The organism is Pseudomonas sp. 13B_2.1_Bac1 (assembly GCF_025466155.1).
Classification (GTDB): domain Bacteria; phylum Pseudomonadota; class Gammaproteobacteria; order Pseudomonadales; family Pseudomonadaceae; genus Aquipseudomonas; species Aquipseudomonas aylmerensis.
Map to the genome: position 1 here is coordinate 1 of NZ_JANLOH010000116.1, position 57,671 is coordinate 57,671.

At 62.8% G+C, this 57,671-nt stretch carries 47 protein-coding genes (1 of these 47 running past the window's edge); 18 read left to right on the forward strand and 29 right to left on the reverse strand.

Going from position 1 to position 57,671, the window contains the following annotated elements; genetic code table 11:
* Positions 1-80: 80 nt before the first annotated feature.
* The 12 genes from NTD80_RS30895 to NTD80_RS30950 form a co-directional block, all read right to left on the reverse strand.
* On the reverse strand, positions 81-2,852 hold the full coding sequence (locus NTD80_RS30895) for a hybrid sensor histidine kinase/response regulator (RefSeq protein WP_201143451.1): 2,772 nt from the start codon (positions 2,850-2,852) through the stop codon (positions 81-83).
* A 101-nt stretch (positions 2,853-2,953) separates the two neighbouring features.
* Positions 2,954-4,246 (reverse strand): phosphoribosylamine--glycine ligase, encoded by a 1,293-nt coding sequence (purD, locus tag NTD80_RS30900; RefSeq protein ID WP_065900269.1) that lies wholly within the window; start codon positions 4,244-4,246, stop codon positions 2,954-2,956.
* 177 nt (positions 4,247-4,423) lie between these two features.
* Complete coding sequence (gene purH / locus NTD80_RS30905) at positions 4,424-6,031, reverse strand: bifunctional phosphoribosylaminoimidazolecarboxamide formyltransferase/IMP cyclohydrolase (protein ID WP_262135917.1); 1,608 nt, start codon at positions 6,029-6,031, stop codon at positions 4,424-4,426.
* 82 nt (positions 6,032-6,113) lie between these two features.
* Entirely contained in the window at positions 6,114-6,434 is a 321-nt protein-coding gene (gene fis / locus NTD80_RS30910; protein WP_002555375.1) for a DNA-binding transcriptional regulator Fis, read from the reverse strand.
* Positions 6,431-7,444 carry a tRNA dihydrouridine synthase DusB gene (gene dusB / locus NTD80_RS30915; RefSeq protein WP_016976994.1) on the reverse strand — a complete coding sequence of 338 codons (1,014 nt, stop codon included), beginning with the start codon at positions 7,442-7,444 and terminating at the stop codon, positions 6,431-6,433. The genes fis and dusB overlap by 4 nt, the downstream gene beginning before the upstream one ends.
* A 185-nt stretch (positions 7,445-7,629) precedes the next feature.
* Positions 7,630-8,862: a DUF3426 domain-containing protein gene (locus tag NTD80_RS30920; RefSeq protein ID WP_262135918.1), complete on the reverse strand. Its 1,233-nt coding sequence runs from the start codon at positions 8,860-8,862 to the stop codon at positions 7,630-7,632.
* Between the two features lie 30 nt (positions 8,863-8,892).
* On the reverse strand, positions 8,893-9,768 hold the full coding sequence (gene prmA / locus NTD80_RS30925) for a 50S ribosomal protein L11 methyltransferase (RefSeq protein WP_262135919.1): 876 nt from the start codon (positions 9,766-9,768) through the stop codon (positions 8,893-8,895).
* A 293-nt stretch (positions 9,769-10,061) separates the two neighbouring features.
* Positions 10,062-11,423: an acetyl-CoA carboxylase biotin carboxylase subunit gene (accC, locus tag NTD80_RS30930; protein ID WP_065900276.1), complete on the reverse strand. Its 1,362-nt coding sequence runs from the start codon at positions 11,421-11,423 to the stop codon at positions 10,062-10,064.
* Between the two features lie 17 nt (positions 11,424-11,440).
* Positions 11,441-11,905 carry an acetyl-CoA carboxylase biotin carboxyl carrier protein gene (gene accB / locus NTD80_RS30935; RefSeq protein WP_065900279.1) on the reverse strand — a complete coding sequence of 155 codons (465 nt, stop codon included), beginning with the start codon at positions 11,903-11,905 and terminating at the stop codon, positions 11,441-11,443.
* A gap of 24 nt (positions 11,906-11,929) precedes the next feature.
* Positions 11,930-12,385: a type II 3-dehydroquinate dehydratase gene (gene aroQ / locus NTD80_RS30940; RefSeq protein ID WP_012721999.1), complete on the reverse strand. Its 456-nt coding sequence runs from the start codon at positions 12,383-12,385 to the stop codon at positions 11,930-11,932.
* A 262-nt stretch (positions 12,386-12,647) separates the two neighbouring features.
* The gene (locus tag NTD80_RS30945) at positions 12,648-14,609 is read right to left on the reverse strand and encodes a methyl-accepting chemotaxis protein (protein ID WP_065900282.1); all 1,962 of its coding nucleotides are present in this window, start codon (positions 14,607-14,609) and stop codon (positions 12,648-12,650) included.
* A 53-nt stretch (positions 14,610-14,662) separates the two neighbouring features.
* Positions 14,663-16,333, reverse strand: coding sequence for a PleD family two-component system response regulator (locus NTD80_RS30950; RefSeq protein WP_065900285.1), 1,671 nt, complete (start codon positions 16,331-16,333; stop codon positions 14,663-14,665).
* 387 nt (positions 16,334-16,720) lie between these two features.
* On the opposite strand from NTD80_RS30950, the gene NTD80_RS30955 reads away from it, so the two are divergent.
* The 5 genes from NTD80_RS30955 to NTD80_RS30975 all read left to right on the forward strand — a co-directional run bounded on the left by NTD80_RS30955 (position 16,721) and on the right by NTD80_RS30975 (position 22,082).
* Positions 16,721-17,698: a DUF2333 family protein gene (locus NTD80_RS30955; RefSeq protein ID WP_371322043.1), complete on the forward strand. Its 978-nt coding sequence runs from the start codon at positions 16,721-16,723 to the stop codon at positions 17,696-17,698.
* Between the two features lie 2 nt (positions 17,699-17,700).
* Positions 17,701-18,237 carry an NUDIX hydrolase gene (locus tag NTD80_RS30960; protein ID WP_065900389.1) on the forward strand — a complete coding sequence of 179 codons (537 nt, stop codon included), beginning with the start codon at positions 17,701-17,703 and terminating at the stop codon, positions 18,235-18,237.
* Positions 18,238-18,511: 274 nt separating this feature from the next.
* Positions 18,512-18,883 carry a translation initiation factor Sui1 gene (locus NTD80_RS30965; protein WP_005784408.1) on the forward strand — a complete coding sequence of 124 codons (372 nt, stop codon included), beginning with the start codon at positions 18,512-18,514 and terminating at the stop codon, positions 18,881-18,883.
* Between the two features lie 211 nt (positions 18,884-19,094).
* Positions 19,095-21,008 (forward strand): arginine decarboxylase, encoded by a 1,914-nt coding sequence (gene speA / locus NTD80_RS30970; protein ID WP_065900291.1) that lies wholly within the window; start codon positions 19,095-19,097, stop codon positions 21,006-21,008.
* A 180-nt stretch (positions 21,009-21,188) separates the two neighbouring features.
* Entirely contained in the window at positions 21,189-22,082 is an 894-nt protein-coding gene (locus tag NTD80_RS30975) for an alpha/beta hydrolase (RefSeq protein WP_262135920.1), read from the forward strand.
* Here NTD80_RS30975 and NTD80_RS30980 read toward each other — a convergent pair.
* Positions 22,027-23,364 carry an MATE family efflux transporter gene (locus NTD80_RS30980; RefSeq protein ID WP_262135921.1) on the reverse strand — a complete coding sequence of 446 codons (1,338 nt, stop codon included), beginning with the start codon at positions 23,362-23,364 and terminating at the stop codon, positions 22,027-22,029. The two genes, NTD80_RS30975 and NTD80_RS30980, sit on opposite strands and share 56 nt — an antisense overlap.
* Before the next feature lie 224 nt (positions 23,365-23,588).
* Here NTD80_RS30980 and NTD80_RS30985 point away from each other — a divergent pair, with 224 nt between their 5' ends.
* Complete coding sequence (locus tag NTD80_RS30985) at positions 23,589-28,490, forward strand: alpha-2-macroglobulin family protein (protein ID WP_262135922.1); 4,902 nt, start codon at positions 23,589-23,591, stop codon at positions 28,488-28,490.
* Positions 28,491-28,627: 137 nt separating this feature from the next.
* On the opposite strand, the gene NTD80_RS30990 is transcribed toward NTD80_RS30985, so the two are convergent.
* On the reverse strand, positions 28,628-28,921 hold the full coding sequence (locus tag NTD80_RS30990) for a hypothetical protein (RefSeq protein WP_065900299.1): 294 nt from the start codon (positions 28,919-28,921) through the stop codon (positions 28,628-28,630).
* A 234-nt stretch (positions 28,922-29,155) separates the two neighbouring features.
* Between NTD80_RS30990 and pbpC the strand changes: the two genes are divergently transcribed.
* The 6 genes from pbpC to NTD80_RS31020 all read left to right on the forward strand — a co-directional run bounded on the left by pbpC (position 29,156) and on the right by NTD80_RS31020 (position 36,006).
* Positions 29,156-31,471 carry a peptidoglycan glycosyltransferase PbpC gene (gene pbpC, locus NTD80_RS30995; RefSeq protein WP_262135923.1) on the forward strand — a complete coding sequence of 772 codons (2,316 nt, stop codon included), beginning with the start codon at positions 29,156-29,158 and terminating at the stop codon, positions 31,469-31,471.
* 141 nt (positions 31,472-31,612) lie between these two features.
* On the forward strand, positions 31,613-31,921 hold the full coding sequence (locus NTD80_RS31000; RefSeq protein WP_065900301.1) for a MazG-like family protein: 309 nt from the start codon (positions 31,613-31,615) through the stop codon (positions 31,919-31,921).
* Entirely contained in the window at positions 31,914-32,663 is a 750-nt protein-coding gene (locus NTD80_RS31005; RefSeq protein WP_120447542.1) for a methyltransferase, read from the forward strand. The genes NTD80_RS31000 and NTD80_RS31005 overlap by 8 nt, the downstream gene beginning before the upstream one ends.
* A 24-nt stretch (positions 32,664-32,687) precedes the next feature.
* Positions 32,688-33,290, forward strand: coding sequence for a DUF4136 domain-containing protein (locus NTD80_RS31010; protein ID WP_065900305.1), 603 nt, complete (start codon positions 32,688-32,690; stop codon positions 33,288-33,290).
* A gap of 45 nt (positions 33,291-33,335) precedes the next feature.
* Entirely contained in the window at positions 33,336-33,893 is a 558-nt protein-coding gene (locus tag NTD80_RS31015) for a DUF4136 domain-containing protein (RefSeq protein WP_262135924.1), read from the forward strand.
* Positions 33,894-34,056: 163 nt separating this feature from the next.
* Positions 34,057-36,006 carry a pilus assembly protein TadG-related protein gene (locus tag NTD80_RS31020; RefSeq protein ID WP_262135925.1) on the forward strand — a complete coding sequence of 650 codons (1,950 nt, stop codon included), beginning with the start codon at positions 34,057-34,059 and terminating at the stop codon, positions 36,004-36,006.
* Here the strand turns inward: NTD80_RS31020 and NTD80_RS31025 are convergent.
* Positions 36,003-38,732, reverse strand: coding sequence for a PAS domain-containing sensor histidine kinase (locus NTD80_RS31025; RefSeq protein ID WP_262135926.1), 2,730 nt, complete (start codon positions 38,730-38,732; stop codon positions 36,003-36,005). The genes NTD80_RS31020 and NTD80_RS31025 overlap by 4 nt on opposite strands.
* Entirely contained in the window at positions 38,729-39,172 is a 444-nt protein-coding gene (locus NTD80_RS31030) for a TadE/TadG family type IV pilus assembly protein (protein WP_120447545.1), read from the reverse strand. The genes NTD80_RS31025 and NTD80_RS31030 overlap by 4 nt, the downstream gene beginning before the upstream one ends.
* A gap of 72 nt (positions 39,173-39,244) precedes the next feature.
* Between NTD80_RS31030 and NTD80_RS31035 the strand changes: the two genes are divergently transcribed.
* Positions 39,245-39,694 carry a prepilin peptidase gene (locus tag NTD80_RS31035; protein WP_065900324.1) on the forward strand — a complete coding sequence of 150 codons (450 nt, stop codon included), beginning with the start codon at positions 39,245-39,247 and terminating at the stop codon, positions 39,692-39,694.
* A gap of 126 nt (positions 39,695-39,820) precedes the next feature.
* Entirely contained in the window at positions 39,821-40,606 is a 786-nt protein-coding gene (locus NTD80_RS31040) for a response regulator transcription factor (protein WP_065900327.1), read from the forward strand.
* An 11-nt stretch (positions 40,607-40,617) separates the two neighbouring features.
* On the opposite strand, the gene NTD80_RS31045 is transcribed toward NTD80_RS31040, so the two are convergent.
* The 8 genes from NTD80_RS31045 to cpaB are packed head-to-tail and all read right to left on the reverse strand — an operon-like array spanning position 40,618 to position 48,036.
* The gene (locus NTD80_RS31045) at positions 40,618-40,875 is read right to left on the reverse strand and encodes a DUF3613 domain-containing protein (RefSeq protein WP_262135927.1); all 258 of its coding nucleotides are present in this window, start codon (positions 40,873-40,875) and stop codon (positions 40,618-40,620) included.
* A 10-nt stretch (positions 40,876-40,885) separates the two neighbouring features.
* Complete coding sequence (locus NTD80_RS31050) at positions 40,886-41,596, reverse strand: tetratricopeptide repeat protein (protein WP_065900331.1); 711 nt, start codon at positions 41,594-41,596, stop codon at positions 40,886-40,888.
* 10 nt (positions 41,597-41,606) lie between these two features.
* Positions 41,607-42,494, reverse strand: coding sequence for a type II secretion system F family protein (locus NTD80_RS31055; protein ID WP_065900332.1), 888 nt, complete (start codon positions 42,492-42,494; stop codon positions 41,607-41,609).
* 1 nt (position 42,495) lies between these two features.
* Positions 42,496-43,377 carry a type II secretion system F family protein gene (locus NTD80_RS31060; protein WP_262135928.1) on the reverse strand — a complete coding sequence of 294 codons (882 nt, stop codon included), beginning with the start codon at positions 43,375-43,377 and terminating at the stop codon, positions 42,496-42,498.
* Positions 43,378-43,387: 10 nt separating this feature from the next.
* Complete coding sequence (locus NTD80_RS31065) at positions 43,388-44,659, reverse strand: CpaF family protein (RefSeq protein ID WP_065900334.1); 1,272 nt, start codon at positions 44,657-44,659, stop codon at positions 43,388-43,390.
* Positions 44,656-45,849: a pilus assembly protein gene (locus NTD80_RS31070; protein ID WP_262135929.1), complete on the reverse strand. Its 1,194-nt coding sequence runs from the start codon at positions 45,847-45,849 to the stop codon at positions 44,656-44,658. Before NTD80_RS31070 ends, NTD80_RS31065 begins: the two co-directional genes overlap by 4 nt.
* On the reverse strand, positions 45,846-47,075 hold the full coding sequence (locus tag NTD80_RS31075; protein ID WP_262135930.1) for a type II and III secretion system protein family protein: 1,230 nt from the start codon (positions 47,073-47,075) through the stop codon (positions 45,846-45,848). The genes NTD80_RS31070 and NTD80_RS31075 overlap by 4 nt, the downstream gene beginning before the upstream one ends.
* Before the next feature lie 19 nt (positions 47,076-47,094).
* Positions 47,095-48,036, reverse strand: coding sequence for a Flp pilus assembly protein CpaB (cpaB, locus tag NTD80_RS31080; RefSeq protein ID WP_262135931.1), 942 nt, complete (start codon positions 48,034-48,036; stop codon positions 47,095-47,097).
* A gap of 331 nt (positions 48,037-48,367) precedes the next feature.
* On the opposite strand from cpaB, the gene NTD80_RS31085 reads away from it, so the two are divergent.
* Both NTD80_RS31085 and NTD80_RS31090 read left to right on the forward strand, forming a co-directional pair.
* On the forward strand, positions 48,368-48,565 hold the full coding sequence (locus NTD80_RS31085; protein ID WP_065900340.1) for a Flp family type IVb pilin: 198 nt from the start codon (positions 48,368-48,370) through the stop codon (positions 48,563-48,565).
* A gap of 45 nt (positions 48,566-48,610) precedes the next feature.
* Positions 48,611-49,018 carry a response regulator gene (locus NTD80_RS31090; RefSeq protein WP_065900341.1) on the forward strand — a complete coding sequence of 136 codons (408 nt, stop codon included), beginning with the start codon at positions 48,611-48,613 and terminating at the stop codon, positions 49,016-49,018.
* Between the two features lie 83 nt (positions 49,019-49,101).
* On the opposite strand, the gene NTD80_RS31095 is transcribed toward NTD80_RS31090, so the two are convergent.
* From NTD80_RS31095 to NTD80_RS31110, 4 genes are all read right to left on the reverse strand, one after another.
* Complete coding sequence (locus NTD80_RS31095) at positions 49,102-50,784, reverse strand: ShlB/FhaC/HecB family hemolysin secretion/activation protein (RefSeq protein ID WP_262135932.1); 1,683 nt, start codon at positions 50,782-50,784, stop codon at positions 49,102-49,104.
* A gap of 187 nt (positions 50,785-50,971) precedes the next feature.
* The gene (locus NTD80_RS31100) at positions 50,972-52,519 is read right to left on the reverse strand and encodes a collagen-like triple helix repeat-containing protein (RefSeq protein WP_262135933.1); all 1,548 of its coding nucleotides are present in this window, start codon (positions 52,517-52,519) and stop codon (positions 50,972-50,974) included.
* A gap of 301 nt (positions 52,520-52,820) precedes the next feature.
* The gene (locus NTD80_RS31105; RefSeq protein ID WP_262135934.1) at positions 52,821-53,669 is read right to left on the reverse strand and encodes a MaoC family dehydratase; all 849 of its coding nucleotides are present in this window, start codon (positions 53,667-53,669) and stop codon (positions 52,821-52,823) included.
* Between the two features lie 2 nt (positions 53,670-53,671).
* Entirely contained in the window at positions 53,672-55,024 is a 1,353-nt protein-coding gene (locus tag NTD80_RS31110; RefSeq protein ID WP_262135935.1) for a 3-oxoacyl-ACP reductase, read from the reverse strand.
* Positions 55,025-55,143: 119 nt separating this feature from the next.
* Between NTD80_RS31110 and NTD80_RS31115 the strand changes: the two genes are divergently transcribed.
* Together NTD80_RS31115 and NTD80_RS31120 are read left to right on the forward strand one after the other, a co-directional pair.
* Positions 55,144-56,421, forward strand: a complete 1,278-nt coding sequence (locus NTD80_RS31115; protein WP_106805259.1) for an acetyl-CoA C-acetyltransferase — start codon at positions 55,144-55,146, stop codon at positions 56,419-56,421.
* 134 nt (positions 56,422-56,555) lie between these two features.
* Entirely contained in the window at positions 56,556-57,455 is a 900-nt protein-coding gene (locus tag NTD80_RS31120) for a PA4780 family RIO1-like protein kinase (RefSeq protein ID WP_262135936.1), read from the forward strand.
* Between the two features lie 162 nt (positions 57,456-57,617).
* Here the strand turns inward: NTD80_RS31120 and cueR are convergent, their stop codons facing one another.
* Positions 57,618-57,671, reverse strand: partial view of a Cu(I)-responsive transcriptional regulator gene (cueR, locus tag NTD80_RS31125; protein WP_262135937.1) — the end only. Its footprint extends 348 nt past the window's final position; 54 of the gene's 402 nt are visible here — the last part of the coding sequence; its start codon lies beyond the right edge, outside the window; the stop codon is at positions 57,618-57,620.

The following is a 57,671-nucleotide window of genomic DNA, read 5'->3' on the forward strand; positions in this document are numbered from 1 at the left end:
CCCCCACCCCCGCCCCCCCCCCCCCCCCCCCCCCCCCCCCCCCCCCCCGCTCCCACATTTTGATCTGCGCCATGCAGGGGTCAGGTAGGCGCGTGCTCTGGCCGCTGTTGACGCTGCGCGACCCAGAACTCCACCAGCTCGCGCAATTGCGAGAGTTCCACCGGCTTGGCCATGTGGCCGTCCATTCCGGCCTGGCGTGCACGTTCTTTGTGCTCCGAGAGGATATGCGCGGTGAGCGCCACCACCGGTGTGCGAATGCGCTGGTGGCTGACTTCCCACGCGCGCAGTTGCTGGGTCGCGGAGAAACCGTCGAGGATCGGCATCTCGCAATCCATCAAGACCAGGTCGTAACGCTGGGCCTTCATCGCCTCCAGTGCTTCCTCGCCGTTGCTGGCGGTGTCCGGGTTGAGGTTGAGCTTGCCGAGCATGCCACGGATCACTTTGGTGGAAATGCTGTTGTCTTCGGCCACCAGGATGCGGAAGTCGCTGGGCACGGTGACGGGCGCTGGCGCGGTGGGCAGCGCGCGCGCCGGGACGTTGCCCTTGCTGCGTTGAGTCAATTCGTCGGCCAGGGTGGTCTTGAGCGTATAGCCCGCCACGGGCTTGGCGAGAATGCGCTTGATCCCGCAGTTGCGCGCGATGATCTTGCTCGGCGCATTGCTGATGCCGGTGAGCATGATCAACAGAATGTCGTGGTTCAGGCTCGGGTCTTCCTTGATCTTCGCCGCCAGTTGCATGCCGGTCATGCCGGGCATGTTCTGGTCGAGCAGCACCACGTCGAAGTAATCACGCAGGTGTGCCTTGGTGCGCAGCAGCGCCAGGGCTTCCTTGCCCGACGGCACGGCGCTGACATTCAGGCCCCAGGCGGTGCATTGCTGCACCAGCACTTTGCGGCAAGTATCGTTGTCGTCCACCACCAGCACGCGCGCGCCCTTGAGCGGGCCATCGAGGTCGGAGGTCGGGTGTTCGAGGCGTTCCGGGTCCAGCGGCAGGGTCAGCCACAGCGTGCTGCCTTGCTGGGCGCCGCTCTTGATGCCGAACTCGCCGTTCATCAACAGGATCAGCTGGCGCGCAATCACCAGGCCCAGGTGGCCGCTCAGGCGCGTGGCCGAGAGGAAGTTCTTGCTGTGCAGTTCGCTGTGCAGCAGGGCGTCGCGCTCGGCGGCTTCCATTGGCAGGCCGCTGTCCTGGACGGCAATGCGCAGGCGCGGCTTGGTGCTGCGGTCATCCAGGGCGACCACGATCAGCACTTCGCCTTCATCGGTTTTCTGCAGGGCGTTTTCCAGCAGACTCAGCATCGCCTGGCGCAGGCGCGTCGGGTCGCCGCTGATCACGCGCGGTACCTGGGGCTGGATGAAACTGATCAACTCGACGTTCTGCTGCTCGGCCTTGGCGCGGAAGATACTCAGGCAATCTTCGATCAGCGCGTTGAGGTCGAATTGCACGTCGTCCAGTTCGATCTGCCCGGATTCGAGCTTGGAGATATCGAGGATCTCGTTGATCAACGTGAGCAGTTCATTGCCGGCGCTGTGGATGGTTTGCACGTAGTCGCGCTGCTTCACCGATAGCGGCGTGCCCAGCAGCAGCTCGGTCATGCCCAGCACGCCGTTCATGGGGGTGCGGATTTCGTGGCTGATTTTCGCCAGGAACTCGGCCTTGGCCGCGATCTCTGCGTTGCTGGCGGCCAGGTCACGGCTGAGGCTGAAACGGGCCTCGACAATCGCACGCTGGCGTTCGCCCAGGGCCAGGCTCATCAACAGGCCGCTGACGCAGATAAATGCCAGCAGTGTGACGATCAGGCCTTGCGGCGAGACCATGGTCAGGCCCAGCAAGGCCGGGAGGATAATCAGCGTGCCGATGTTGAACACCACCATCGCCGCCACGAACAAACGTGCGGGGCGGTAGCCTTTCTGCCAGTGGCAGGCCGAGACAAACAGCATGCTCAAGCCGGCCAGGGCCACCAGGGCGTAGGTGATGATGTTCAGCGGCAGGGTGTTGACGAACAACAGCAGCAGGCCGCACAGCACGATAAACAGAATGTCGGCCATCAACAGTTTGTTAAGCGGATGCGGGCCGAGCGGCATGAAGAAACGGTAGGCAAACATCAGCCCGCACGGTGCGGTCAGCAGCAGCGCGAGGTAGGCGCCCGGGGTCTGGATCGCATGCCAGTTCGGCAGCCACGGGCCTACCAGGTTGAGCAGCAGCGCCAGGCTGAGCATCAACAGCACTTCGCACGCCGCCAGCCACAGGCTGCTGCGCGAGCGGTGGTAGGCGAAGCGCGTGAGGTTGTGCAGGATCAGCATCAGCAGGCAGCCGAACAGCAGGCCGTAGATCAGCGTCTGGGTCTGGTCGGCGGCGGCGAGCACGGCCGGTTCCAGGGTGATATAGGGGCGCAGTTCGTGTTCGGAGACCAGGCGCAGATAGACATCCAGAGGCTTCTGGCTCTGGGGCATCGGCAGCATGAAGTCACTGCTGGGCAGCGGGCGTTCCGCCTGGGGCTGGCGCGTGCCGGTGCTCTGTTGTTCGACCAGTGTGTCGCCGTCCAGCACGTAGAGGCTCAGGTGCGACAGGTCGGGCGCGAATACCCGCAGCACTTGCTCGTGCTTGCCGGGTTGCAGCTTGAAACGTACCCACAGTGCACCGTCCGGTTCCGCAGCGGTAATACGGTCCAGTTCAATGGGGCTGAATTGATTGGTGTAGCGTGAAGAGCGGATGTCGCTCAGCTGCAGATCGGCCTGTTCATCAAGCAATACTGCCCAGCCACTGCCTTGCGCGGCGGCCTGGGCCGGGAACAAGCAGAGCAGTGTCAGCAGGCTGACAGTGAAACCTATGGCGATCCTGAGCCAGCGCACGGCGAAATCCCTTCGTAGGTTGATGCACGGGTTAACTATGCGCGGGGTGGCATGAGTACGGCAAGGGCCAGAGGCCCTTACCTAACCGAACGGATAGCGACTTACGAGTGCTCGCCGCGTTCCCGCGCGATGGCGCGATAGCCGATATCAGTGCGGTAGAAGCAGCCTTTCCAGTCGATTTTTGCGGCCAGCTTGTACGCTTGTTGCTGTGCAGCGTCGACACTGGCACCCATCGCGGTGGCGCACAACACGCGGCCACCCGCGGTAACAACCTTGCCATCCTTGAGCGCGGTGCCCGCGTGGAACACTTTGCCTTCCAGCGTAGCAGCAGCGTCCAGGCCTTCAATCACATCACCCTTGGCGTAGTCGGCAGGGTAGCCACCGGCCGCCAGCACAATGCCGACGCTCGGGCGTGGATCCCATTGCGCTTCGACCTTGTCCAGGGCCTGGGCCAATGCGGCTTCGACCAGCAGCACCAGGCTCGATTGCAGGCGCAGCATCACCGGTTGGGTTTCCGGATCACCGAAGCGGCAGTTGAACTCGATGACTTTCGGGTTGCCGGCTTTGTCGATCATCAGGCCGGCGTAGAGGAAACCGGTGTACACATTGCCTTCATCGGCCATGCCGCGCACGGTGGGCCAGATCACCAGGTCCATGACGCGCTTGTGCACGTCGGCGGTGACCACCGGGGCAGGGGAGTAGGCACCCATGCCGCCCGTGTTCGGGCCGCTGTCGCCGTTGCCGACGCGCTTGTGGTCCTGGCTGGTGGCCATCGGCAGCACATTCTTGCCGTCGACCATCACGATGAAGCTGGCTTCTTCGCCGTCGAGGAATTCCTCGATGACCACGCGCGAACCCGCGTCACCGAAGGCGTTGCCGGCGAGCATGTCGCGCACGGCGTCTTCGGCTTCCTGCAGGGTCATGGCAACGATCACGCCTTTGCCAGCGGCCAGGCCGTCGGCCTTGATCACGATCGGCGCACCTTTTTCACGCAAGTAAGCCAGGGCCGGCTCGATCTCGGTGAAGTTCTGGTAGTCGGCGGTCGGGATCTTGTGGCGTGCCAGGAAATCCTTGGTGAACGCCTTGGAACCTTCCAGTTGGGCCGCGCCGGCGGTAGGGCCGAAGCAATCCAGGCCACGGCTGCGGAACAGGTCGACGACGCCAGCCACCAACGGCACTTCCGGACCGACGATGGTCAGGGAGACGTTCTTTTCAGCGAAATCCGCCAGTTGCTCGAGCGCCAGCACGTCGATAGCGACGTTCTCGCACTTGGCTTCGATGGCGGTGCCGGCGTTGCCGGGGGCGACGAATACTTTCTGGACGCGAGGGTCCTGGGCAACTTTCCAGGCCAGGGCGTGTTCACGGCCACCGCTGCCAATGATGAGGACGTTCAAGTCAGACTCCTTCGAAGGAAGTTACAAGCTGCAAGCTGCACGTTGAGAGCAATCTGTATCGCTCTGAAGGCAGCCTGCAGCTATGAATTTTAGAGGCTACAACCAGCAGCAAAAGCGAGGCAGCTGTGCTTTTACGTGCTGCTTGCAGCTTGAACCTTGCCGCTTCACGGCAGTGGATCAGTGGCGGAAGTGGCGCATGCCAGTGAAGACCATGGCGATGCCGGCTTCGTCTGCCGCCGCGATGACTTCGGCGTCACGCATCGAACCGCCCGGTTGGATCACCGCGGTCACACCGGCTTTCGCGGCGTTGTCCAGGCCATCGCGGAACGGGAAGAACGCGTCGGATGCCATCACCGAACCGGCCACCTGCAAACCGGCGTGTTCGGCCTTGATCGCGGCGATACGCGCCGAGTTCACGCGGCTCATCTGGCCAGCGCCGACACCGATGGTCTGGCGGTTCTTGGCGTAGACGATGGCGTTGGATTTAACGTACTTGGCCACTTTCCAGGCGAAGATCAGGTCGTTGATCTCTTGCTCGGTCGGTGCGCGCTTGGTCACCACTTTCAGGTCCTGGCTGCCGATCATGCCGATGTCGCGGCTCTGTACCAGCAAGCCGCCGTTGACGCGCTTGTAGTCCCAGGCAGCGGCACGTTCAGCCGACCACTCGCCGCAGGCCAGCAGGCGCACGTTGGCCTTGGCTGCCACGATGGCGCGGGCTTCTTCGCTGACGGAAGGGGCGATGATGACTTCGACGAACTGACGCTCGACGATGGCTTTAGCGGTCTCGGCGTCCAGTTCGCGGTTGAACGCGATGATGCCGCCGAATGCGGATTCGGTGTCGGTGGCGTAGGCCAGTTCGTACGCCTGGCGGATGCCGCCTTCAGCGTCCGGGCTCACGGCCACGCCGCACGGGTTGGCGTGCTTGACGATTACGCAGGCCGGCTTGACGAAGCTCTTCACGCACTCCAGCGCGGCGTCGGTGTCAGCCACGTTGTTGTAGGACAGCTCCTTGCCTTGCAGCTGGGTCGCGGTGGCGATGCCCACTTCGGCCGGCTTGGCCTCCACGTAGAACGCCGCGCTCTGGTGCGGGTTCTCGCCGTAGCGCATTTCCTGGGCCTTGATGAACTGGCTGTTGAAGGTGCGCGGGAACTGGCTGCGGCCTTCAGTGCTGAGGGTTTCAGCCGCCTGGTTCACGGTGCCCATGTAGTTGGCGATCATGCCGTCGTAGGCGGCGGTGTGTTCGAACGCCTTGAGCATCAGGTCGAAGCGCTGGGCGTAGGTCAGGCCGCCGGCTTTCAGGCTCTCGAGCACTTGGGCGTAGTCGCTGGCGTTGACCACGATGGCCACGTCTTTGTGGTTCTTGGCTGCCGAGCGAACCATGGTCGGGCCGCCGATATCGATGTTTTCGATGGCGGTCGGCAGGTCGCAGCCTGGCTTGTTGATGGTGGCTTCGAACGGGTACAGGTTAACGGCTACCAGATCGATCGGCTTGATGCCGTGCTCGCTCATGATGGCGTCGTCGGTACCGCGACGGCCGAGGATACCGCCGTGGATTTTCGGGTGCAGGGTCTTGACCCGACCGTCCATCATTTCTGCGAAACCGGTGTAGTCCGCCACTTCTACTGCGTCCACGCCGTTGTCCTGCAGCAGTTTGAAGGTCCCGCCCGTGGAGAGGATTTCCACGCCAAGGGCTTCCAGCTCCCGGGCAAATTCGAGGATCCCGGTCTTGTCGGAGACACTGATCAAGGCGCGGCGGATCGGCAGGCGGGTAGTCTGGTCGGTCATTTCAATTTCCATCAAAAGCAAAGGAAGTCAGCAAAAAAGGCGACCGTTTTTACGCGGGCGCCTTTCTGGTTTGATTGAATGCTTACAGCAAATCGTATTGTTTGAGCTTTTTGCGCAAGGTGCCACGGTTGAGGCCCAGCAGCTCACTGGCTTTGGTCTGGTTGCCCTTGACGTAGTTCATCACGCTTTCGAGCAAGGGCGCCTCGACTTCGGAGAGCACCAGGTTGTACACGTCCGTGACGGAAGCGCCCTCAAGGTGGGCGAAATAATTGTGCAGCGCCTTCTCGACACTCCCGCGAAGGGTCTGGCCTTCTTCGCTCGGCGTGTTGAGGTGCTGTTTCAAATTGACGTTGTCGCTCACGGGTGTTGTTCCACTCACTAAAGTCTCGGTCATCATCGTCATGCGGCCACCCCCTCTCCGTCCCCTGTCCCCAGGCTCTTGTAACGCTCGCTGAAGAACTCACGAACGTTGGCGCACTGTGCTTCCGTATCATCCAAACGATTGAAGTGGGCGCGAAACTCCCTGGCGCCCGGCAAGGTTGCGAGATACCAGCCGACATGCTTGCGAGCAATGCGTACTCCCATCACGTCTCCATAGAAGGCGTGCAGGGCGGCCAGATGCTCTAGCAGAATACGTTCCACCTCGATCAACTCCGGTGCCGGCAAGACTTCGCCGGTACGCAGAAAATGCTCGATCTCACGAAAAATCCACGGCCGCCCCTGGGCGGCCCGGCCAATCAACAGGCCATCGGCACCGGTAGCGTGCAGCACGCGCCGGGCTTTCTCGGCTGAGTCGATATCGCCATTGGCAAAGACCGGCATCGACACCGCCTGCTTGATCGCGGCAATGGTGTCGTACTCGGCTTCACCGGTGTACAGATCGGCGCGGGTGCGGCCATGCACCGCCAGCGCTGTAATGCCCGCCTGTTCGGCGATCTTCGCCACCGTCAGGCCATTCTTGTTGTCCCGGTCCCAGCCGGTACGGATCTTCAGGGTGACCGGCACATCCACTGCGGCGACAACGGCCTGCAGGATCTCGGCGACCAACTGCTCATCCTTCAACAAGGCGGAACCGGCGGCCTTGTTGCAGACCTTCTTGGCCGGGCAGCCCATGTTGATATCAATGATCTGTGCGCCCAACTCCACGTTGGCCCGGGCCGCATCCGCCAGCATCTGCGCATCACCGCCGGCGATCTGTACCGAGCGGGGCTCGGGATCACCTTCGTGGATCATGCGCATCCGCGATTTGCGGGTGTTCCACAAGCTCATGTCGCTGGTGACCATTTCCGAGACTACTAGACCCGCGCCCAAACGCTTGCACAGCTGACGAAAGGGCTGGTCGGTGACGCCCGCCATAGGAGCGAGGATCAAGCCGTTCTGCAATGTGTATGGGCCGATGCGTACCGCCGACATAGGACTTCCCTGTTGTGGGGCCGGATCATTAGAGTTCGAAAAAGGGTTGGCATGATACCCGCTCTCGATGACTGGATAAAGGCTGAATTGGATAAAATCTGAACAGCAATTTCTTTATCGCCGCCGGTTTGGTTGACCGGCGCTTAGTCAAGAATCTGCCGTCAAGCCTCGGTGCATGAACCGATTCACTCGGGCGAATGAAAGCTCAGGCTGTAATTCACGGCTTTATTGCCCGGATCGAGGATATCCAGGGAGATATGAATCGGCGTCTGTGATGGCATTTCGCTCACGCCGGCCAACTCACCGCTGAGGTATTCGGCGGGTTTGAACCGACGACTGGCGATCAGGCTGCCGTTCAAATCGGCAAAACGCAGCTCCAGCAGCGGGAAGGGCTGGGAGAAGGTCGCGCGGTTATAGATGATTGCATCCACCACCAGCGCCCCGGCGAATTCCGGGTGGCTGCGTACCACCAGGTTGCTGCTCTTGATGTGGGCGATATCGACCCGTGACGGCACCGTGCAGCCCAGGGTGGGGCACAGTTGCTGGAACCATGGGCGGTAGGCGTCCTGGCGGGCCAGGTCGTCGAATTGGTAGGCGATGTATTGGCCGGCGAGGCCGGCGGCGGCGATCAGCACCAGCAACAGCCAGAGCAGGCGACGGCCCCAGCCCGACGCACGTTTTTGCGCGTAGAGGTGCAGTGGGTCGTCTTCGAGGTCCTGCAGGACATCGTCGTGAACGCCGGTGGACGGGCGAGGGCGCTTGCGTCGGGGTTGCGGGCGTTCTTCGGGCTCCGGCTCCAGCTCCTCGACCGCCTCGATGACGGGCGTGACGGGGGGATCGAGTTCGTCATCCTCGAGCGTCGAGCGCAGCGGCGGTTCGTCGTCGATATCGTCGGTGTGGAACGACATCGACGGTTCGGTGCGCTGCCGGGTCGCAGGTGTCTTGGTCGGTTCAGGGGCTTCGACGACCTGGACGCGTTCTTCCGGTGGTTCGCTGAACAGGCTGGCCGCCCACTTTTCTTCCTCGGCCTTGACCGTATCGCGGCTGGCGCTGAGGGCCTCTTCCTTCTGCCGACGGTCGGAACCGCTCTGGCGACGCTCTGCGCCCGAGGGCTGCGTGTGCTGAATCTCGCGGCGTTCCAGCTTGGCCAGCTCGACGTCGAGGTCGAGGTTGTCCAGGTCCAGTTCTTCGGCGGTCCACTGTTTCTGGCTGATCGCCCGCGGGGCCTCTGCGGCTGGCTCGACCGGTTCCGGTGCCGGCGCCTGCTGGGCGCGCTGCTCCAGCAGCTGGCGTGCCGCATTGAACACCTGCAGGCACGAGCCGCAGCGCACCACGCCGCGGGCCACGCTCAATTGAGCGTGGTTAACGCGAAAGCGCGCTTGGCAATGCGGACACTGGGTGACGAAACTGTCGGTCATGCGGCCATCCGATTCAGGCAAGCGCTCATTCTAGCGCCGACGACCGCTGATGCGTACCCAGCCATCACGGTTGGCGATCGGATCCAGCTCGAAATCCTTGGCGTAGGCAGCGGCCACGTCTTCACCCTGCTCGGCAAGGATGCCCGACAGCGCCAGGCGGCCGCCCGGCTTGACCAGGCTCGACAGCTGCGGCGCCAGGGAAACCAGCGGGCCGGCGAGGATGTTCGCCACCAGCACGTCGGCCTGCACCTGGGGTAATTGCTCGGGCAGATAGAGTGGGAATTTATCTTCGGGAATGTGGTTGCGCCCGGCGTTGTCGCGCGAAGCTTCCAGGGCCTGCACGTCGATGTCGGTGCCGACGGCTTCCTTGGCGCCCAGCAGCAGGGCGGCAATCGCCAGGATCCCCGAGCCGCAGCCGAAGTCCAGCACGTGGCTGTCGGTCAGGTCCTGGCCGTCCAGCCATTCCAGGCACAGCGCGGTGGTGGGGTGGGTGCCGGTGCCGAAGGCCAGGCCCGGATCAAGCAGCAGGTTGACTGCGTCCGGCTCCGGCGCGGCGTGCCAGCTCGGCACGATCCACAGGCGCTGGCCGAACCGCATCGGCTGGAAGTTATCCATCCAGCTGCGTTCCCAGTCCTGGTCTTCGATGACTTCGCTGTGGTGCTCGGGCAGCGGGCCGCCGGTGAGCAGTTCCATATGGGCCAGCACGGCGGCGTCGGTGCCGTCTTCGAACAGGGCCAGCAGATGGGTGTGGGACCACAGCGGAGTGGTATTGAGTTCGGGTTCGAAGATCGGCTGGTCTTCGGCGTCCATGAAGGTCACCGAGACAGCGCCCACTTCGAGGAAAGCGTCTTCGTAGGTTTCGGCTTGTTCTGGGCTGATGGCGAGACGGACTTGCAGCCAAGGCATGGCGGGCACCTTTGAATAAAATGAATGTGCGACTGCTGGGTCGCGAAAGCGCGCAAGTTTACGCGAGAGCATGACCTGTGGCGAGGGAGCTTGTTGTGGCGAGGGGGCTTGTCCCCCGTTGGGCTGCGTAGCAGCCCCATGAGGTCGCCGGATTTCTCCAAGTCAATCGCAAGATCAGGTTTTGGGGCAGCTGCGCAGCCCAACGGGGGACAAGCCCCCTCGCCACAAGAGCCAATTTCACAGGGCTCACAAACAACAAAGCCGCCCGAAGGCGGCTTTGTTGGGTGGAGCACTTACTGGTTGGCCAGCTTGTGTTCCAGGTAGTGAATGTTCACACCACCTTCGCAGAAGCCTTCATCACGGACCAGTTCCCGGTGCAGCGGGATGTTGGTCTTGATGCCGTCGACCACGATTTCGTCCAGGGCGTTACGCATACGGGCCATGGCCTCGTCGCGGGTCGCGCCCCAGGTGATCAGCTTGCCGATCAGCGAGTCGTAGTTGGACGGAACCTTGTAGCCGCTGTACAGGTGCGAATCCACACGGACGCCGTTGCCGCCGGGCGCGTGGAAATGCTTGACCAGGCCAGGGCTTGGGATAAAGGTCTTCGGGTCTTCGGCGTTGATGCGGCACTCCAGGGAGTGGCCGTGCATCTTCACGTCGTCCTGGGTAAAGGACAGCGGGTTGCCGGCGGCGATGCTGAGCATCTCCTTGACGATGTCGATACCGGTGACCATCTCCGAAACCGGGTGCTCTACCTGCACGCGAGTGTTCATCTCGATGAAGTAGAAACGACCGTTCTCGTAGAGGAACTCGAAGGTACCGGCGCCACGGTAGTTGATGTCGATGCACGCCTTGACGCAGCGAGCCAGTACTTCCTGGCGAGCTTTTTCATCCAGGCCCGGTGCCGGAGCTTCTTCCAGTACCTTCTGGTGACGGCGCTGCAGCGAGCAATCGCGGTCGCCCAGGTGGATGGCGTGGCCCTGGCCGTCGGACAATACCTGCACTTCCACGTGACGTGGGTTGGTCAGGTACTTCTCCAGGTAGACCATCGGGTTGCCGAACCAGGCGCCCGCTTCGGAGCGGGTCTGCTTGGCGGCTTCGATCAGGTCTTCTTCCTTGTGCACCACGCGCATGCCGCGACCACCACCGCCACCGGCGGCCTTGATGATCACCGGGTAACCGACTTCGCGACCAATGCGCAGGGCGGTGGCCTCGTCTTCAGGCAGTGGGCCGTCGGAACCTGGAACGGTTGGCACGCCAGCAGCGATCATCGCGTCCTTGGCCGAGACCTTGTCGCCCATCAGGCGAATGGTTTCGGCTTTCGGGCCGATGAAGGCAAACCCGGATTTTTCCACCTGTTCGGCGAAATCGGCGTTTTCCGCGAGGAAGCCGTAGCCCGGGTGGATGCCGTCCGCGCCGGTCACTTCTGCCGCGGCGATGATGTTCGAGACTTTCAGGTACGAGTTCGTGGCCAGTGGCGGGCCGATGCAGATGCTTTCGTCCGCCAGTTTCACGTGCATCAATTCGGTATCGGCCGTCGAGTAAACAGCGACGGTCTTGATGCCCTCTTCCTTACAGGCGCGCAGGATACGCAGCGCGATCTCGCCGCGGTTGGCGATCAGGACTTTTTGCAGTTTCTTCGCAGGTTTCAACATCGAAGGCGCTCCGCGGTTCAAACGATGGTGAACAGCGGCTGGTCGTACTCAACCGGCTGACCGTTTTCTACCAGGATGGATTCGATGACGCCGGCTTTTTCAGCAGTGATGTGGTTCATCATTTTCATCGCTTCGACGATGCAGATGGTGTCGCCCACTTTCACGGTTGCGCCGACTTCAACGAAGGCTGGCGAGGTCGGTGCCGGGGTGCGGTAGAAGGTACCGACCATTGGCGACTTGACCACGAAGCCGTTCAGTACTGGCGCAGCAGGTGCTGCTGGCGCAGCGGCGGCGGCAGGTGCGGCGGCCGGAGCAGCAGCGGCCGGAGCCGGCGCTTGCATTTGTGGCGCGTAGAACTGCTGGGCCGGGGTCTTGCTGTGACGGCTGATCCGTACGGACTCTTCGCCTTCCTTGATTTCCAGCTCGTCGATACCGGATTCTTCCAGCAGTTCGATCAGTTTCTTAACTTTACGGATATCCATGAATCATCAACTCCCAAGGGTCGGTCAGGGGCGCTTGGCCGGTTGTTCAAGCTGTTCCAGGGCGGCCTCCAGGGCCAGTCGGTAACCGCTGGCGCCAAGGCCGCAGATCACTCCTACCGCTACGTCGGAGAAGTAGGAGTGATGGCGGAAAGGTTCGCGTTTGTGCACGTTCGACAAGTGCACTTCGATGAATGGGATGCTCACCGCCAGCAGCGCGTCACGTAATGCAACGCTTGTATGCGTAAAAGCGGCGGGATTAATCAGAATAAAGTCCACGCCTTCGCCGCGCGCTGCATGGATACGATCAATCAATTCGTACTCGGCATTGCTTTGCAGGTAGAGCAAATGGTGGCCGGCTTCACGCGCCCGTCGTTCCAGGTCGAGGTTGATCTGGTCCAGGGTGACTGCCCCGTAGACGCCCGGTTCGCGGGTGCCGAGCAGGTTCAGGTTGGGTCCGTGAAGAACCAGTAAGGTCGCCATCGGCTGTTCCTTGTTATTGATGTGGGTACGGCAGAACCCGGCGACTATGCCGCAAAGCCTTTGTGACTGTCCAGTTCTATGCAGTAGCCAGCACGATTACCGAGGATAGCGCGAAATTTGTGACTGTGAGGGCGAGTTCGGTCAGTGTGGGAGCTGGCTTGCCTGCAATAGCGGTGTGTCAGCACAGGGAGATGTCGCCTGGTTCACCGCCATCGCAGGCAAGCCAGCTCCCATATTGGGTCGCAACCCACGTTGAGTCCGGTCAGACGCGAAACGCCTGGACCGCCGTGTTGAGCTGCCCGCCCAGCACCAGCAGGTGTTCGCCCTGGCTGCGGCCCTGGCCGATGCGCAGCAGATTGTCCTCGCCCAACTGGTGGATCCGCTCGCTGTTGTCGCGAATCTCACTGACGGCGCCACTTTGCTGCGCGGTCACATCGGCGATGCGCACGGCGGTGTCGGCAATGGTCTGGATCGCGCCGACGATTTCATCCAGCGCACCATCTGCCGCCTGGGCTTGCTGGGCGGTGGCTTCGGCGTGTTCGACCTGGGCGCGCATGCCTTGCACCGATTGGTGGGCGGCGCTTTGCAGGCCGGCGATCAGGCCCTGGATTTCAGCGGTGGCGCCGGCGGTGCGCTGGGCCAGGGAGCGCACTTCGTCGGCGACCACCGCAAACCCGCGCCCGGCTTCACCGGCACGGGCGGCCTCGATGGCGGCGTTGAGCGCCAGCAGATTGGTCTGGTCGGCAATCGAGCGGATCACCGTGAGTACGCCGCCGATGGTGGCGGATTCTTCGGCGAGTTTTTCGATCATCTGCGCGTTCTGCTGCACTTCACCCACCAGCGCATGCAGCCCGGTCAGGCTCAGGCCGATCACGCGCTGGCCTTGCTCCACCGCCTGGCCTGCACTGCGGCTGGCCCCGGCCGCCTGGCTGGCATCCCCGGCGACTTGCTGGATGGTTGCCTCCAGCTCGCCGAGCGAATCGCGGATCTGCGCGGTGTCCCCGGCCTGGCGTTCAGCGCCGTCGTGCAGGCCGCTGCTCAACTCGGCGAGAGCTCGGCTGCTGCCGGCGACCTCTTCGGCATTCCCGCGAATGGTGCCCACCAGGTCGACCAGATAGGCGCGCAAGCGGTTGAGGGAGGCTTCGATATCGTGTAGCTCGCGGTTGGTCTTGCCCAAGGCAATCGGCTGGCTGAAGTCACCTTCGGCCCAGGTCGACAGGGCCGGCGCCAGGTTGGTCAGCACCCGTGCCAGGCGCCGTTGCAGGGTATCGATCAGCAGGGCAATCAGCAGGATCAGGCCGATCATCACGCCTTGCATCAGGCGCACTTCGCCCTGGATCTGGGCATGTTGCGCGCGCACCACCGGCTCCAGGCTGGCAATGGCCTGCTGTACGGCGGCGATTTTCAGGTGGGTGCTTGCGGCCAGGTCGGTGCGTTGCTGGATCTGTTCGCGGGTGCGCTTGAGTTCGCCGGGGTAGCGGGTGAGGAGGCTGTTGAGTTCGCGCTTGAGGTCGACGCCGGTGTCCTGGGTCTCGGTCTTCTCGGTGTTTTCCAGGCCCATCAAGGCAGAAAAGTCGTCGGCGCTGGAGTCGGCGCTGGCCTTGACGCCGAGCAATGGCAACGGCTCCAGCAGGTCGGCCTGGCTGCGGATATTGCCGACTTCACGCTCCACATCATCGGCCAGTTCCGCGCGCCCGCTGCTCACCAGCTTGTCGCGGGCGAGGGACAGTTTGCCCAAGTGTTGGGACGCGGCCAGCAACGGCGGCAGGTAACGCGCGGCTTGCGGCGAATTGACGCTCAGGGCGTATTGACCCAGTTGCTCCAGGTTCGCGCCCAGTTCCCGTTCGGCTTGCAGTAACAGCGCTTGCGGGTCGCCGGCCAGCTTGCCGGCAGCCAGCAGGTCGGTCTTGCTGAAGGTGTCCAGGTCCACCAGGCTGGGGCGCAGGTTCTGCGCGAGGTCGGCGGGCAGTTCATCCAGGTGCTGCAGCAGGTTTTCCAGGCTTTGGCTGGCGCTGCTCAGGCGCAGGGCATCGCCGCTGGCCAGGTAGTCGTCGATATTGCGCGCGGCCTGATTCTGAAAGGTCTGCGACAGGCCCAGGTAGCGCTCCATCAACAGATAGGGACGCTCCAGCGCGCGTTGCGACCACCAGAGTGTGGCCCCGAGGGCCAGGCACACAGCCACCAAGAGGAGGGTATTGAGATTGGTCAGCAGCTTCAGGCGCATGCGGGGTTTCAACCGACAGCAAAAGGTAAGTGCCTGAAGTTATTGCGTTTGCGTTACAGAGTTATGACGGAATCGGTCGATTCCGGTGAAAAGATGGCACTTTGCTTTGACGTGCGCGCCGCTTGTACGCGGTTGCGCCCGGCGTCCTTGGCGCGGTACAGCGCCTCGTCGGCCTGGGCGGCCATCATCAGGCTGTCGGAACCGTCGCACAGCTCCACCAGCCCGGCGCTGAAGGTGCACCACAAATCCTGCGGCTGGGCCGGGTAGTGGATTTCGGCAAAGCGCCCGCGAATTTCATCCAGCACCCTGCAGGCCGACTCCAGGTCGGTGTCGGGCATCACGATGGCGAACTCTTCACCGCCATAGCGCCCGATATAGTCGGTCTTGCGCAGGCGCTGCTTGAGAAACAGCGCCAGGCTCTTGATCACGCGGTCGCCCATAGGATGCCCGTGGCTGTCATTGACCCGCTTGAAGTGGTCGATGTCGAGCATGGCAAAGCTCAGCGGCTTGTTCTCGCGGCGCGCACGGAAGCTGCAGTCTTCGAGCAATTGCAGGATGTGAGTGTGGTTGTACAGGCCGGTCAGGCTGTCGCGCACCATCCGCGCCTTGAGGTTGCGCGCACGGGCGGCGCGGTTGCGCACGGTGGTGATCAGGTGGCGCGGCTTGATCGGCTTGGTGAGGAAGTCGTCGCCGCCTTCGCTCATGGCGTCCAGTTGCTTGTCGAGGTCGTCTTCGGCTGACAGGTAGATGATCGGCACGCTGACGTAGCGGTCGTTGTGGCGAATCACCTTGGCCAGTTCGGTACCGGTGCAGGCGGGCATGTACATGTCGAGGATGATCAGGTCAGGCTGGAAATCCGCCAGCTCGGCCATGGCCTGGATCGGCTCGATCAGGGTGCGCGTGACGATGCCGGCACTGTTGAGCAGCCGCTCGGTGTGCAGTGCCTGGGCCCGCGAGTCATCGATGATCAGCACTTTATAGGGTTCGTACTGGGCGACGCAGGTCAGCACTTCAATTTTTTCCAGCAGGCTGGAAGCCTCCAGTGTTCCGGTGAGGAACTCCTGGCCTCCGGCGCGCACGGCGGCCAGGCGGGTCGGGGTGTCGGTTTCATGCAGGCTGAAAAACAGCAGCGGCAGCTTTTGCTCCAGGCCTTCCTGGGCTTCGGCGGCGAGCTTGAGGCCCAGGCCGGCGCCGCAGAAATCCACGTCCATCACGATCGCCGAGGGCAGGCGCTCGGCCATGGCGGCGCGAAAGGCTGCCACGCTGTCCAGCGACTGCGCGCTCATGCCGAAGAACTCCAGCTGCTTGGCCAGGCGTTCGGCGCGGTCGTGATCGGCGAGCATCACGTAGATCGGCTTGCGCATCGGCGGCAGGAACGTTTGCTCGAGCTGGTCGCCCTGGCGCAGTCCGGTGCGGGACAGACGCTGCATCAGGCGGTTGAGTTCGGTGATCAGGTGGCTGCTCAGGCGGCCACGGTTTTCGTCCACTGCCTTGAGGGATTCGCCGATGTGCACAGCGAGCTGGCTGTGTTCCGGCTGTTCGAAACGCTCGGCAAAGCGCAGCAGGCGCAGGTTGGCTTCGCTGAGTTCGGACAGGTCGGCGCCCGACCATTCGCTGCGTTGCAGGCGCTGCCAGATCTCAAGAATTTGACGTGCCTGATGAATTACCCGCTGGGCAAAATGCTGCTTGAGACGCTCACGGCTGGGGTCTTCTGGCTCGGTCATATCCTGACTACTAGTTAGGGTGCATGCTGAGGTCGACTGATGGCTCTATGCTAGCACCTCTTTTCCATGGGATGAGTGTCATATGTCAATTAACTGCGTGTCCCGGGTATTCAGTTATTGACCCGATGGTCGCGCAGCGTAAAAAACCTGCATCCTTTATAGTCGAACCTTCCTCGTCCCCCGTTTGATTAAAAGCACCGCACCGGCGGGCACGATGGGGTAGGGTTGTGGTCGGAGTGTTTGAACGCACCCGGACCATTGAAGTGCATGAACTCAAGTGATTGAAAGGATATCGCCATGCTGGACTGGAAAAACCGTGCAGGCAGTGCCAAAGGCCCCGCCCCTGAGCCCAAGTCGGCCAACCGCAGCTATTTTCGCACGGTGCTGATGAGCCGCGCCGTGCTGAGCGTGCTCGGCCTGTACCTGTTGGTCACCGGTGCCCTGGGTTGGTACTGGAGCGAAGAGCCGGCGCTGTTTCCGGTCCAGCAAAATGCGCAGATTGCCGCTGAAAAAGACGGCAAGCAGATGGTGGTGGGTTTCACCACCGTCGAAACCCTCAAGACCGTGGTCGGCACCCTGCTGAACAAGCCGGGTGGCTACATTTCCAACGACCGCTTCCCGCCGGGCCTGTGGATGGACAACATGCCCAGCTGGGAATACGGCGTGCTGGTGCAGGTACGCGACCTGACCCGCGCCCTGCGTAAAGACTTCGCCCGTTCCCAGTCGCAATCGGCGGAAGACGCTGACTTGGCCAAGGCCGAGCCGCGCTTCAACTTCGACAACAAAAGCTGGGTGCTGCCATCCAGTGAGTCGGAATACCAGGAAGGCATCAATTCCCTGAGCCGCTACGAGGCGCGCCTGTCGGACCCTAACCAGAAAGGCGCGCTGTTCTATGCGCGAGCCGACAACCTGAACAACTGGCTGGGCGATGTCGCTACCCGCCTGGGCTCGCTGTCGCAACGCCTGTCGGCCAGCGTCGGCCGGGTCAAGTTGAACACTGCATTGAAAACCGAAGCGCTGGCGCCGGGTGAAGTGCCACAGGTCGACGAAGAAGTGGTCGAAACCCCGTGGATGCAGATCGACAACGTGTTCTACGAGGCGCGTGGCCAGGCGTGGGCCCTGTCCCACCTGCTGCGTGCTATCGAAGTCGATTTCGCCGACGTCCTGGCCAAGAAAAACGCCACCGTCAGCGTGCGCCAGATCATTCGTGAACTGGAGGCCTCGCAAGAGCCTGTCTGGAGCCCGATGATCCTCAACGGCAGCGGCTTCGGCGTGCTGGCCAACCACTCGCTGGTCATGGCCAACTACATTTCCCGGGCCAACGCGGCGGTGATCGACTTGCGTCAGCTGCTCAACCAGGGTTGATGATGGACGCTGCTCAAAACGAGGCCGCGCACCGTGCGGCCTCCGATGCCGAACTGATCTGCTGGGTCGACGAGCAGGACAACCTGCTCGGCCACCTGGTGCGGTCCGACCTGCGCCAGCGTGGCCTGATTGGCCGGTGCACGTTTATCTTCCTGTTCAATTCCAAGGGCGAGCTGTGCGTGCATCGGCGCACCCTGAGCAAAGCCCTGTATCCCGGTTTCTGGGACACGGCAGCCGGCGGCATGGTCGCGGCAGGCGAGTCGTATGCGGTGTCGGCCGCTCGTGAGTTGGAAGAAGAGTTGGGCGTCGGCGGGGTAGCGTTGGTCGAACATGACCACTTCTATTTCGAAGATGGCGACAGCCGGCTCTGGTGCAAATCCTACTCGGCGACGTGGGACGGGCCGCTCAGCCTGCAGCCCGAAGAAGTCATGGAAGCTCGCTTTTTACCGATTGAAACGGTCCTGCAGGAGGCCGAGCAAAAGCCCTACTGCCCGGATGCCCAGGAGGGCTTGCGCCGCTATCTGGCCTCGCGTCGCTAAAGTTGCATAAATTGGCGCCATTTGGCCCTTAGCAAGTCGCGGTTTTGCCGTTACACTGCGCGACTTTTCACCCGTACTACGATTGTTTCACCCGGGTATCACTGTAGGTGCCGGCTTGCCGGCGATGGCTATCTTTAGGACGCCATCGCTGGCAAACCGGCTGCCACAGGTGGGGTTGAAACAGGGCGGTACGGTAGCGCTGCCCCTGCCTGAGTGGGGCTTCGCGGTCGGTCATTCTGATCGATCAGTCTTTGTCCTCCCAAGAGGATTGCCGGTGGCCAAAAAAGCCGCATCCTTCGCCGCCCTTGGTGGCCTGGTATTTTCCACCGACGCAGGTCGACACTGCCCGGACTGTCGTCAGCCCGTGGATTCGTGTACCTGCAAACAGACCCTGATCCCTGAAGGCGATGGCATTGCCCGCGTGCGACGCGAGAGCAAGGGCCGTGGCGGCAAGACGGTGACGACCATCACCGGCGTGCCCCTGGCCGAAGATGCCCTGAAGGAGCTGGCCACGACGCTGAAAAAGCGCTGTGGCACCGGTGGCGCGCTCAAAGACGGCGTCATCGAGATCCAGGGCGACCACGTCGAGTTGCTGCTGGCCGAGCTGATCAAGCTGGGTTACAAGGCGAAGAAATCCGGCGGCTAGCAGCCTCTGTGAAACCCACCCCGACCGCCGGCTCGCTGAACGCGAACTGTCGTCTCCATGGGTTTCACAGAGCCTGTTCCTGACCGGTGTCTAAACTCTGTCCTGCGAGTGGGGTCTACCTTCCTTACAGGCAAATCGTCATTTTCATTCTTTAGACTGCGCCAGCCTCAGAGAGAGGCGGTGCCTTCGACTTCATTTATAGGGGACTTCGATGTCCGTACGACGCACACGCAAAGACGATGGCAGCCAATGGACAGTTGCGGACAGCCGCAGTGTTTACGGGATCCGCCATTGGGGGGCCGGGTATTTCGCGATCAATGATGCCGGTCGCGTTGAAGTTCGTCCGAACGGCCCGAACAGCACGCCCGTCGACCTGTACGAGCAAGTCGACGAGCTGCGTAAAAGCGGCCTGTCCTTGCCGTTGCTGGTGCGTTTCCCCGACATCCTGCAAGACCGCGTGCGCCAGCTGACCGGTGCCTTCGATGCCAACATCGAGCGCCTGGAATACCAGAGCCAATACACCGCGCTGTACCCGATCAAGGTGAACCAGCAGGAGGCGGTGATCGAGAACATCATCGCAACCCAGAACGTGTCCATTGGCCTCGAAGCCGGCTCCAAGCCCGAGCTGCTGGCCGTGCTGGCCCTGGCGCCGAAGGGCGGCACCATCGTCTGCAACGGTTACAAGGACCGTGAGTTCATCCGCCTGGCGCTGATGGGCCAGAAGCTCGGCCACAACGTGTTTATCGTGATCGAGAAAGAATCCGAAGTTGAGCTGGTGATCGAAGAGGCTGCCAGCCTCAAGGTCAAGCCGCAGGTCGGCCTGCGCGTGCGCTTGTCGTCCCTGGCGTCGAGCAAGTGGGCGGACACCGGTGGCGAGAAATCCAAATTCGGCCTGTCGGCGGCGCAGCTGCTGTCCGTGGTCGAACGCTTCCGCGCTGCCGGCCTGGACCAGGGCATCCGCCTGCTGCACTTCCACATGGGTTCGCAGATCGCCAACCTGGCCGACTACCAGCACGGGTTCAAGGAAGCCATTCGTTACTACGGCGAGCTGCGCAACCTCGGCCTGCCGGTGGACCACATCGACGTCGGCGGCGGCCTGGGCGTGGACTACGACGGTACCCACTCGCGTAACGCCAGCTCGATCAACTACGACATGGACGACTACGCCGGCGTGGTCGTGGGCATGCTCAAGGAATTCTGCGATGCGCAGAGCCTGCCGCACCCGCACATCTTCTCCGAAAGCGGCCGCTCCCTGACCGCCCACCACGCCATGCTGGTGGTGCAGGTCACTGACGTCGAGAAGCACAACGACGACGTGCCGGAGATCGAAAACAAGGAAAGCCTGCCGGAAACCGTGCAGTGGCTGGTGGACCTGCTGGGCCCGACCGACATCGAGATGGTCACCGAGACCTACTGGCGTGCCACCCACTACATGAGCGACGTGGCCACCCAGTACGCCGATGGCAAGCTGACCCTGGCGGAAAAAGCCCTGGCCGAGCAGTGCTACTTCGCCGTCTGCCGTCGCCTGCACAACTCGTTGAAAGCCCGCCAGCGCTCGCACCGCCAGGTGCTGGATGAACTCAACGACAAGCTGGCCGACAAGTACATCTGCAATTTCTCGGTGTTCCAGAGCCTGCCGGACACTTGGGCCATCGGCCAGGTACTGCCGATCCTGCCGCTGCACCGTCTCGACGAAGAGCCGCTGCGCCGCGCGGTCCTGCAGGATTTGACCTGCGACTCCGACGGCAAGATCAAGCAGTACGTCGACGAGCAGAGCATCGAGACCAGCCTGCCGGTGCACGCCTTGAACGAAGGCGAGGACTACCTGCTGGGTATCTTCCTGGTGGGGGCCTACCAGGAAATCCTCGGCGACATGCACAACCTGTTCGGTGACACCGACTCGGTGAACATCTACCAGCGCGAGGATGGTTCGGTGTACAGCGCCGGTATCGAGACCCATGACACCATCGAAGACATGCTGCGCTACGTGCACTTGTCGCCGGAGGAGTTGATGACTCACTACCGTGACAAGTGCGCCAGTGCGAAGATCAGCGCCAATGAGCGTACGCAGTTCCTGGACGCGTTGCGCCTGGGCCTGACGCGGTCTTCGTACCTGTCTTCGTAAGTCGCCGCTTCCCGGCTGACAAAGATCTCAAAGTGACAGAGATCCAGTGTGGGAGCGGGCTTGCTCGCGAAGGCGGTGTATCAGTCAATACAGGTGCCGACTGACACACCGCCTTCGCGAGCAAGCCCGCTCCCACATTTGGACCGCCGCAAGTCCTGCAGTTTTTATAGGGCCTGAGTCATGTCGAAAAAGCTCCTGCAAGTATGCACCCTGGCTATTGCTGCGCTGCTCGCAGCCTGCTCGCCCATCAAGGTGCTCAACGCACTCACGCCCTCCAGCACCTTCAGCAAAACCTCCTCCGTCGCCTACGGCGATGATCCCCGCCAGAAACTCGATATCTACCGCCCGGCCAATGCTTCGCCGAACGCCCCCGTGGTGGTGTTTTTCTATGGCGGCAGCTGGAACAGTGGCTCCAAGGATGATTACGGTTTTGTCGGCGAAGCCCTGGCCTCGCGAGGCATTGTGGTGGTGATCGCCGATTATCGGCTTTACCCGCAAGTGCGTTACCCACTGTTTCTTCAGGACGGTGCCCAAGCGGTCGCCTGGACGTATCAGCACAGTGCCGAATACGGCGGCGATCCCCGCAAGCTGTATGTGATGGGCCACAGTTCCGGCGCCTACAACGCCGCGATGCTGGCGCTGGATGCGCGTTGGCTCAACGAAGCGAACCTGTCGCCGTCGATGCTCAAGGGCTGGATCGGTCTTGCAGGTCCGTATGACTTTCTGCCGATTGAAAACCCTGACGTGAAGCCGGTGTTTTTCTTCCCCCACTCACCCCCGGACTCCCAGCCGATCAACCATGTCAATGCCGGCGCGCCGCCGAGCCTGTTGATCGCCTCTTCGTCCGACACACTGGTCAACCCCACGCGCAACACCGGCGGGCTGGCCAACGCGTTACGGGCGGCCGGTGTGCCGGTGGAGGAGTTCTACTTCGGCAAGACCAACCACCAGACGCTGGTGGCGGCCATATCCAAACCGTTGCGTTGGCTGGCACCGGTGCTGGATCGGGTCGTGGATTTCATCCAAGCCACTGATTCTGCCGATTCAGGCGCCAGGCAATCGCCCACAAAGTGAGGCTGCGCAATGCCATGAACAGCAGGAAACTTATCCACAGGCCGTGGTTGCCGTAGCCCTGCAACAGCCACGCGAACGGCAGCAGGATCAGCACGGTCAGCAGCATCCCATTGCGCATTTCGCGCGCACGGGTGGCGCCGATGAAAAGGCCGTCCAGCAAATAACTCCACACCGCAATCAATGGCAGCACCGCCAGGTATGGCAGGTAGATGTCAGCCGTATCGCGCACGCTGGGGATGTCGGTCTGCATCGCGATAAACAGGTGCCCGGCGAACGTGAACAGCAGGGCGAAGCCGACGCTGGCGATCAGCGACCAACCGCAGGCAACCACCAATGAACGACGCAGGGCCTGGCGATCATGCGCGCCGATGGCGTGGCCGCACAGCGCTTCGACTGCGTGGGCCAGGCCGTCGAGGGCGTGCGCGGTCAGCAGCAGGCCGTTGAGCAGCAGTGCGTTGGCGGCCACGGTGGCGTCACCCAGGCGTGCGCCTTGCACGGTGATCATGAAAAACACCGATTGCAGCGCCAGGCTGCGGATAAAAATATCGCGGTTGACCGCCAGCAGTGGCCGCCAGCTTTGCCACACCTTCAGCGCAGCCCAGGCGATGTGCCCTGGGTAGGCGCGCAGGGCTTTTTGCGTCAGCGCCAGGCCGAGCAGGGCGCCGGTCCATTCTGCAATGACCGAGGCGCGCGCGGAGCCGACTACGCCCCAATCCAGGCCGAGTACGAACCACAGGTTCAAGGCGATATTCACCAGGTTGGTGGTCAGCAGGATCGCCAGCGGCGCGCGGGCGTTTTGCGTGCCAAGGAACCAGCCGACCAGCGCGTAACTGGCCAGCGCGGCGGGCAGGCCAAACAGGCGGGTGTGGAAGAAATCGCGAGTCAGTTGGTTGAGTTCGGGCGACGGTTGCATCCACTCCAGCGCCAGATGGCTCAGGGGGATGCCGACGGTTCCCAGCAGCATCGCCAACCCCAGTGCCAGCAGCAAACCCTGCAGCAGGATTTGCCGCAGCGCCGCTCCATCATTACGCCCGGCGGCCTGGGCGGCGAATCCGGTGGAGCCCATGCGCAGGAATCCCATGGCCCAGGCCAGAAAGGTGTAGAGGCTGGCACCGACAGCCACCGCGCCGAGTTGGTGGGCGTGCGGCAGGTGGCCGATCACCATGCTGTCCACCAGTGCCACCAGCGGCACCGAAATGTTCGACAGGATCATCGGCGCGGCCAGGGCCCAGACGCGGCGGTGAGTGGGGCGGTGGCGCCAGTCGGTGAGCAGGGAATTCATGGAGGCTCCTACGGGGGAGCGGCATTGTAACTGTCCGCAGAACGAATGTCGGCGCCGGCAAGCCTGCTCCCACAGGGGGTTGGTGTTGGTTGTGGGATTTGGCTGGGCTTGAGCCGTTCGAGAACCAAACTGCCCTCCGTCGGTCAATGTGACCAGCGCCACATCGGCTTGGCTGGCGCTGATATATAGTTCACCCCTCGGATCCCTCTCACTACGAGTGCCCCATGCTTAACAAAGGACTGTTCCTGGCCTGTGCGCTGGCCCTGCTGAGCGCTTGCGACTCTTCCGATAAACCGGCAGCCCCGACCGCTCCAGCAGCGGCGACGAGTACCGCACCGAAGCCGGCCAAGGCGGCGGTTGATGTGGCGGCATTGAAGCAGCGCTATGCCGGGCGTGAGTTGAGTGTGGTGGACGTCTCCGAGGTGCAGCTGGATGGCGCCAGCACGCTGTCGGTGAGCTTTTCGATTCCACTGGATCCCGAACAGAAATTCGCCGACAAACTGCATCTGGTCGATGCCAAGTCCGGCAAGGTCGATGGTGCCTGGGAACTCTCCGATAACCTGATGGAGCTGCGCCTGCGCCACCTGGAGCCGCAGCGCAAACTGGTGCTCACGGTCGATGCCGGGGTGAAGGCGGTCAACGACAACACACTTGCCGCCGAATACAGCGCGCGCCTGGAAACCCGTGATCTGCAAGCCACTGTCGGCTTCGCCAGTCGTGGCACCTTGCTGCCGACGCGCCTGGCCGAAGGCTTGCCGGTGATCGCGCTGAACGTCGACAAGATCGACGTCGAATTCTTCCGGATCAAGCCTGAATCGCTGCCGTCGTTTCTCGCGCAGTGGGGCCGCAACTCCAGCCTGCAAGGGTATGAATCGCGCGAACTGCTACCTATGGCCGACCTGGTCTACGGCGGGCGTTTCGACCTGAACCCTGCGCGCAATACCCGCGAAACCCTGTTGTTGCCGATCGCCGGCCTCAAGCCATTGCAGCAGCCGGGCGTGTACCTGGCGGTGATGCGCGCCTCGGGCACCTACAACTATTCGCAGCCGGCCACGTTGTTCACCTTGAGTGATATCGGCCTGTCGGTGCACCGCTATGCCAACCGCCTGGATGTGTTCACCCAGGCGCTCGAAGGCGGCAAGGCCCTGGACGGCGTCGACCTCGAAGTGCTGGATGCCAATGGCCGGGTGCTGGGCCAGGGCAAGACCGAGAAGGGTGGTCACGCCGAGTTGCCACTGCCGAAAAAAGCCCAGGTGCTGCTCGCCAAGCAAGGCGAACAGACCAGCCTGCTGCGCCTCGACAGCGCCGCGCTGGATCTGGCCGAGTTCGACATCGGCGGCCAGCCGTCCCACCCGTTGCAGTTCTTTGTGTTCGGCCCGCGCGATTTGTATCGCCCTGGCGAAACCGTGCTGCTCAACGCCCTGCTGCGCGACAAGGATGGCAACGCGGTCAAGCCGCAGCCGGTGAGCGTCGAAGTGCGTCGCCCGGATGAGCAGGTGAGCCGCAAGTTCGTGTGGGATGCCGATGCGTCCGGCCTGTATCAATATCAACTGCAACTGGCGGGCGAAGCGCCGACCGGGCGCTGGCAACTGGTGTTCGACCTGGGTGACGGCAAGCCGCAGCTGTATGAGTTCCTAGTCGAAGACTTCCTGCCCGAGCGCCTGGCCCTGGAGCTCAAGGGCAGCGACACGGCCCTGAGCCCGGCGGATAACCCGGTCATTCACGTCAATGGTCGCTACCTCTACGGCGCGCCGGCCTCGGGCAACCGGGTCAGCGGCCAGGTCTATGTGCGCCCGCTGCGTGAAGCGGTCAAGGCACTGCCGGGCTACCAGTTCGGTTCGGTCACCGAGGAAGAGCTGAGCCAGGACTTCGAGTTGGACGAAAGCGTCCTCGACGCCAAAGGCCAGGAAGACCTCACCCTGGAAAGCAAATGGGCCGACGCCAAGTCGCCGCTGCAATTGATCGTGCAAGCCAGCCTGCAAGAGTCGGGCGGACGCCCGATCACCCGGCGCCTGGTGCAGCCGATCTGGCCGGCCGAACAGCTGCCGGGCCTGCGGGGGTTGTTTGACGGCAAGGAAACCAACGGCGACGGCCCGGCGGAATTCGAAGTGCTGGTGGCCAATCAGGACGGGCAGAAACTCGCCGCGCAAAACCTCAAGGTGCGCCTGGTGCGCGAGCGTCGTGACTACTACTGGAACTACTCCGACAGCGATGGCTGGAGCTATCACTACAACGAAAAATTCCTCAACCTCGACGAACAGACCCTGAACATCAAGGCCGGCGACACCGCCAAGGTCAGCTTCCAGGTGGAGTGGGGCCCATATCGCGTGGAGGTCGAAGACCCACAGACCGGCCTGGTCAGCAGCCTGCGTTTCTGGGCCGGTTACCAGGCCCAGGACAATACCGAGGGCGGCGCCGTACGGCCCGACCAGGTCAAGCTGGCGTTGGACAAGCCTGCGTATGGCGACGGCGATACCGCCAACGTCACGGTCACGCCGCCGGCTGCCGGTAAAGGCTACCTGCTGGTGGAGTCCGCTGAAGGGCCGCTGTGGTGGCAGGAAATCGACGTGCCGGCCGAAGGCAAAAGCTTCGCGGTGAAGCTCGACCCGAAATGGTCACGCCATGATCTGTATGTGAGTGCGCTGGTGATTCGCCCCGGCGAGCGCAAAGCCAATATCACCCCTAAACGCGCGGTGGGCCTGCTGCACCTGCCGCTGGACCGCACCCAGCGCAAACTCGGCGTGACCCTGAGCGCGCCGGAAAAAATGCGTCCCAAACAACCGCTGATAGTAAAGATTGCCGCGAAGAATGCGGACGGCAGCGTGCCCAAGCAGGTGCACGTGCTGGTGGCCGCGGTGGACGTGGGCATCCTCAATATCACCGAATACCCGACACCGGACCCGTACTCCAGCCTGTTCGGTCGCAAGGCCTATGGTGTCGACCAGTTCGACATCTACGGCCAATTGATCGAAGCCGGACAGGGCCGCCTGGCCAGCCTGGCCTTCGGTGGTGACGCGGCGCTGGCCAAGGGCGGCAAGCGTCCGGATACCAGCGTCACTATCGTTGCGCTGCAAAGCGCACCGGTGACCCTGAATGAGCAAGGCGAAGGCGAAGTCAGCGTCAATATTCCCGACTTCAACGGCGAGTTGCGCCTGATGGCCCAGGCCTGGAGCGATGACCGCTACGGCATGGCCGAGGGCAAGACGGTGATTGCCGCACCGCTGATTGCCGAACTGTCGGCTCCGCGCTTTCTCGCCGGAGGTGACCAGACCACGCTGGCGCTGGACCTGTCCAACCTGTCGGGCAAAGCGCAGAAGCTGGATGTACAACTGAGCGCCGAAGGGCAATTGGAGCTGGTCAACAGCGGCGCGCAATCCGTCGAGCTCAAGCAGGGCCAGCGCACCACGCTGCGCATCCCGGTCAAAGCCTGGGGCGGCCTGGGCCAGGGCAAGGTCAAGGTCGCCGTGAATGGCCTGGACCTGCCCGGCGAAAACCTGCCGCCGTTCAGCCGCGAATGGACCCTGGGCGTGCGCCCGGCGTATCCGGCACTGCTCAAGCACTATCGCGCGGTGCTCAAAAGCGAGCCGTGGAGCCTACCCGCTGGCACGCTGGAGCAGTTCGATGCGTCGGGACGCGAGGCGTTGCTGAGTCTGTCGAGCCGACCGCCGTTGAACCTGGGTGCGCAGATCAGTGCGCTCAAGGCCTACCCCTATGGATGCCTGGAGCAGACCGCGAGTGGCTTGTACCCCTCGCTCTACGCCGACGACGCTTTACTCAAGCGCCTGGGGGTGAAAGGCGAGCCGGATGCCGCACGCAAACGCAAGATCGAGCTGGGCATCGAGCGCCTGCTGGGCATGCAGCGCTACAACGGCAGCTTTGGGCTGTGGGGCGCCGATGGTGAGGAAGAGTATTGGCTGACCGCGTATGTCTCCGACTTCCTGCTGCGCGCCCGTGACCAGGGCTTTGCGGTACCGCCCGAGGCCTTGAAGAAGGCCAGCGAACGCCTGCTGCGGTATGTGCAGGAACGTAACCTGATCGAAGTCGATTACAGCGACAACGCCGACCACACGCGTTTCGCCGTGCAGGCCTACGCCGGCATGGTCCTGGCGCGCAGTCAGCAGGCACCGTTGGGCGCGCTGCGGAGTATTTTCGAACGACGCAGCGAAGCACGTTCGGGGCTGCCGCTGGTGCAGCTGTCCATCGCCCTGCAGAAGATGGGCGATCAGCCGCGCGCCGACCAGGCGCTGCAGGCGGGGCTGGCAACCCAGCGCAGTGCCAATGAGTGGCTGGCCGATTACGGCAGCCCGCTGCGCGACCAGGCGATGATCCTGGCCTTGCTGGAAGAGAATGACCTGGCCAAGGGCAAGCGTGAGGAGCGCCTGTTCACACTGTCGGATCAGTTGGCGGCCAGCCCATACCTGTCGACCCAGGAGCGTAACTCGCTGTTCCTGGCCGGGCGTCTTGGGTTCGCGCAGCCCGAGGCGAACTGGCAGGTGTCGCTTACCGGCAGTGGCGGTGTGCAGGCGTTGAATAACCAGCAGTCGACCCTGGCGCTGGACGGCAAGCAGCTGTCCAGCGACCTGACCTTGAGCAATCAGGGTGACACGCCGGTGTACCAGCAACTGACGCTGTCGGGTTATCCACAAGTGCCGCCGGCAGCCGGTGGCGACAACCTGAGCATCCGCCGCGAATACCTCGGCATGAATGGTCAGCCGCTGAACCTGCGTACGCTGAACAGCGGTGACCTGGTGCTGGTGCACCTGGCGGTGAGCGCCAAGCAACGGGTGCCGGACGCGTTGGTGGTGGATTTGCTGCCCGCAGGCCTGGAGCTGGAAAACCAGAACCTGGCGCAAAGCGCGGCGAGCCTGGAAAACGCCAGCAGCCAGGTCAAGGAGTGGCGTGAGTCGATGCAGAATGCATCGCTCAAGCACCAGGAATTCAGGGATGACCGCTATGTGGCGGCGATGAACCTCGACGGGTATGGCACCACGCACCTGCTGTACCTGGCACGGGCGGTGACGCCGGGGACTTACCGGGTGCCCCCGCCGCAGGTGGAGTCGATGTACCGGCCGAACTGGCAGGCGGTGGGGGAGACGCCGGCGGATCTGGTGATCAAGGGGCGTTGAAGGTCTCGACCTGAAATGCGCACTCAATGTGGGAGCGGGCTTGCTCGCGAAGGCGTAGTGTCAGTCAGCGTATTGGGGACTGACCCAGCGTCTTCGCGAGCAAGCCCGCTCCCACAGGGGTTTTTGGGTGTTTTGGCTCAGTGGACGACCCAACTGAGGAGCCACAGGCCGAGCATCAGCCAAATGATGCCGAAGATGATCGAGGCGCGCATGAAGGCGCGTACGGCTGAGTACAGGAAGAGCAGGCCGACGATCAGGGTGAGGATGCTGATGATCGACGTGTCCATGCCCAGCGTGCGCGACAGGCCTTCGATAAAGTTGCCGCCCGCGTGGGTCAAGGCGCCGAACAACCCGCTGAGCCCGTCGACGATAAAGCGGATGACGGAGCCGAGCGCCTGGCCCAACCATTCGAAGAAGCTTTCTACCTGCATGTGTGTGTCCTGATAAGAAGGTGGGCGTATCTGTGCGTTGGTTGTTATTGCGACAGGCTAGTTCCGTGAAGCATAGAGGTTTGCAGGTTTAATAATGGGTTTCCTTTGTTTTTGGTGTACGCATTTCAGTATGGGGGCTGACTTGTCGGGTCGCCGCCTTGCTGCGAGAGCGGTGGGCCTGTGACGCATTTACCCACTGAACCACCGCTATCGCTGGCAAGCCGGCTCCTACGGGTGTTGCGTTGGGGCTTGGGCGCCGTGGTGTTGCTGGTGGCGCTGCTGTGGCTGGCGGATCGGATCTGGCCGTTGCCGCTGCCCGAGGATGACCTGGCGCGGGTGGTGCTGGCTGAGGATGGCACGCCGTTGTGGCGGTTTGCCGATGCCAATGGTGTTTGGCGCTACCCGGTGCAGACCGGCGAAGTGTCGCCGTATTACCTGGACGCATTGCTCACCTACGAAGACCGCTGGTTTTATCAGCACCCCGGGGTGAACCCGCTGGCGCTGGTGCGGGCGACGTGGCAGAACCTGACGGGCGCGCGCGTGGTGTCCGGCGGCAGCACCTTGTCGATGCAGGTCGCGCGCCTGCTCGACCCCCACTCGCGGACTTTCCACGGCAAGCTGCGCCAGTTGTGGCGCACGGCGCAGTTGGAGTGGCACCTGTCCAAGGAACAGATCCTCAACCTGTACCTGAACCGCGCGCCGTTTGGCGGCACGTTGCAGGGCGTGGCCGCCGCCAGTTGGGCGTACCTGGGTAAATCGCCGGCGCAACTGACGCATGCCGAAGCCGCCCTGCTCGCGGTGTTGCCCCAGGCACCCAGCCGCTTGCGTCCCGACCGTCACCCGCAGCGCGCCCAGGAAGCCCGCGACAAGGTGCTGCGTCGCCTCGCCGAATTCCAGGTATGGCCGCGGCCGGCGGTGGACGAAGCTCTCGAAGAACCGTTGCTGCTCGCCCCGCGCCTGGAACCGAGCCTGGCGCCCTTGCTCGCTCGGCGCCTGAACCGTCCGGACAGCCCGCCGCTGATCCGCACCACCCTGGATGCCACCCTGCAACGCCGGCTCGAAGACCTGCTGCTGGGCTGGCGCGCGCGCCTGCCGGAACACACCTCCGCCGCCATCCTGGTGGTGGAAGAGGAAACCATGGCCGTGCGCGCCTACCTGGGCTCGGTGGATATCAACGACACCAAGCGCTTCGGCCATGTGGACATGATCAGCGCGCTGCGCTCGCCAGGCTCCACGTTGAAACCCTTCCTGTATGGCATGGCCCTGGACGACGGGCTGATTCATTCCGAATCGCTGTTGCAGGACGTGCCCCGACGTTACGGCGATTACCGGCCGGGCAACTTCTCCATGGGGTTCACCGGCGCGGTGCCGGCGAGCACGGCGCTGTCCAGCTCGCTGAATTTGCCCGCGGTGCAGTTGTTGGAAGCCTACGGGCCCAAGCGCTTTGCCGCGCAGATGCGTATCGGCGGTGTGCCCTTGGCCTTGCCGGCGTTGGCCGAGCCCAACCTGGCGTTGATCCTGGGCGGCGCGGGCAGCCGCCTCGAAGACCTGGTCAGTGGCTACAGTGCCTTCGCCCGGGATGGCAAGAGCGCCACTCTCCGTTTACAGCCGGACGATACGCTGAGAGAGCGGCCAATGTTGTCGCCAGGATCCGCCTGGATCATCCGCCGCATCCTCAGCGGCCAGGCACGGCCCGACCGTGACCCGCGCGCCGAACTGGTACAGCGCCCGGTATTGGCCTGGAAAACCGGCACCAGCTACGGTTTTCGCGATGCCTGGGCGATTGGTGTCGGGCCGCGCTATTTGATCGGCGTGTGGATTGGCCGCCCGGACGGCACGCCGGTGCCGGGGCAGTTCGGCCTCGCGTCGGCGGCGCCGTTGATGCTGCAGGTGCACGATGTACTGACCAACCGCGACAGCCAGCGCGGTATCAGCGCAGCGGTCAAACCGGTGCCGGCCAATGTCGGCGTGGCCGCGATCTGTTGGCCACTGGGCCAGCCCATGAGCCGCAGCGACCCTAATTGCCGTCGCCAGCGGTTTGCCTGGACGCTGGACAACACCACGCCGCCGACCTTGCAGGCGTTGGATCAACCGTTGAGCGTGGGCTTGATGGAAAGCGTCTGGGTCAATGCCAAGGGCCTGCGAGTGGATGCCCATTGCCCTGGCGCGGTGGCGAAAAACATTGCCTTGTGGCCGGCGCCGCTGGAACCCTGGCTGCCCAGGGCGGAGCGTCGTGAAGCGCGGATTCCGCCGGCCGACCCTGATTGCCCGCCGCCGGCCTTGGCCGGTTCGTCGCCGCTGTCCATCGTCGGCGTGCGCGAAGGTGACCAATTGCGCCTGCCGGCCGCCAGCCAGCAAGCCCTGCGCCTGAAACTCTCCGCCCTGGGCGGCAGTGGCCGGCGCTGGTGGTTCCTCAATGGCGCACCGTTGGGTGACAGCGCCAACCAGGAATTTATCAATGCCAGCTTCGAGCACCTGGGCCGCTACCAGCTCAGCGTTCTCGACGAAGCCGGACAGACCGCCCGGCTCGAATTCAGCGTCGTCGACTGAACCGCCATCGCCGGTAAGCCGGCTCCTACAGGGGAATGCATTCCAAACCGTAGGAGCCGGCTTGCCGGCGATAGCGCCCCAAAGGTTCACTTGCCTTCAAAGCCATTCCCCCCGAAGCTATCCACCTTCAGGAGCCCCCGCATGAACCTCGAACACCTCACCGAACGCCTGCACCGCATCCGCGATACCAACGACTGGAAGCAGTTCCACAGCCCGAAAAACCTGGCCATGGCCGCCAGCGTGGAAATGGCCGAACTGGTCGAAATCTTCCAATGGCTGACCGAAGACCAGTCCCGCCAGTTGCCTGCCGACGCACTCGCCCACGCCGGGCAGGAAGTCGGCGATATCGTGCTGTACCTGTTGTTGCTGTGCAGTGAGCTGGGCCTGGACATGAACGAGGTGGTGCGCGCCAAGCTGGCCGACAGTGAACGGCGGTTCGCCCATGAGTGACCGCCATTTCGACCAGTTGGCCACGCGCTTCGCCGAAAAGATCTACGGCGGCGCCAAAGGCGCGATTCGCCTGGCGGTACTCCAGGCCGACCTAGCCGAAGCGCTGCCTGGCCGCCCGTTGCGTGTGTTGGATATCGGCGCGGGCCTTGGGCACATGTCGCTGTGGCTGGCCGAGCGCGGTCATCAGGTGACCCTGGCCGAACCCGCCGAGCCGATGCTCGAGGGCGCACGCCAACGGTTTGCCGAGGCCGGACAAACGGCGACCTTCATCCATGCGCCCTGGCAAGACCTGCTGGGCCAACTGACCGAACCCTACGACCTGGTGCTGTGCCATGCCGTGCTGGAGTGGTTGGCCGAACCCCACGCCATCCTGCCGGTGCTGCACCAGCTCACGGTGCCTGGCGGCTGGCTGTCGCTGGCGTTCTACAACCGTGATGCGCTGATTTATCGCAATCTGCTCAAGGGCCACTTCCGCAAAATGCGCAAGAATGACCTGGCCGGCGAAAAGCAGAGCCTGACCCCGCAACAGCCGCTGGACCCACGTGAGTTGGCGGCGCAACTCGAGGGGCTTTGGCAGGTCGAAAGCCAGAGTGGCGTGCGGGTTTTCCACGACTATATGCCGGTGGAATTCCAGGCCCGCGCGGATTTACAGGACCTTGTAGAGATGGAACTCGCTCACCGTCGTCACCCAAGCTTTGCCGGACTTGGGCGTTATTTGCACTGGATCTGCCGTCCGGTATAAGCGGCCCAGTCTGCGGAGGTCGAAATGCGTCGTCTCTGTTTGATCCTGTTGTCCCTTGGGCTGGGCGCCTGTTCCAGTCCCAATCCTTATGTGGCTGCTTCAGCGCCGATCCCGCCCGCCCCCGCGCAGGCAGCCAACACCTTCGATGCCAGCGCCTACCCGGCGCCGGTGCGTGACTATGGCGCCTACCGCAATTGGGCCTGGCGCAACGGCCAACTGCCGGCCGGCACAGCCTGGGCGGATTCGGCGCAAATTGCCGAGGCGGTCAGCGGTGCCCTTGACCAGCGCGGCCTGCGGCCCTTGCACGACAGCCGTCCGGCGGACCTGTTCGTGAGCGCCGATGTGCGCCTGGAGAAGCGCCTCAAGCAAGTCCAGGATGACTACGGCTATGGTTACGGCGGCTACAACCGCTATGGCAATGGTTACGGCATGTACAACTCCGTGCCGATCGTGCGCACCTATGAAGTCCAGGTGGTGGTGGTTCGCGTCAATCTGTTCGATGCCCGCACGGGCCAGCCGGTGTGGAGTGCCAGCGCGGAAACGGGCAGCCAGGGAAGCCTCAGTGAGCGCGGGGATGCCTTGCGCCAGGCGGTGCAGAAGGCAATGACGGCCTATCCTCCGAGTTAACAGCTATTCTCATTTCAAGTGCAGGTCGCTCTTTGGAGAACAACCATGTTTCGTCGTATCGCTACGCTCGCGTTTGTTGTGCTGCTGGGCGGTTGCCAGAGTACCCAGGTCAACCACGATTTTGATGCCAGCCGGGACTTCGGCGCCTACCGCAGCTGGGCCTGGAAAGACCCGGCGTTGCAATACCGCCCGGATGATCCACGGATCAAGAGCGACCTTACCGAGCAACGCATTCGCCAGGCGGTGGGTGAGCAACTCGACCAGCGCGGCCTGCGCCCGGCTGCGGCAGGCACCAAGGCTGACTTGAGCGTGCAGGCCTATCTCATCGTCGAGGACCGCCAGCAGCAAGTCACCACCAACTACGGCGGCGCCTGGGGTGGCCCCTGGAATGGCTACTGGGGCGGGCCGATGTACAACGAAACCCGCAACGTGACTTACAAAGTCGCCACCATCCAGATCGACCTGCTCGACGGCAAGGACGGCAAGCTGGTGTGGCGCGGCAGTGACGAGCAAATGATGGCCACTTCCCCAAACCCGCAGGACCGCGACAAAGCCATCCGTACCACGGTCAATCGCGTCCTTTCCAGCTATCCCCCTCACTAAAAACCACCACCTACCTCATGCGGGAGCAGGCTTGCTCCCACATGAGGCCTGCTGCAGCCGGTGAATTCCCGTTAGTCACCCGGGTGGCGCCGGGCCAGCGCACCCTCCAAGCCTTGTCTACACTTCAAACCAACTACGGAGAGTAAGCGCTAAGGAGTGCCTGATGTCTCCCCGACTTGGTTCCCGGCAGCGTGGTGCAATTGGCTTGATGGCGGCGGGTACCCTGGCGGTAGCCTTGGTGTTCATGCTGCTGGCAGTGGACAGCGGCCGCTTGTATATGGAAAAGCGCCGGCTGCAGTCCATCGCCGACACCGCCGCCCTGGAAGCCGCCGGCCGTGGCGGCCTGTGCACGCCCTCGACTACCGCCAATGACTACGCGGTGCAGAACGCCACCCGCAATGCTTTCACCGTGGTTGCGGGCGATACCAGTCGTGGCTTGGCAGTTACCTGCGGCTCGCTGGTGACCAATGCCAGCAATGTCCGCGTGTTTACCGCCGACCCCACAAAAAACGATGCCGTGCGGGTGATCGCCACGCGCAGCGTGGTGACCAGCATCGCCAGTGGTCTCTGGAACATGTTCAGCGGCGTGCCGGTGTCCACCCAGATGACCTTGAGCGCGACCGCCGTGGCCGCGTATGCACCGCCGGTGGCACAGCTGACGATCCGCAGCAGCCTGGTGTCGGTGGATTCGACGAAGTCGCCGCTATTGAACCTGGTCATCGGGAATCTGCTCGGTGGCAGCTTGTCGATCACCGCAGCCGGCTGGAATGGCATCCTTCAAACCAATGTGAACCTGTTGAGTTACCTCAACCAGTTGGCGATCAACCTGGGCGTGACGGCGGGTGACTACACCACGTTGCTAAACACCGCCGTGTCCGCCACCGACCTGATCAATGCCGCGGTGATGGTGCTGCAGCAGAATGGCTCGGCGGTCCAGTCGGTCGTCAACGACGTGCTATCAATCAAGGCCATCGCCCCCAATAGCAAGGTGCTGACAGTCGGCAGCCTGCTGAATGTGGCGACCGGTACGCCGGCGGCCGCGTTGAATTCCAGCGTGCAGCTGTTTCAATTGCTGGAGACGGTAGCGCAACTGTCCAATAGCAAGACCGCCGTCAGCGTGGCTACGCAGGTGAACATTCCCGTCGTGGGGAGCGTCTCGATTCAGACCCAAGTGATCCAGCCTCCGCAAATGTCGGCGATTGGCAATCCCGTGCTGGCGAAGGCCGGGCTGGCCAACACCCCCCCTACCAATCAGATTTTTGTGCGCACCGCGCAAGTCAGGACATTGGTGGTTGTGCAGGCGCCGATACTCAAGGTGGTCTCCGGGGTTTCCTCGATTTTGAGCGGGCTGACGACACCGGTATCCAAGGTTGTCGGCGGGCTGCTGAATCTGAATCTACCGGCAGTGGTCGGGGGCGTGTTGTGCCTGGTGGCGTGTAATGTCACTGACGTCGATATCACTCAGTCCTTGTCCATCTACATTGAGGCGGCCAGCGCGCAAAGCTACGTGACGGACTTCACCTGCACCACGCCGGCTACCAAGTCGTTGACGGTGAAGACCACCACCTCACTCGCGACCCTGGGTGTGGGCTATGTTGACCCGGTTGCGGCGTTTTCCTCAAAGGCACCGGTCAGCGTGCAACCCATCAGGCTGATCGATTTTGGCGAGCGCTATTGCGTGGTCCTGACCCTGCTCTGCGGCCCGCGTACCGCCGGTGTAGGCGGAGGCCTGAATTTAATGGCGCTGTCCACGGTGGCTGCGCAAACCAACTCGATGGTGTTTTTACCGGTGGCCGAAATGAACGCGACGCCGACTTACCAAAACGCTCCCGGCACCGCCAATATAATCAATAGCCTGGGGGCGACCTTGAGCGGCTTGCAGGTTACCTATGTGCCACCCAGCGGCAGCACGCCCGGTGCGGCGAACGGCACGGTCACCACTGCCCTGGCGAGCATCGTGAGTTCGGTGATCAGTCTGGTCCAGACCGTATTGGCACCAGTCCTCGACCCCATCGTAAACACGCTGCTCTCGGCCCTCGGCATCAGCCTGGGCAACGCCGAAGTCGGCGCCAACCTCACCTGCCACATGGGCCGCGCATACCTGGTGATCTAACCTGGCTGAACCACCGGCAATTCCACACAAAACCGCGCCCCTTGCTCGCCATTGGTGACGCTCAACCGTCCGCCCATGTTTTCCACAATCCCATAGCTCACCGACAGCCCCAACCCCGTGCCGACGCCAATGGGCTTGGTGGTAAAAAACGGCTCGAAAATCCGCTCCAGCAAGCGTGGATCGATGCCGCCGCCGTTGTCCTCGACCCAAATGCGTACGTTCCGGCTGTCGTGCTCGCAGTGCACGGCGATCCACGGGCGGAACTGCGGATCCTTTTCACGTTTGCCCAGCAGCGCATCACGGGCGTTGACCATCAGGTTGATCAGCACCTGCTCAAGCTGGTCGGCGTAGCCTTTGACCTGCACGCTGAAGTCCGCCGGGGTGACGCGCAGGTCCACGCCCTTGCCGCGCAGCCCTTCGCCGAGCAGCGACAGTGTGCCCTCCACGGCCTGGGAGGGGTCGAAGGGCTGCTGTTCGATTTCCGAGCGGCGGCCAAACACGCGCATATGGTCCACCACACGCGCCGCGCGTTGGACCTGGGCATCGATGCGCTGGAGCTTTTCCGTCAGGTAGTCGATCTGCGCGTCGCCGTTGCCCAGGCGCTTGAGCACATTGACGATGGCCATGCGCATCACATTCAGCGGCTGGTTGATCTCGTGGGCCAGGCCCGTGGCCATTTCCCCGAGGGTGGCCATCTTCGCGCTCTGGGTCAGTTGTTGCTGGGAGCGACGTACCTCAGTGTTATCGCGGCCAACGGCCTGCACTTCCACCAATACGCCTTGCTCATCGAACACACCACGGTCGGACCACACCCACCAGGCATGTTCACGACCCGGCAGTTGCAGGCTGATTTCAGCCGTGCTCACCGGGAATTCCGGAGTCAGTTGGCGGATGCGCTGGATAAATGCCTGGCGCTGCTCGTCCGACAACCAATCTCCGAGGTGAAGCCCCGGCAGTTGCTCTGGCCGGCACTCCAGGTAGTTGGCCAGTGGCGTGTTGCCGAAGGTCAGGGTCAAGTCCGGGCGATAGCGGCAGATCATCGCCGGCGAGTCTTCCACCAGGATGCGATAGCGTTCTTCGCTCTGCTTGATCTGCTCGGCGGCCAGGGTCGCCTCGGTCACGTCGAGCCACAGCCCGACGGCTTCTACCGGCAGGCCCAGGTCATCGCGCAGCAACTTGGCCTCGTCGAGCAGCCAATGATAGGCACCCTGCTTGTCACGCACCCGGTAGCGACTGCGCACATTGCCGTCGCGCAGCAGTTGGCGGGTGCGATCAAAGTACAGGTCGCGGTCTTCGGGGTGGATCAGTGCGGCCAGGCTGTCATGGCTGCAATCGTCCAGGGTCCAGCCCAGCACGGGCAGCAGGCTGTCGCTGAAGAAGGCGGGGTGCAACGCGCCGCCGACGTAGCGCTGTACATAGATCACCGCCGGTGAACTCGCGATCACGTTGTCCAGGCGCGCATGGGCGGCGGCGGCTTGCAGTTGCTGGTTCTTGATGTCGCTGATGTCGAGCATGAAGCCGATCCAGCGTCGACTGTCGCCCGCGCCCAGTACCTGGCCCTGCACGCGATACCAGAGCGGCTGGTCGCCGTCGGTGCGTTGCAGGCGGACGCTGGTCAGCAGGGGTTTGCCCAGGGCCTGCAAATCCTGCAGGCGGCTGTTGAGCTCCTGGCGATCGGCGGGATGAATCAGCTCCAGCCACAGGCCCAGCGCCTGGCGCGTCGCGCCGTCTTCCTGGCCGAGGCTGCGCAACAGGCTCGGGGCGAGTTGGATTTCCTCGGTGGCGGGCAGCAGTTCCCACCAACCGGTGCCGAGCAGGCCTTGCAGGGCTTCCATGCGTTCCAGTTGTTGGTGGTCGCGCTGTTCGCGCAGGCGGCTGAGCAACGGCGCGGCGAGGGCGGCGGCAAGGTCCAGCCAGTCGCGTTCGCGGGTCTGTGGCTCGCCGATGTAGCAACCGCAAAGCAGCCAGGCGGCAACGCCCTCGGCGTCGCGATACGGCACCAGCAACCCGTCGGCATGGCCGAAGAGGCTGAGCAGGCGCGGGTGATCATTGCGTGCCTCGGCCAGGCGCAGCGGTATGTTGCCGTTGACGCCGTCCAGGCCGGTGCCGAGGTGCTGGCCGGTTTGCCACAAGGCCGGTGCGTCATGGGCGGTGTATTGGCTGTAGATCCGCCAACCCCGCTCGTCGTCATCGGGCACTGCCAGGGCAACACAGGGGATTCGCCAATGCTGTGCCAGGTTGCGCAGCTGCTCGGTGACCACGTCGGGCAAGCGACCCAGGCTGCAGACGCGCAACTGCTCGCTCATGCGGCCAGCCAGTTGGTGGTTCTGCTCGCGCTGCCCGGCCTGTTGCCTGCCGGTCAGCAAGTCACCGATGTCGAGCAAGCGCAGGATCCAGCCGTCACCCTCTGGCTCGACCCAGCCGCGGGTGTGCAGCACCTGCCCAATGCCCTGGAAATCCAGGTCGAGGTTTTGACGTTGCCAGTCGGCGGGGTGGCCTTCGACGCTCAGCGCGCTGCCGGCACACAGCAGGTCTCGCAATAATGGCCGGGCTTCGGCCACGCCCTGCGCAGCCAATTGCTGGCGCAGCGTGCCGCTGAGGCTGACGACACGGCCTTGGTGATCCAGTCGCACATGCAGCCCGGCAGCCGGCACCGCTTGCGGCTCGAGAACCTGCGGGCGGGTGCGGCCCGACAGGCGCCCGAAAAGGTTATCCCCCGCGGTCAAAACTGGATACTCGAACTGGCCGTCAGGTTGGTCGGCAGGCTCGGTACGTTGCCTATGCCGGGGATCACCAGCGCCGGGAATACCGAGTTGAGGTTGGCACTGGGGTAGGTGATCGCGACGGTCAGCGTGGTGCCGGTGTAGGTGGCACTGACGAAGGAGGGCTGGAACTGGAAGCTTGCGGGGATCCAGCTCAATTGCGCGGCGACGGTATCTTTCGCGCGTTGGGTGACCTGCGTCGGGTAGGCGGTTCCGGCCGCGACCGGGTCTATCGACATGGCCTGGCGCACACCCTCGGCTGCGGCCTGGTTGAATGACTGCATCAATAACAGCGGCAGGCTATAGCTGACCAACCCATAAAACACGGCAAAGAAGATCCCGAAGACCAGGGCGAACTCGATCGCCGCAGCACCTTTTTGCTTTCTGGGGAGGCCTGTTTTCATGACTGCGTCTACCCTGACGGCTACTACCTGATATCAGCATAGAATCAATCAGCAAAAAGGGATGTTTTTTACGTGATCCATGGCGTGGTGATAGTGCTCTGGCTGGGGCTCTGTGCGGTGCAGGATATGCGTCAGCGACAGATCGCCAATGGGTTGACCTTGGGGGTTGGGCTGCTGGCCTTACTTTATTTGAGCTGGACGGGTGTCACCTGGCTGGGTGCGCCGGCGAAGGAGGGTGGCTGGGCGTTTGCCCTGGCGCTGTTGTTGGGCCTGCCGGGCTATGTGCTGGGACGCTTTGGCGCGGGCGATGTAAAGCTGTTGGCCGCGTTGGGAATGGCCACCACGGTGGACCCTTTGTTGTGGTCGCTGATCGGCGCTGCGCCCGTCCTGGGCGCGTGGCTGCTTATCCATCAATGGGTTAGCGCGGGCCATGCGAAACCGGGTGTGGAGGCGTCAACAAAACAGCCTTTTGCACCGTTTTTATTGACAGGTTTTGCGCTGTATTTATTTTGGATCCATTAGTCGCACAACGCCTCTATCGCTATGTACATAGTCATAAAGTAGGTCTACGTTTATTGAGTAGATGTATAGGATTCTTCGTCGAAAGGGATAGGTCAATCTATTGGCTTTCCAGGCATGGAGTAGCGCGTGAACAAGCTCACATCGGCAGTAAAAGTGCTCGTGGTCGACGATCAGCCGCTGATCGTGGAAGAGCTCTGCGAATTTCTCGAAAACAGTGGTTATCGTTGTGTCCCGTGTGAGTCCAGCCGCCACGCCTTGAAGCGTTTCAGCGAAGACGCCGAGATCGGCCTGGTGCTGTGTGATCTGCACATGCCCGACATGGATGGCATCGAGCTGGTCCAGGCCATGCAAAAGGTCGCCGGCAAGCAGCGCGCGTTCGAAGCGATCATGCTCACCGGGCGTGCCGACAAGCAGGACGTGATCAAGGCCCTGCGCGCAGGCATCTCGGATTACTACCAGAAGCCGATCAACCTCGATGAATTGCTCGAAGGCCTGCAACGCCAGGAAGCGGCGTTGGAGGAGCGGCAAAAAGAGCTGCAACTGGGGCACCTGAACCAGAAGCTGCAGTACCTTTCCGAGTCGATCAATGACTTGTACCAGGACCTCGACAAGGTACGTCGCAGCCCGAATGCAGGGCTGTCCGACGATGGCGAGTCAGCCGAAGAGGCCGGGCCGGTGGAAATCCCGACCATCTTCAATCAGCTCTCGCCCCGTCAGCTGGACGTGGCGCGGCTGGTGGGCAAGGGCCAGACCAACTATCAGATTGCCTGCGAGCTGGGCATCACCGAAAACACGGTCAAGCTGTATGTGTCCCAGGTCTTGCGCCTGACCCATATGCATAACCGCACCCAACTGGCATTGGCGTTGTCGCCGAACAATTCGGCAATGCGCCAGCGGGTGACGGCCCACTGACGCGCGCAGCGTTATTGACTCTTCCCGCCTTTGGATGACGCTTCGAAGAACTCCGGAATCGGATGCTTGTTGCTGTCGAGCCAACGCTGCATGGCCTGCTCCCTTTCGGTGGGCGTGGTCTTTTGCGGCGTCGGCGAGGCGGCTCGGCCATTGATCTGCAGCGTCATCCAGTTTTCCGTCTCTGCCTGCTGTGGAGACGAAGGGCCGGGTGGAATGGCCACCGCGCTCAGCGGCAGCACCGCCAGGTAAACCAGGTAATAGGCTTTCATCGTCGACTCCTTATTTGATGGTCACCGGCAGCGCATCACTGACTGCCGCGACGTTGCGTGCTGCCGCGCTGGACTCCTTGAGTTTCACCGCGCGAGCCTGGGCCTCGGTGACCTGTTCGGGGCTCAGGCCCAACTGGCTGACCACTTTGGCGGCTTGCCCCCAGTCATCCTGATAGATCAGCAGGGTCACCAGGTTCACGGCCGCCAACGGTTCGCCCTGCTTGAGTTCGATGGCCGTCATGAACTCGAAGCGCGCGTCTTCCAGACGCAATTGGTTGAGGTACACCACCCCCAGGTCATTGCGGATTTTTTCGTCGGTAGGTGCCAGGCGTGCAGCCCTTTGCAGGTGGGCCATCGCCTGGCCGTTGTCACCCTTGGCGGCGGCCAGTTGTCCCAGGCCGTGCTCGCCCTCGGCCGTCATGCAGGTGCCGAGCAGGCTGCGGTACAACGGCTCTGCCTCGCTGCGGCCCAACAAACGGTAGTTACGCGCCTTGCGCTGGCGCACCTGGGGCAAGGTGTCCGGCAGGTTCTGCAGGTTGGCCAGGCTGGCGTGCAGCTTGCCTTCGTTGGCGAGGTCATCGGACAGGTTCAACGCCAGTTCCTGGTCGGCGCTGGGCTTGCTGCAACTGCCGGGTGTGGTCAACGCCGCCCAGGGCGATTGACCGTTGGTGGCGCATCCACCGAGCATCAACAGGGCCAGGCCGGCGATCAGTACTTTCATCAGGACTTCCTCAAAAGTGGCTCAAGGCGCGGGCGATGCCGATAAAGGCGGGGCCGCCGAGCACGATCAGCAAGGCTGGAAACAGAAACACCATCATCACCACCGACATTTTTGCCGACATCTTCGAAATGTATTCCTGCAGGCGGGTCAGCCGGCGGTCATCCAGCAATTGCTTGAGCGCCAGCAGGGATTTCATCGCGCCGCCGCCTTGCTGGATCAATTGCTGAAGGATGATGCAGGTGTCGGTGAACTCGTCCACTTCAAGCAGCCGGGCGGTCTTGCCCAGTTCTTCGCCCAGTTCCAGGCCGGAATCGACCCGGGCCAGGATCAGGCGCAGCTCGTGGGTGAGGCTTGGCAGTAAGCGCTGCGCGTCGTTACCCAGCACGCGCAGAGACTGTTCAACCGCCATGCCCGATTCGAACAGGATGCGCAGCAGTGGAATGAAGGTGGCGATCTCTCTGGCGATCCGCTGCTGGCGGTATTTGGCGGCCGCAGCGAGTACCCGCTTGGGCAGCAGGTAGCCGATGCCCAAGGCAACCGCGGGGGCAATCCACACAGGGGCGGCCTGCGGGAAAAACAGCTCCTGGCCGAGAAAGGTCAGGCCCATTAATACAATCGGCACGCCGACCTGGAAGGCTGCGAACAGCGAGCGCTGGCTGGCTTTGCGCCAACCGACCCGGTTGAGCAGCACCTGGGTTTCATTGTCCAGGCTGACCGAGCGCTGGGCCAGGCTGCTGCCGCCGAGTTGGCGCATGAACGCGCCGATTTTGTCATCGCTGCCGGTCCGCCCCTGCAACCGTTCGGAGACGCGGCGATCGCGCCGGCGATGCTCAAGAACCTGGCCACCCACCAGCACCAGGGCGGCAAGGAACATCAAGGCGCCAGCCAGAAGCACCATCTCAGACACTCCTCAGCATGCGCCACATGGCGAAGGTGCCTGTCAGGTCCATCGCGAGGGCGACGAACAGCAGGGTGCGCCCGGTGTCGTCGTTCCACATGGTCAACAGGTAGCCAGGGTTGACCAGCATGAAGTAACTCACCAGCAAAATGGGCAAGCCACCCAGCAGGTACGCGGTCATGCGGGTTTCACCGGTCATGGCCTTGAGTTGGCGGGCGCCCTGTTCACGCTCGCGAATCATCTTGATCAGGTTTTCCAGCAGTTCGCTGGCGTTGCCGCCGTAGCGATGGTTGACCTTCAGGCCCAGGGCGAACAGGCGAAATTCATCCTGTTCGTAGAATTCGGCAAAGTCACTCGCCGAGTCCGGCAGGCTCACGCCCATGCGCACGTTGCGCTGCACACGGCCCATGGCCTCCTTGAGCGGGTTATCAATATTCTCGATACCGCCCAATACGGCGTCGGCCAGGGTCCTGCCGGATTTCAGGCTGCGTACGCTGTGGTCCAGCAACTGTGGCAACTGTTCGACCATACGTTGCACCCGCCGCTGGTAACGCCAGCTGATGTAGGCGCGCAACAGAATGGGCGGGCCCAGCACCATCACCGCCAGGCCCAGCCCGTCGGCGATCAGGTAGCCGAACAACGCGCCGACGATCCAAGCGCTGAGCCACAGGCCCAGGCGATCAGTCGGCTTGCCCAGCCCCGCGCGCAGAAACATGCGCTCAAGGCCGGACCAGCGAGTGGGTTCTTCGCGGGCTTCGGGTTGGCCGTCACCGAGGCGCTCCAGCACGCGGTCAGTCTGGGCCTTGCGCAGGCCGTGCTGAAACTGCCAGAGCGACAGCCCAATCAGCAGCAGGCAAAAAAGCAGCAGCATAGGTCCGGTCATCAGGCGCCCCCTATAACGGCAAGGCCGATTCGCGGCGCAGTTTGTCACCGGCCGGGTTGATGGCTTCGCGCAGGAAACCGAAGCCGGTGCGCCGGTCCAGCCGGAACAGGGTATTGGTGACGTACACGTCGTCGCGCACGCCCACCACCTCGACGACTTCGCTAACGCAGCGGCGGCCATCGGGCATGCGTGTCAGTTGAATCACCACGTCCAGGGCGGCGCAAATCATCTGGCGCAGGGTTTTTTCCGCGATCACCCGGCCGGTCAGGCCCACCAGGGTTTCCAGGCGCAGCAGGGCATCCTGGGCATTGTTGGCGTGTACGGTGCTCATGGAACCGTCGTGGCCGGTGTTCATCGCCGTCATCACATCGAGCACTTCCACGCCTCGGATTTCGCCGAGGATGATGCGGTCCGGGCGCATCCGCAGGGCGTTGCGGATCAGGTCACTGGACCGCACTTCACCATGGCCTTCGGCGTTTGGCGGCCGGGTTTCCAGGCGCACCACATGGGGATGACCCAGTTGCAGCTCGGCGACGTCCTCGATGGTCACCAGGCGCTCGTGCGGGTTGATCAACTGGCTGAGGATATTCAGCAGCGTAGTCTTGCCGGTGCCGGTACCGCCGCTGATGAGAATGTTGCAACGCTTGCCGACGGCCTCCTGAAAGAACTCGAAAATGCTCTGGTCGATGGTCTGCATCGCGACCAGGTCGCTGCTCTTGAGCATGTCCTTGCGAAATTTTCGAATCGACAGGCACGGCCCGTCCAAGGCAATCGGCGGGATGATCGCGTTGACCCGGCTGCCGTCCGGCAGGCGCGCATCCACCATCGGCGACGACTCATCCAGGCGCCGTCCCAGCGGCGCGAGAATCCGCTGCATCACGCGCTCGACGTGGTGATCGTCGATAAAGCGCAGGTCGCTCTGATGCAGCAGGCCGTCGCGCTCGATAAACACCCGGTGCGGCCCGTTGACCAGAATCTCGGTCACCGAGGGATCGCGCAGCAGCACTTCCAGCGGGCCGAAACCGGTGAGTTCGTCAACGATTTCTTCGGCCAGGCGTTCCATTTCATAGCGCGAGATCGCCAGGCGCATGCGCGTGATGTATTCGGAGACTTTGTCGGTGACAAACTGCGCCAGCGACTGGCGCGTGCCTTCGAGCAGGTTTTTGCCTGACTCCTCGATGGCGTCAATGATGTAGCGGTGCAGCACCAGCTTCAGGCCATCATGGTCGCTGTTGCCGCTGACGCTGCGGGCCGGGCCGCCGAAGAGTTTTTCGCTGGTCATCGTCCCGACCCCAGGAAGCGTTCAAACCAGCGCATCGAGGGTTTTTCAAGGCCCTCGGAGCGTTTCGCCAGGCGTTCGCCCAAGGTCCGTACGGCTTGGGTCAGGGGTTCACGTGGGGCCAGGGCGAACAGGGTCTGGCCCTGGTTCTTGACGTTCAGGCGCAGTTCGGCGCTCAGCGGCAGGACGGCGATGCACTCAAGGCCGAAGCTTTTTTCCAGGGCTTCGGTGTCGGGTGCACAGGATTTGATATAGCGGTCGACCACCAGCTTGGCGTGCTCGAGTTTCATGCCTTTGTCGCGCCAGCGGTTGAGCACCGCCAGGTTGCGCCGGCAGTCGAGTACGCTCTGGTCAGTGCACCACAGCAGTTTGTCGCAGTGGCTGACAAAGGTTCGCAGCGCCTCGCTGTCCGGTTGCCCGGTAATGTTCACGACGATGTGCTGGAAGTGTTGGCGCAACGCGCTGAGCAGCATGTACAGCTCGGCGGCGCTGGTCAGTTTTAGCGGTTCGTCACCGGTGGCATAGGCCAGGATGCGCAGGCCATACAGGGCTGAAGTGAAGGCGCTGTTGATCAAGGTGGTATCGAGACGGCGCAGGTGCCGCAATGCATCGCCAAAGTTGAACGTGCTTTCCAGCCCCAGCAGCGCCAGGCTGTCACTGCGTGGCAGGCCCAGGTCGAGCAGCAGGGTCTGTTGCCCGCTTTTTTGCACCACCAGCGCCAGGTGCGTCGCCAGCATCGCCCCATCGGCGTTGCTCTGGGTGCCAAACAGCACGGTGAGGCCGCCCAACTGCGCACTGGAAGTCACCGGCGGCAGGCGCTTGCTCAGGCGCCGCACCAGGCCTGCGACTTCACTGGAGCGCGAGCCATAGGCGACGAAATCGCGTGCGCCGGCCCGCATGGCATTGAGTACCAGTTGGTTGTCCATGCCATCACCGAGGGCGACCACCGCGAGCATCGGCTTGGCCTCCAGTGCCCCTTCGATCAGCGCACTTTGGGCCACCACGTTTTCACGGTCGAGGCCGACGAACACCAGGTTGGCGAAGGTCACGTCGACCAGCGCGAGCAACTCATCCAGGCTGCCACCGCCGGCACTGACCACTTGGCCAAGGGGCGCGAGGGCGCCCTGGAGCCATTCCAGGTCGGTGGTGTTACGGGTAATTGCCAGAAATGTCTGGCTCAGGCTATCGCTCATTGGGAAAGTCCACTGCGACGATCGAAGTTGCCGTTTTCCAGGAAGAACAGGCGGTACCAGTTCGGGTCGTAGGTGCGCAGTTTCTCGCCGGGCAGGGAAGGCAGTTGCGCATTGGCGGCCAGCGGCTGGACCAGGTGCGGCGTGACGATCATCAGCAGCTCTTTTTCTTCGCGGCTGATGTTGGAATCGCGGAAAAACGCGCCGAGGATCGGGATGTCACCCAGGCCTGGAAACTTGCTGATGGTGGAGCGGTTGGTGCTGCTGATCAGGCCGCTGATCACGAAGCTTTCGCCATCGGCCAGGGACACGCTGGTGTCGGTTCGACGCACGGTCAGGGCGGGCACCTGGATTCCCTGGATCTGCACGGCGTTGCTGTAGTCGAGTTCGCTGACCTCCGGCGCGACCTTGAGGGTGATCCGATTGCGGTCGATCACCGTGGGGGTCAGGGTCAGGCGGATGCCGAACTCCTTGTACTCGATGGAGATACTGTCGCTGCCGCTGCTGGGCACCGGAATGGGCACTTCGCCGCCGGCCAGGAAGGTTGCGCTCTGCCCGCTCAGGGCTACCAGGCTGGGACGCGACAGGGTATAGGCGAAGCCGCTCTGTTCGAGGGCGTTGATCATCGCCGAGATCCGCCCGCCACCGAAGCCGATGTTGAAAAAGCCATTGTTCACTGCCTGTCCGCGAAAGCTGTTGGCGGAGACGGAGGGGATCGTGCCATTGCCCGGGCTGCCGAACAGGAAATTGCCACCTTGGCCGAACAACGAGGTACTGGCTTCCTTGAGCTTGGTACGGCTGACCTCGACAAAGCGAATGTCGGTCTGCACCTGGCTGGGCAGCAGCGGGTCCTCGGAAGGTGACAGCGACAAGCTGGTCAGCGCCGAGGTGGCCTTGCCCTTGACGAACACCATGCTCTGGCGCGGCGCGCTGGCGCAGGCGGTCCACACCATCAGGCTGGTCGCGCCGACACCGACGCCGGTCAGCAGGAAGTTACGGTCGCCGTTGACGCGCACATCGGCGATCTTCGGGTCGCCAATCGCCAGGCGGGTTATTGCCACCGGCGATTGCAGTTCCTGTTGCAGGCCTTCTCCCACCTCGACCACGGCGGGCAACTGGCCCAGGGCGCTGCAATTACCCGGCGCCGCGAAGGCCATGCCCGCCGGCAGGCTCGACAGCATCAGGGTCCAGGCGAGGTGCGTGAACATGGCAGTGTAGCGATGGCTCATTCAAGGCATCCTTGCTCAATCACGGGGTTTGTGGGGCTGCTTGGGCACCGCGGATCACTTCAATGCCACGACGTGCGCCGGGCTCGCCGGCGACTGTGGCTACCCGCTTGGGCGGGCCGATCAGAGCCAGTTGGGTGAATTGATAGAGGTCGCGGTTGGCACTTTCCAGTTTGTCCGGTGCGTCGCTTTCGCCGGCCCAGTAGCGACTGAGCAGCTGTTCGTCGGCGCTGCGCACGGCCAGGCGCAGGGTGCCGGCCTGGGCCGCGAGCATCAGGCGACTCAATAAGGCTTCCGGCACAGCCAGCACTACGGTGCGGGCACCGGCGCGGCGTTGTGCGGCCTGGGCGCGTTCTTCAGGCGTGGCCGGTGGTGGTACCGCAGGCGTGCCGTCATTGGCCAGGCCCAGTTGATCACCGACGCTAAGCAGGCGCATGGCCGGCAGTACGATTTGGGCTGACGGCTCGGTATTGCTGTTGTCCTGGCGCAGGAACAGCAGCACATCCACGTAGTCGCCTGGGCTCAACTGGCCGGCGACGCCGATGACTTCATCCACCGCGACGGCCAGCGCCCGCTCATCTGGGCGAATCATGCGGGCCAGCGGGCCGCCGGCGTTGAAGCTTTCTTCGTTGAGCCAGGTGCCCGCAGCCAGCATGCGCAGCGGTGTGCGTCCGATCGCCTGGTCCAGTTGCGTCAGGCTGCCGGCGGGTACGGTGCGCAGTTTTTCCACGGCCAGGTCAGCAGCGGTCAGTGGTACGAAAGCAGGGACGTCATGCACCAATACCACGACGGGGGTGCGGTTCTGGTCTTCGACGGCAGCGACGGTTTTTTCCACGGAAACGACAGGTGCGGTGGGTGCCGTGACGGGCTCCGGCGAGCGACTCAGTACCAGTCCCCAGTACCCTGCAATCAATGCCCCGATCAGCAACAAGCCGGCCAGGACCATGCTGATACGACTGTTCATGACGGCTCTCCCTTTCCCGTTGCATTACACACTCGTTAATCCAATCGAGTTAATTCGCAACCTGGCTGTGATGAACAACTAACGATTTGGCTATTTGAAGGTAGCTCAGCTAGGACGAAATGCCATTACCTGACAGAAAATTTATCTGCACGCCAAGGCGTTGCCTTTTGAACGGCGGGTTTATGGCGCCAACGTTGTGACTAATACTTTCTGATTAATGCGTTATTACAGTTGTGAGCCTGGGGTTTGTTGACAATGCTCTAGTGGCACGCCGTGATTATCTGGATCTAGAGCCCTTCGGCTTTCAGTGGCGTTCTTAGGGAGAAGTCTTATGTTCCTTGACCTGATGTTGAAGTTCTATGTTCAGACACAACTATTCTTCAAACGCAAAGAGGGTGCGTCAGGTATTGAATACGCCATTATCGTGGCGCTGGTGGCGATTGTTATTGTCGGTGCAGGCTCGGGGCTGGGCACCAAGATCGCCTCGGTGTTCAACGGTATTGCCAACAAGATGACCACGGTGACCTGAGTTAAAGTGTAAAGCCACCCCCTTAATCCACGGGCAGGTACGGTCATGAGCGCATCTTCTTCGGGTCGCCAACAAATCTTATTGGTGGACGATGAAGAAGACGCCCTGATCGAACTTGCCGAGTCCCTCGGTAACGAGGGATTTGTCTGTTTTACCGCCAACTCTGTCACCTTCGCCCTGCAAGAATTGACACTCCACCCTGACATTGCCCTGGTCATCACTGACCTGCGCATGCCCGAGGAAAGTGGCATTTCCTTGATCAAGCGTCTGCGCGAACACACCTCACGCTCGCACCTGCCGGTGATTGTCATGTCGGGCCATGCCGAGATGGACGACGTCAGCGACATGCTGCGCCTGCAAGTGCTCGACCTGTTCCGCAAGCCGATCTACCTGGTGCGGTTGATCGATACCTTGAACAACCTGTTCCCTCTCGCAAAGAAATCCACTGAGTAGTGGTCGCCTTGCCGGCGCTGACGTCGGTGAGATCGCCCGCGCGGCTAGTCGCGCCCACCCGGTAGGTGGGCGCAGTGCGAGGTTCAGAGTTGGTAGCTGAAGCTCAACGTGTAGCGCGGACGCCGATCAAAGTTGTCCAGCGCCACTTCCGACATCGGCTTGGCCGCTTCCAGGGAGATGTTGTAGTACTTGGCGTCACCGAAGCGCAGGCCGACGGCGGCCGATGACATGTTGTTGCCCTTGATCGGCAGGTCGTTGAACCAGGTCTTGGCGCGGTCGAACACCACATAAGGCTGCAGGATGCGCACCCATTCGCCGGCGCGGTTGTAGCTGTAGTTGACCTCATACGCCACGCCCCACCCTTTGTCGCCCGAGCCCTGGTCATCGGGGTAGCCACGGGCGAAGTTCTGTCCACCGAAGGTGGCGCGCTCGCTGTCGGGCAGGGTGTCATCACTCCAGTAGAGCGCGCCGGACAGCACGCCTTGCCAGTTATCGAAGAGCTTGTTGCTCTGCACGCCGGACAGGCGCAGGCGGAAGAAGTCGAGGTCCGGCTTGAGGCCGCCGAAGTCACTGCGGGTCTTGGCGCCCATGCCGTTGATGCCTTGGTACAGGCCCGCGCTGAGGATGCGCAGTTGCGTGGTATCGGCCTTGCGCCAATCACCTTCGAACGCCAAGGCGCGTAGGTCGGTTTGCAGCTCCAGGCGCTGGGGGAAACCTTCGAGTTTGTAGCGAGTGGTCTGGTCGACCGCGTAGTAGCGGGCGCCGAGGCTCAGCGACTCGTTGGGCGAGGCGATCACGGGGTGGCTGAAGCCGATGGAGTAGCGGTCGATTTCCTGGTGCGGCTTGAGTTCGAAGCCGTCGCCCAATTGCAGGCTGGTGCGTGGGTCGGCGCGGTAGCGCTCGCCCGACAACACCAACTGCGTGCCCTCGGCATTGATGAACTGGCTGTAGGCCGCACGGTAGTAATGCTCTTTGTCGTCGCCCGGTGGGAACAGCCCGCTGAGGCTCAGTTGTTCCCCCATGGATGTCCACGAATTGCTGGTGGCCGTCAGCAGCGCTTGCGTACCGCCACGGCTGGCCTCGTTCAGGCTCATGCTGGTGGTGAACGGTTTGCGGCTGGCGGTGATTTGCATATGGGTGCCGCCATCGGTGGTGCCGGGCGGCGGCACCTGCGCCTGCAGAGTCACCCCGGGGATGGCGCTCATCAGCGTGGTGTAGCGCTCGAAGGTCTTGCGGGTGAGCGGGCGTTCAGCCTTGAGTTTTTCCGCGAGTTTGTCGACGTAGGACGACACCGAGCCGATGTCGCCTTGCAGGTCGTAATCGCGGATATAACCCTCGACCAGCACCACGTGCACCAGGCCGTTTTCAAAGCGTTGTTCCGGCAGGAAGGCGTAGGACAGCAAATAGCCGTCTTGCTGGTAGCGACGGGTGATGCTGCGGGTGGCTTCGATCAATTGCGCCAGGTTGGTTTCATGGCCGATCAGGGGTTCGAAGGCCTGGGCGACTTCCTTCAGCGGGTAGACCGTGCCGCCGTCGATCTGCAGCTTGCGAATGGTCACCTTGGTGTCCATCAGCAGGGGTTGCGCTGCGGTGGCAGCGGGGGTGGGCAACTGGGTCTGCGGGGTCGCCGGTCGATACGCATCGGCGGGCAGGTTGGGCACGGGCAGGTTGCGAATGGTGTCGTTGCTATTGAGGAAGCTGGGTAGGGTATCGGCGTGGGCGTAAGCACTGAGGGTGAGCAATAACAACGGCGTCAAAGCGCGCATAGGACACTCCATGGTCAAAACTGCAGCAGCGTATTGCAGGGTCCCGCCGGGCTCTGGGGGCGCGGTTCGGGTGTTTTCAGGGATCGATCATTGACCCATAAAAAAAGACGAGAGACTTATTGGGGTCTCTCGTCTCAACCAAGCGTAGGCGCTGTAGGTGAGGCCGTCTAATCGGCCAGGTGCAATTCTATTTTTTGCCGGTAAGGCCACCGATCAGGCCGCCCAGCAGACCCCCATTTGCACTGGCACCTGCACCTGCGGAGGCGGATGCGCCGGCTCCCAGGTTCAGGCCACCGCCGAGCAAACCACCGCCGGTGTTGGTGCCGCCGGTCACCAGGCCGCCGATCGAGGCCACGGTGCCGCCTACTGCGCTCACGGTACCGCCCAAGGCGTTGGTGACCGGGTTGGCGTTAGTGCCGCTGATTTTGCCGCCCAGGCTGCTGACGGCGCCGCCGACATTGGTCACCAGGCCGTTGACGGGAGCCCCCAGACCGGTGGCGTTGCCGACGTTTTGGGTCAGGCTGGTAACGCCGCTGGTGATAGGGTTCAGGGCGCCGCCGACCTGATTGGTGAGGGCAGCAACCGGTGCGCCTGCCGCAGTGTTCGGTGTGCCGCTGCCACCCAGCAGGGTACCCAGCGATGCCACGGTACCGCCCGTTTTGACGCCAGTGACGCCGGTCGCGCTGACCACGCCATTGCTGCTGCCTGCATCCAGGCCGCTGCCGGCGCCTGCGATCACACCACCGATGAGTTCCGCCAGGCCCAGTTGCCCGGTGCCACCGCCACTGCCACCACCCGTGCCGCCGCCACTGCCGCCGCCACTGCCGCCACTGCTGTCGGCAGCCGGGTCGACATAGCCGCTGGCTTTACCGACCACGGTGCCCACGCCATTGAGCACATTGCCCACAGCGCCAGTGACAGGGTTGCCGGTGCCGCCGGCATCGGCGACTTTATCGCCCAGGCCGTCAACGGTATCGCCGACTTTTTGCAGCAGGCCGCCGACAGGGGCATCCAGGCCTGTGGTGGTGCCGACTTTGCCGGTGGTTTTTTCCACCAGGGACACCACGGGCACCAGTACTTTCGCGCCGACGGTGTTGGTGACCGAGCCCAGTGGGCCGGTGGTGCTCGCTGTGCTGAGTGTGTCGCCGAGCATGGTCACGGCGTTGCCGACCTTGCCCACTACATTGCCGACTACGGGGGCGGCACCGCTGACAACGGGCACTTGCCCCAGCAGTGTCGCCACATTTTGACCGGTCGTGGAGACACCGGTGCCGAGATCAGCGACCCCGTTGGCCACGCCGGCCACGGTTTTGCCCAGTGCATTGCTGTCGGTACCCAGTGTGCCCAGGCCATCCGAAACGCCCGTGCCGATGCTGCCGACAGCGGTGCCGACAGAGGTCACCAGGCCACCTGCGGTAGCCCCCACGATCGGCAGGTTGCCGAGTGTGGTACCGAGGCTGCCGACAGTGCCGCCGAGGCCGGTTACGGTATCGCCGAGGGTATCGGCCACGTTAGCCGTGACCAGGGTGCTGGTGGTGCCGGTACCGCCACCTCCTGTGCCGCCACCACCAGTACCCCCGCCGCCGGTACCGCCACCGCCAGTGGATGCGTCCGGTGAGGAAGCGGAGCCGCCACTGTGATGCCCACCACCACCGCTGCTGCAGCCGCCGAGCGTCATTGCTACTGCCAGGGCCAGCGCGGTACTTGCTTTCCAAAACACTACTTGAGCTTTCATGATTGAGTTCCTTGCACCTGTACAACCTTGGTTGTCTCAAACACTCGCTATTTCTTGGGATAGCGATGCGTTTGTCCGTGTGGCTATAACAAGCCCGGGCGCTCTTTCTCACAATGCTCTACTTGGTATTAACGATTTATATACGGCGCGGATGTACCGGTTAAGCGACTAATACCAAGGGTATAAGGGGTGGATGTATCAAGATATATATGTATTAAAAATCAAAGAGTTGAATAAAAAAGCGGACTTGAGAAAGTCCGCTATAACCCAGGATGTATATATACAATTAATCAGTGATTTTTCAGGCGATCGGCTGCCATTTGCCCACCATGTGTTCAATGTCACCCGCGCCTTTCAACACTAACTCCCCGCTGGACCCGGCCGCACTGGCCCATAAGGTGACCTCACTGGGCAGGCGTACCGGCTTCTTGAACTCGACGTTTATCTCGATGTTCGCGGCCGGCAGGTGTTCACCCAAGGCCGCCAGGGTGTGCGCCTTGTTCCACAGTCCGTGGGCGATGGCCTGGGGGAAGCCGAACAGCTTGGCCGTGAGTGCGCTGAGATGGATCGGGTTGTAGTCGCCGGACACCCGCGCATACCGGCGGCCGATATCGGCCGGTGCTTTCCAGCGGCTCACTTCGCTGACCTGGGTGGGGGGCGATTGAGACTCTTCGCTCGCTGCGCCTTCCAGTTTCACGCCGCGACAGAGCATGCGGCTCTCGGCCTCCCACAGCAGGCCGAGGGAATCCTCGACGGTGGTCACCAGGTCAAACGTTGCGCCCTTCGCATGCGGCTTGAGGTTTTGCGCATGCACACCAATGAACAGGTCGCTGATACCGCCGAGTGGACGATGAATACGGATGCGATTGCTCAGGTGAATCAACCCCAGCAGCGGAAACGGAAACGATTTGGCCGTGAGCAACTGCATCTGCAAGCCGAACGCGAGGATGTGCGGATAAGTCGCCGGCAGCACTGCGCTGTCGGCAAACCCGCAGACCTTGCGATACGCCGCGACCGCTTTGGGATTGACACTGACCCGGCAGCGCAAGCCCTGCTCGGGCAACGCAGTGCCGGTGATCTTGCGCTTGAGCGCGGCGCGCCAGTACAGCGGCGCGAGAAACGGGGGACTGCCCACTGTCTGCCATTGCATGCTCACGCTCCCAATAGACTTTGCCCACACACCCGCAGCGCTTGCCCGCTGACCGCTCCGGAGCCCGGCTGGCCAAGCCAGGCGACGGCTTCGGCGACGTCTTGTGGCAAGCCGCCCTGGCCGAGCGAACTCATACGGCGCCCGGCCTCACGCAGGGCGAACGGAATATGCGCGGTCATCTGGGTCTCAATAAAGCCTGGGGCCACGGCGTTGATACTGATCCCCCGTTCTTTGAGCAGCGGCGCCCAGGCCTGGGCCAGGCCGATCAACCCGGCTTTGCTCGCGGCATAATTGGTTTGCCCGCGATTGCCGGCGATCCCACTGATGGACGCGAGCAGCACCACGCGCGCGTTGTCATGCAGGGTGCCGCTGTCGAGCAGCGCCTTGGTCAGCACTTGCGGGGCATTCAGGTTGACCGCCAGCACCGCGTCCCAGTATTCCGGGGTCATGTTGGCCAGGGTCTTGTCGCGGGTGATCCCGGCGTTGTGCACCAGGATGTCGAGGCCGTCGGGCAGGTGTTCGATCAACTGGCTGGCGGCGTCTTCGGCGCAGATATCCAGCAGCACGGAGCGTGCACCCAGGCGCGCGGCCAGGGCTTCGAGATCGGTCTTGGCCTGGGGCACGTCCAGCAGGATCACCTCGGCCCCGTCGCGGGCCAGGGTTTCGGCGATGGACGCACCAATGCCACGGGCGGCACCGGTGACCAGCGCCTTGCGCCCGGCGAGTGGGCGCGTCCAGTCCTCGACCGGCGTGTCACAGGCCTGCAGGCGGATAACCTGGCCGGAAATGTAGGCGCTCTTGGGCGACAGGAAAAACCGCAACGCGCCTTCCAGCTGGTCTTCGGCGCCCTCGCCAACGTAGAGCAATTGCAGCACGCCACCGTTGCGCAACTCTTTGGCCAGTGAGCGGCTGAAGCCTTCGAGGGCACGCTGGGCGCTGGCGGCAAATGGATCGCCGAGGCTTTCCGGCGCGCGACCGAGGATCACCAGGTGCGCACTGTTATCCAGGTTTTTCAGCAGCGGCTGGAAAAACTCACGCAGTTGCTTGAGCTGGTCGGTGTGCTGCAAGTCGCTGGCGTCGAACACCACCGCCTTGAGTTTGGGCCCGTGGCCGGGAATCCACGCCGGGGCGGTCGAGGCGTCGGTGCCGTAGCTGTAGATCGCGTCAGTGAGTTTATTGGCAAACGGCAGCACCTTGGCCGCCAGCGCGCCGCCACCGAGCAACAATGCCCCTTCTACCGGGCGCAGGCGCCCGGCTTGCCAGCGTTCGAGGCGTACCGGTGACGGCAGGCCAATGGCAGCGACCAGGCGATGGCCGAGGCTTGAGTTGGCGAAGTCGATATAACGGTCAGACATGGAACGCTCTCCGAAGACTGGGGTTCAAAGGGTTGACCATCCCAGGGTAGCAGTCGTTCGACTAGGCTCTGTTATCCAACCCACAGCAGCCAGCCCATAACAGACCGAGGGAGCTTTTCATGACTCAATTGCGCCGTGTAGCGATCATTGGCGGTAACCGCATTCCTTTCGCCCGTTCCAATGGCCCGTATGCCACGGCCAGCAACCAGGCGATGCTGACTGCGGCCCTGGAGGGCCTGATCGAGCGCTACAACCTGCACGGCCTGCGCATGGGCGAAGTGGCTGCCGGTGCGGTGCTCAAGCATTCGCGCGACTTCAACCTCACCCGCGAATGCGTGCTCGGCTCGCGCCTGTCGCCGCAAACCCCGGCCTACGACATTCAACAGGCCTGTGGCACCGGTCTTGAGGCCGCATTGCTGGTGGCCAACAAGATCGCCCTGGGCCAGATCGAATGCGGGATAGCCGGCGGGGTCGACACTACGTCCGACGCCCCGATCGGCGTGAATGAAGGGCTGCGCAAGCTCCTGCTGCAGGCCAATCGCAGCAAGTCCATGGCGGACAAATTAAAACTCCTGTTACAACTTCGTCCTCATCACCTCAAGCCCGAACTGCCGCGCAATGGCGAACCGCGCACTGGTTTGTCCATGGGCCAGCATTGCGAGTTGATGGCGCAGACATGGCAGATCCCACGCGCCGAGCAAGACCAACTGGCGCTGGAAAGTCACCAGAAAATGGCCGCCGCCTACGCCGAAGGCTGGCACAACGACTTGCTGACGCCGTTTCTCGGCCTGACCCGCGACAACAACCTGCGCCCCGACCTGACCCTGGAAAAACTCGCCGCCCTCAAGCCTGCCTTCGAGCGCAGCGAAAAGGGCACGCTCACGGCTGGCAACTCCACGCCGCTCACCGACGGTGCGTCCCTGGTGTTGCTGGGCAGTGAGGCCTGGGCCCAGGAGCGCGGCTTGCCGATCCTCGCGTATTTGCGCGATGGCGAGGCGGCTGCGGTGGATTTCGTCAACGGCGCCGAAGGCTTGTTGATGGCGCCGGTCTACGCAGTACCGCGCCTGCTGGCGAGGAATGGCCTGACGCTGCAGGACTTCGATTACTACGAGATCCACGAAGCCTTCGCTGCCCAAGTGTTGTGCACGCTCAAGGCCTGGGAGGATGCGGACTACTGCAAGACCCGCCTCGGGCTGGATGCGCCGTTGGGCGCCATCGACCGCAGCCGCCTGAACGTCAAGGGCAGCTCCCTGGCAGCCGGCCACCCGTTTGCCGCCACGGGCGGGCGCATTGTCGCCAATCTGGCCAAGTTGCTCGACGCGGCGGGCAAGGGCAGGGGGCTGATTTCGATCTGTGCGGCGGGCGGGCAAGGGGTCACGGCGATCATCGAACGCTGATTGCGATAAAAATTGGCATATTGGATGCATTCTTGACGGGTCAGAGGTCGGTAGCCTCTCCCACCGGCGAGCCGATTGCCGTATAACGAGTGCCATACGCGTATTTGGTAATAAAGGACCCACAATAAAAGCTGATGAAGACTCCTAAACGCATTGAACCCCTGATCGAAGACGGTCTGGTCGACGAAGTGCTGCGCCCACTCATGAGTGGTAAAGAAGCAGCTGTTTATGTGGTGCGCTGCGGCAACGAATTGCGTTGCGCCAAGGTTTACAAGGAGGCGAACAAACGAAGTTTTCGTCAGGCGTCCGAATACCAGGAAGGCCGTAAGGTCCGTAACAGCCGGCAGGCCCGGGCCATGGCCAAGGGCTCCAAGTTCGGCAAGAAAGAAACCGAAGATGCCTGGCAGAACGCTGAAGTGGCGGCGTTGTTCCGCCTGGCCGGTGCGGGCGTTCGCGTGCCCCAGCCGTACGACTTCCTTGAAGGTGTGCTGTTGATGGAGCTGGTCGCCGACGAGTACGGCGATGCCGCACCGCGTCTGAACGACGTGGTGCTGGAGCCGGACCAGGCGCGCGAATACCACGTCTTCCTGATCTCCCAGATCGTGCTGATGCTGTGTACCGGCCTGGTGCACGGTGACCTGTCCGAGTTCAACGTACTGCTCACGCCAACCGGGCCGGTGATCATCGATCTGCCTCAGGCGGTGGATGCGGCGGGCAACAACCACGCGTTCAGCATGCTGGAGCGTGACGTGGGCAACATGGCGTCCTACTTCGGCCGTTTTGCCCCGGAGCTGAAGAAGACCAAGTACGCCAAGGAGATGTGGGCGCTGTACGAAGCCGGCACCTTGCACCCGGCCAGTGTGTTGACCGGCGAGTTCGACGAACCGGAAGAGCTGGCGGATGTCGGCGGAGTGATCCGCGAGATCGAAGCGGCGCGCCTCGATGAAGAGCGTCGCCAGGCGATTCGCGCGGCGGACGATGCGCCACCGAACAAAGTACCTGACGAGCCACCGCCGCCGCCTTGGCTGCAGTGATCCCGCAAAGATGTGGGAGCAGGCTGGTGTAGACGCTGGCTTGCCGGCGATCGCATCACCTCGGTGTGACTGACATACCGAGGTGCCTGCATCGCGGGCAAGCCCGGCTCCCACACACGCTGGCGCCCACATTTTGTTCTGTCTGGGGCGGGTAAAGCGCAATCAGGCGCAGCAACTGCCCGAAGCCAACTCCTTGAGAATCGGACAATCCGGCCG

Bases quoted from the DNA above. Each gene is read 5' to 3' on its own strand.
- NTD80_RS30990 (WP_065900299.1), bottom strand. From the start codon at position 28,921: ATGCAGGTAGAAAGCTTCTTCGAATGGTTGGGCCAGGCGCTCGGCTCC.
- NTD80_RS31045 (WP_262135927.1), bottom strand. From the start codon at position 40,875: ATGAAAGCCTATTACCTGGTTTACCTGGCGGTGCTGCCGCTGAGCGCG.
- NTD80_RS31110 (WP_262135935.1), bottom strand. From the start codon at position 55,024: ATGTCTGACCGTTATATCGACTTCGCCAACTCAAGCCTCGGCCATCGC.
- fis (WP_002555375.1), bottom strand. From the start codon at position 6,434: ATGACGATGATGACCGAGACTTTAGTGAGTGGAACAACACCCGTGAGC.
- NTD80_RS31100 (WP_262135933.1), bottom strand. From the start codon at position 52,519: ATGAAAGCTCAAGTAGTGTTTTGGAAAGCAAGTACCGCGCTGGCCCTG.
- purH (WP_262135917.1), bottom strand. From the start codon at position 6,031: ATGACCGACCAGACTACCCGCCTGCCGATCCGCCGCGCCTTGATCAGT.
- NTD80_RS31005 (WP_120447542.1), top strand. From the start codon at position 31,914: ATGAGTGACCGCCATTTCGACCAGTTGGCCACGCGCTTCGCCGAAAAG.
- NTD80_RS31070 (WP_262135929.1), bottom strand. From the start codon at position 45,849: ATGAGCGATAGCCTGAGCCAGACATTTCTGGCAATTACCCGTAACACC.
- NTD80_RS31030 (WP_120447545.1), bottom strand. From the start codon at position 39,172: ATGAAAACAGGCCTCCCCAGAAAGCAAAAAGGTGCTGCGGCGATCGAG.
- NTD80_RS31000 (WP_065900301.1), top strand. From the start codon at position 31,613: ATGAACCTCGAACACCTCACCGAACGCCTGCACCGCATCCGCGATACC.
- prmA (WP_262135919.1), bottom strand. From the start codon at position 9,768: ATGCCTTGGCTGCAAGTCCGTCTCGCCATCAGCCCAGAACAAGCCGAA.
- accB (WP_065900279.1), bottom strand. From the start codon at position 11,905: ATGGATATCCGTAAAGTTAAGAAACTGATCGAACTGCTGGAAGAATCC.
- NTD80_RS31105 (WP_262135934.1), bottom strand. From the start codon at position 53,669: ATGCAATGGCAGACAGTGGGCAGTCCCCCGTTTCTCGCGCCGCTGTAC.
- NTD80_RS31055 (WP_065900332.1), bottom strand. From the start codon at position 42,494: ATGGTGCTTCTGGCTGGCGCCTTGATGTTCCTTGCCGCCCTGGTGCTG.
- NTD80_RS31015 (WP_262135924.1), top strand. From the start codon at position 33,336: ATGTTTCGTCGTATCGCTACGCTCGCGTTTGTTGTGCTGCTGGGCGGT.
- NTD80_RS31010 (WP_065900305.1), top strand. From the start codon at position 32,688: ATGCGTCGTCTCTGTTTGATCCTGTTGTCCCTTGGGCTGGGCGCCTGT.
- accC (WP_065900276.1), bottom strand. From the start codon at position 11,423: ATGTTGAAACCTGCGAAGAAACTGCAAAAAGTCCTGATCGCCAACCGC.
- NTD80_RS31065 (WP_065900334.1), bottom strand. From the start codon at position 44,659: ATGACCAGCGAAAAACTCTTCGGCGGCCCGGCCCGCAGCGTCAGCGGC.
- NTD80_RS30960 (WP_065900389.1), top strand. From the start codon at position 17,701: ATGGACGCTGCTCAAAACGAGGCCGCGCACCGTGCGGCCTCCGATGCC.
- NTD80_RS30975 (WP_262135920.1), top strand. From the start codon at position 21,189: ATGTCGAAAAAGCTCCTGCAAGTATGCACCCTGGCTATTGCTGCGCTG.
- NTD80_RS30980 (WP_262135921.1), bottom strand. From the start codon at position 23,364: ATGAATTCCCTGCTCACCGACTGGCGCCACCGCCCCACTCACCGCCGC.
- NTD80_RS30920 (WP_262135918.1), bottom strand. From the start codon at position 8,862: ATGACCGACAGTTTCGTCACCCAGTGTCCGCATTGCCAAGCGCGCTTT.
- aroQ (WP_012721999.1), bottom strand. From the start codon at position 12,385: ATGGCGACCTTACTGGTTCTTCACGGACCCAACCTGAACCTGCTCGGC.
- NTD80_RS31090 (WP_065900341.1), top strand. From the start codon at position 48,611: ATGAGCGCATCTTCTTCGGGTCGCCAACAAATCTTATTGGTGGACGAT.
- NTD80_RS31075 (WP_262135930.1), bottom strand. From the start codon at position 47,075: ATGAGCCATCGCTACACTGCCATGTTCACGCACCTCGCCTGGACCCTG.
- NTD80_RS30955 (WP_371322043.1), top strand. From the start codon at position 16,721: ATGAGCCGCGCCGTGCTGAGCGTGCTCGGCCTGTACCTGTTGGTCACC.
- NTD80_RS31120 (WP_262135936.1), top strand. From the start codon at position 56,556: ATGAAGACTCCTAAACGCATTGAACCCCTGATCGAAGACGGTCTGGTC.
- NTD80_RS30950 (WP_065900285.1), bottom strand. From the start codon at position 16,333: ATGACCGAGCCAGAAGACCCCAGCCGTGAGCGTCTCAAGCAGCATTTT.
- NTD80_RS31050 (WP_065900331.1), bottom strand. From the start codon at position 41,596: ATGAAAGTACTGATCGCCGGCCTGGCCCTGTTGATGCTCGGTGGATGC.
- NTD80_RS31060 (WP_262135928.1), bottom strand. From the start codon at position 43,377: ATGACCGGACCTATGCTGCTGCTTTTTTGCCTGCTGCTGATTGGGCTG.
- NTD80_RS31020 (WP_262135925.1), top strand. From the start codon at position 34,057: ATGTCTCCCCGACTTGGTTCCCGGCAGCGTGGTGCAATTGGCTTGATG.
- NTD80_RS30985 (WP_262135922.1), top strand. From the start codon at position 23,589: ATGCTTAACAAAGGACTGTTCCTGGCCTGTGCGCTGGCCCTGCTGAGC.
- speA (WP_065900291.1), top strand. From the start codon at position 19,095: ATGTCCGTACGACGCACACGCAAAGACGATGGCAGCCAATGGACAGTT.
- NTD80_RS30945 (WP_065900282.1), bottom strand. From the start codon at position 14,609: ATGCGCCTGAAGCTGCTGACCAATCTCAATACCCTCCTCTTGGTGGCT.
- NTD80_RS31085 (WP_065900340.1), top strand. From the start codon at position 48,368: ATGTTCCTTGACCTGATGTTGAAGTTCTATGTTCAGACACAACTATTC.
- NTD80_RS31115 (WP_106805259.1), top strand. From the start codon at position 55,144: ATGACTCAATTGCGCCGTGTAGCGATCATTGGCGGTAACCGCATTCCT.
- dusB (WP_016976994.1), bottom strand. From the start codon at position 7,444: ATGTCGGCGGTACGCATCGGCCCATACACATTGCAGAACGGCTTGATC.
- NTD80_RS31095 (WP_262135932.1), bottom strand. From the start codon at position 50,784: ATGCGCGCTTTGACGCCGTTGTTATTGCTCACCCTCAGTGCTTACGCC.
- cpaB (WP_262135931.1), bottom strand. From the start codon at position 48,036: ATGAACAGTCGTATCAGCATGGTCCTGGCCGGCTTGTTGCTGATCGGG.